Source organism: Roseateles sp. P1_C1_2, assembly GCF_056406535.1.
In genome coordinates this window covers 166,759-216,091 of the sequence record NZ_JBFUAB010000008.1, presented here as the reverse complement: position 1 = coordinate 216,091, position 49,333 = coordinate 166,759, and the positions used below count along the sequence as shown (strand labels likewise).

At 66.2% G+C, this 49,333-nt stretch carries 35 protein-coding genes (1 of these 35 cut by a window edge); 18 read left to right on the top strand and 17 right to left on the bottom strand.

The window, feature by feature from the left end:
• The 4 genes from yicI to AC1D2H_RS10110 all read left to right on the top strand — a co-directional run.
• The coding region (gene yicI, locus AC1D2H_RS10125; protein ID WP_478010839.1) for an alpha-xylosidase at window positions 1–2,045 on the top strand (2,045 nt) is incomplete at its 5' end.
• Complete coding sequence (locus AC1D2H_RS10120; protein ID WP_477937773.1) at window positions 2,042–3,391, top strand: hypothetical protein; 1,350 nt, start codon at window positions 2,042–2,044, stop codon at window positions 3,389–3,391. The genes yicI and AC1D2H_RS10120, both read left to right, overlap by 4 nt.
• A gap of 194 nt (window positions 3,392–3,585) precedes the next feature.
• Window positions 3,586–5,172 carry a rhamnogalacturonidase gene (locus tag AC1D2H_RS10115; protein WP_477937771.1) on the top strand — a complete coding sequence of 529 codons (1,587 nt, stop codon included), beginning with the start codon at window positions 3,586–3,588 and terminating at the stop codon, window positions 5,170–5,172.
• A gap of 138 nt (window positions 5,173–5,310) precedes the next feature.
• Window positions 5,311–7,362 (top strand): alpha-L-arabinofuranosidase C-terminal domain-containing protein, encoded by a 2,052-nt coding sequence (locus AC1D2H_RS10110; RefSeq protein WP_478010838.1) that lies wholly within the window; start codon window positions 5,311–5,313, stop codon window positions 7,360–7,362.
• 61 nt (window positions 7,363–7,423) lie between these two features.
• Here AC1D2H_RS10110 and AC1D2H_RS10105 read toward each other — a convergent pair whose 3' ends face one another.
• The 5 genes from AC1D2H_RS10105 to AC1D2H_RS10085 all read right to left on the bottom strand — a co-directional run bounded on the left by AC1D2H_RS10105 (window position 7,424) and on the right by AC1D2H_RS10085 (window position 14,699).
• A complete protein-coding gene (locus AC1D2H_RS10105; RefSeq protein WP_477937767.1) occupies window positions 7,424–7,843 on the bottom strand; it encodes a transposase family protein in 420 nt (139 codons plus the stop codon).
• A gap of 179 nt (window positions 7,844–8,022) precedes the next feature.
• On the bottom strand, window positions 8,023–9,558 hold the full coding sequence (locus tag AC1D2H_RS10100; RefSeq protein WP_478010837.1) for an alpha-N-arabinofuranosidase: 1,536 nt from the start codon (window positions 9,556–9,558) through the stop codon (window positions 8,023–8,025).
• Between the two features lie 59 nt (window positions 9,559–9,617).
• Window positions 9,618–11,273, bottom strand: coding sequence for a glycoside hydrolase family 43 protein (locus AC1D2H_RS10095; RefSeq protein ID WP_478010836.1), 1,656 nt, complete (start codon window positions 11,271–11,273; stop codon window positions 9,618–9,620).
• Between the two features lie 108 nt (window positions 11,274–11,381).
• Complete coding sequence (locus AC1D2H_RS10090; protein ID WP_478010835.1) at window positions 11,382–13,007, bottom strand: glycoside hydrolase family 43 protein; 1,626 nt, start codon at window positions 13,005–13,007, stop codon at window positions 11,382–11,384.
• Between the two features lie 90 nt (window positions 13,008–13,097).
• Entirely contained in the window at window positions 13,098–14,699 is a 1,602-nt protein-coding gene (locus AC1D2H_RS10085; RefSeq protein ID WP_478010833.1) for a glycoside hydrolase family 43 protein, read from the bottom strand.
• 319 nt (window positions 14,700–15,018) lie between these two features.
• Here AC1D2H_RS10085 and AC1D2H_RS10080 point away from each other — a divergent pair, with 319 nt between their 5' ends.
• Window positions 15,019–16,071 (top strand): LacI family DNA-binding transcriptional regulator, encoded by a 1,053-nt coding sequence (locus AC1D2H_RS10080; protein WP_477902228.1) that lies wholly within the window; start codon window positions 15,019–15,021, stop codon window positions 16,069–16,071.
• A 436-nt stretch (window positions 16,072–16,507) separates the two neighbouring features.
• Window positions 16,508–17,008, top strand: coding sequence for an alpha-amylase family protein (locus AC1D2H_RS10075; RefSeq protein WP_478010832.1), 501 nt, complete (start codon window positions 16,508–16,510; stop codon window positions 17,006–17,008).
• A gap of 429 nt (window positions 17,009–17,437) precedes the next feature.
• Here the strand turns inward: AC1D2H_RS10075 and AC1D2H_RS10070 are convergent, their stop codons facing one another.
• The 7 genes from AC1D2H_RS10070 to AC1D2H_RS10040 all read right to left on the bottom strand — a co-directional run bounded on the left by AC1D2H_RS10070 (window position 17,438) and on the right by AC1D2H_RS10040 (window position 26,534).
• Window positions 17,438–19,072, bottom strand: a complete 1,635-nt coding sequence (locus AC1D2H_RS10070) for a DUF5597 domain-containing protein (RefSeq protein ID WP_478010831.1) — start codon at window positions 19,070–19,072, stop codon at window positions 17,438–17,440.
• Between the two features lie 12 nt (window positions 19,073–19,084).
• A complete protein-coding gene (locus AC1D2H_RS10065) occupies window positions 19,085–20,350 on the bottom strand; it encodes a glycoside hydrolase family 27 protein (protein WP_477902222.1) in 1,266 nt (421 codons plus the stop codon).
• A gap of 44 nt (window positions 20,351–20,394) precedes the next feature.
• Entirely contained in the window at window positions 20,395–22,365 is a 1,971-nt protein-coding gene (locus AC1D2H_RS10060; protein WP_478010830.1) for a glycoside hydrolase family 127 protein, read from the bottom strand.
• A gap of 27 nt (window positions 22,366–22,392) precedes the next feature.
• On the bottom strand, window positions 22,393–22,575 hold the full coding sequence (locus AC1D2H_RS10055) for a hypothetical protein (protein WP_478010829.1): 183 nt from the start codon (window positions 22,573–22,575) through the stop codon (window positions 22,393–22,395).
• A complete protein-coding gene (locus AC1D2H_RS10050; protein ID WP_478010828.1) occupies window positions 22,553–22,777 on the bottom strand; it encodes a hypothetical protein in 225 nt (74 codons plus the stop codon). Before AC1D2H_RS10050 ends, AC1D2H_RS10055 begins: the two co-directional genes overlap by 23 nt.
• Window positions 22,777–25,611 (bottom strand): beta-galactosidase GalA, encoded by a 2,835-nt coding sequence (galA, locus tag AC1D2H_RS10045; RefSeq protein ID WP_478010827.1) that lies wholly within the window; start codon window positions 25,609–25,611, stop codon window positions 22,777–22,779. The genes AC1D2H_RS10050 and galA overlap by 1 nt, the downstream gene beginning before the upstream one ends.
• 164 nt (window positions 25,612–25,775) lie before the next feature.
• Window positions 25,776–26,534, bottom strand: coding sequence for a PEP-CTERM sorting domain-containing protein (locus AC1D2H_RS10040; protein WP_478010826.1), 759 nt, complete (start codon window positions 26,532–26,534; stop codon window positions 25,776–25,778).
• A 442-nt stretch (window positions 26,535–26,976) separates the two neighbouring features.
• On the opposite strand from AC1D2H_RS10040, the gene AC1D2H_RS10035 reads away from it, so the two are divergent.
• Genes AC1D2H_RS10035 through AC1D2H_RS10020 form a run of 4 tightly spaced genes read left to right on the top strand, consistent with a single transcriptional unit; the run spans window position 26,977 to window position 30,242 of the window.
• Entirely contained in the window at window positions 26,977–27,639 is a 663-nt protein-coding gene (locus tag AC1D2H_RS10035) for a DUF1579 family protein (protein ID WP_478010825.1), read from the top strand.
• Complete coding sequence (locus AC1D2H_RS10030; protein ID WP_478010824.1) at window positions 27,636–28,844, top strand: MFS transporter; 1,209 nt, start codon at window positions 27,636–27,638, stop codon at window positions 28,842–28,844. Before AC1D2H_RS10035 ends, AC1D2H_RS10030 begins: the two co-directional genes overlap by 4 nt.
• A 20-nt stretch (window positions 28,845–28,864) precedes the next feature.
• The gene (locus AC1D2H_RS10025) at window positions 28,865–29,794 is read left to right on the top strand and encodes an AraC family transcriptional regulator (RefSeq protein WP_478010823.1); all 930 of its coding nucleotides are present in this window, start codon (window positions 28,865–28,867) and stop codon (window positions 29,792–29,794) included.
• Between the two features lie 52 nt (window positions 29,795–29,846).
• Entirely contained in the window at window positions 29,847–30,242 is a 396-nt protein-coding gene (locus AC1D2H_RS10020) for a tautomerase family protein (protein WP_477936176.1), read from the top strand.
• 65 nt (window positions 30,243–30,307) lie between these two features.
• On the opposite strand, the gene AC1D2H_RS10015 is transcribed toward AC1D2H_RS10020, so the two are convergent.
• From AC1D2H_RS10015 to AC1D2H_RS10005, 3 genes are all read right to left on the bottom strand, one after another.
• Entirely contained in the window at window positions 30,308–32,116 is a 1,809-nt protein-coding gene (locus AC1D2H_RS10015) for a response regulator (protein WP_478010822.1), read from the bottom strand.
• A complete protein-coding gene (locus tag AC1D2H_RS10010; protein WP_478010821.1) occupies window positions 32,113–35,139 on the bottom strand; it encodes a sensor histidine kinase in 3,027 nt (1,008 codons plus the stop codon). The genes AC1D2H_RS10015 and AC1D2H_RS10010 overlap by 4 nt, the downstream gene beginning before the upstream one ends.
• Before the next feature lie 285 nt (window positions 35,140–35,424).
• On the bottom strand, window positions 35,425–36,984 hold the full coding sequence (locus AC1D2H_RS10005) for a methyl-accepting chemotaxis protein (RefSeq protein ID WP_478010820.1): 1,560 nt from the start codon (window positions 36,982–36,984) through the stop codon (window positions 35,425–35,427).
• A gap of 379 nt (window positions 36,985–37,363) precedes the next feature.
• On the opposite strand from AC1D2H_RS10005, the gene AC1D2H_RS10000 reads away from it, so the two are divergent.
• Together AC1D2H_RS10000 and AC1D2H_RS09995 are read left to right on the top strand one after the other, a co-directional pair.
• Window positions 37,364–39,754 carry a glycoside hydrolase family 3 N-terminal domain-containing protein gene (locus tag AC1D2H_RS10000; RefSeq protein ID WP_478010819.1) on the top strand — a complete coding sequence of 797 codons (2,391 nt, stop codon included), beginning with the start codon at window positions 37,364–37,366 and terminating at the stop codon, window positions 39,752–39,754.
• 5 nt (window positions 39,755–39,759) lie between these two features.
• On the top strand, window positions 39,760–42,636 hold the full coding sequence (locus tag AC1D2H_RS09995) for a glycoside hydrolase family 31 protein (protein WP_478010818.1): 2,877 nt from the start codon (window positions 39,760–39,762) through the stop codon (window positions 42,634–42,636).
• A 158-nt stretch (window positions 42,637–42,794) separates the two neighbouring features.
• Here the strand turns inward: AC1D2H_RS09995 and AC1D2H_RS09990 are convergent, their stop codons facing one another.
• A complete protein-coding gene (locus tag AC1D2H_RS09990) occupies window positions 42,795–43,709 on the bottom strand; it encodes a YicC/YloC family endoribonuclease (RefSeq protein WP_478010817.1) in 915 nt (304 codons plus the stop codon).
• A gap of 32 nt (window positions 43,710–43,741) precedes the next feature.
• On the opposite strand from AC1D2H_RS09990, the gene AC1D2H_RS09985 reads away from it, so the two are divergent.
• From AC1D2H_RS09985 to hemW, 5 genes are read left to right on the top strand one after another with little or no spacing between them, the layout of a single operon-like run.
• Window positions 43,742–44,710 carry a serine/threonine protein kinase gene (locus tag AC1D2H_RS09985; RefSeq protein ID WP_056195338.1) on the top strand — a complete coding sequence of 323 codons (969 nt, stop codon included), beginning with the start codon at window positions 43,742–43,744 and terminating at the stop codon, window positions 44,708–44,710.
• A complete protein-coding gene (locus tag AC1D2H_RS09980; RefSeq protein WP_477936162.1) occupies window positions 44,707–45,624 on the top strand; it encodes a PP2C family protein-serine/threonine phosphatase in 918 nt (305 codons plus the stop codon). The genes AC1D2H_RS09985 and AC1D2H_RS09980 overlap by 4 nt, the downstream gene beginning before the upstream one ends.
• Window positions 45,625–45,647: 23 nt before the next feature.
• Complete coding sequence (gene rph, locus AC1D2H_RS09975) at window positions 45,648–46,379, top strand: ribonuclease PH (protein WP_477936160.1); 732 nt, start codon at window positions 45,648–45,650, stop codon at window positions 46,377–46,379.
• Window positions 46,380–46,381: 2 nt separating this feature from the next.
• Window positions 46,382–46,987, top strand: a complete 606-nt coding sequence (gene rdgB / locus AC1D2H_RS09970) for an RdgB/HAM1 family non-canonical purine NTP pyrophosphatase (RefSeq protein WP_478010816.1) — start codon at window positions 46,382–46,384, stop codon at window positions 46,985–46,987.
• Between the two features lie 3 nt (window positions 46,988–46,990).
• Window positions 46,991–48,175, top strand: coding sequence for a radical SAM family heme chaperone HemW (gene hemW, locus AC1D2H_RS09965; RefSeq protein ID WP_477936156.1), 1,185 nt, complete (start codon window positions 46,991–46,993; stop codon window positions 48,173–48,175).
• Here the strand turns inward: hemW and AC1D2H_RS09960 are convergent.
• Entirely contained in the window at window positions 48,147–49,073 is a 927-nt protein-coding gene (locus AC1D2H_RS09960) for a LysR substrate-binding domain-containing protein (protein ID WP_478010815.1), read from the bottom strand. The genes hemW and AC1D2H_RS09960 overlap by 29 nt on opposite strands.
• 94 nt (window positions 49,074–49,167) lie before the next feature.
• Here AC1D2H_RS09960 and AC1D2H_RS09955 point away from each other — a divergent pair, with 94 nt between their 5' ends.
• On the top strand, window positions 49,168–49,333 hold the 5' portion of the coding sequence (locus AC1D2H_RS09955; protein ID WP_478010814.1) for a hypothetical protein. It continues 140 nt past the right edge of the window; 166 of the gene's 306 nt are visible here — the first part of the coding sequence; its start codon is at window positions 49,168–49,170; its stop codon lies off the right edge, out of view.

Genomic DNA, 49,333 nt, shown 5'->3' with positions numbered 1-49,333 from the left:
CGCCGCGCCTGCACATCCCCATGGTCGGCGCCGGCAAACCGGCCGTGCAGATCGTCAACGGCGAGACCAAGGCCACGCTCACGTCCGGACCGATCTCGGTCGACGTCAAGAAGGGCGACGGCTGGGCGCTGACCTTCCGCGAAGGCGACCGCGTCCTCACCAAGAGCGACTGGCGTGGCCTGGGCTACATCCAGTACGCGGGCAAGGGCAATTACGTCCACGATCAGCTGTCGCTGGCGGTGGGCGAGAACGTCTACGGTCTCGGCGAGCGCTTCACGCCCTGGGTCAAGAACGGCCAGATCGTCGAGAACACCAACAAGGACGGCGGCACGGCCTGTGAGCAGGCCTACAAGAACGTGCCCTTCTACCTGACCAACCGCGGCTACGGCGTGCTCGTCAACGAGGCCGGCCCGGTGTCCTTCGAGGTCGGCTCGGAGAAGGTCGCCCGCGTGCAGTTCAGCCGCGAGGGCGAAAGTCTCGACTACTGCGTCATTGCCGGCCCCACGCCCAAGGAAGTTGTTGGCCGGTTGACGGCGCTGACAGGCCGCTCGCCACTGCCGCCGGCCTGGAGCTTCGGCCTGTGGATGACGACCTCGTTCACGACGCAATACGACGAGGCCACAGCCACCCACTTCATCGACGAGATGGCGCGCCGTGACCTGCCGCTGGCCGTCTTCCACTTCGACTGCTTCTGGATGCGCGAGTTCCAGTGGTGCGACTTCGCCTGGGACCCGCGCGGCTTCCCCGAGCCCGAGGCCATGCTGGCGCGCCTGCATGCCAAGGGCCTGAAGATCAGCCTCTGGATCAACCCCTACGTGGCGCAGAAGTCGCCGCTGTTTGCTGAAGGCGCCAAGAACGGTTACTTCATCAAGAGAACCAACGGCCTCACGTTCCAAACGGATCAGTGGCAGCCCGGCATGGCCATCGTGGACTTCACGAACCCCGCCGCCAAGACCTGGTACCAGAGCCACCTGCGCCGCCTGATCGCCCAGGGTGCCGACTGCTTCAAGACTGACTTCGGCGAGCGCATCCCCAGCGAAGGCGTGACCTACTTCGACGGCTCCGACCCCGTCGAGATGCACAACCTCTACGCGCTGCACTACAACCAGGCCGTCTTCGAGCTGCTGGAAGAAGTGCAGGGCCAGGACGCCATCGTCTTCGCACGCTCCACCTACGCCTCCGGCCAGCGCTTCCCGGTGCACTGGGGTGGCGACTGCTGGAGCACCTTCGAGTCCATGGCCGAGAGCCTCAGAGGCGGCCTGTCACTCACCAGTTGCGGCTTCGCCTTCTGGAGCCACGACATCGGCGGCTTCGAGGGCAACCCACCGCCGGCCGTCTACAAGCGCTGGATCCAGTTCGGCCTGATGTCCTCGCACAGCCGCCTGCACGGCAGCAGCTCCTACCGGGTGCCATGGTTGGTCGACGAGGAAAGCTGCGACGTGCTGCGCGCCTTCACGCGGCTCAAGCACCAGCTCATGCCTTATCTCTACGCCAAGGCTCACGAGGCGACCCAGACCGGCGTCCCGCTGATGCGCGCAATGCTCATTGAGCATCCGCACGACCCGGCCTGCGCGCCGCTGGACCGGCAGTACCAGCTCGGCGAAGCATTGCTGGTGGCGCCGGTGTTCACGGAGAGCGGCGAGGTGGACTTCTACCTTCCCGAGGGCACCTGGACCCATCTGCTCAGCGGCGAGAAGAAGCAGGGCGGCCGCTGGCATCGCGAGACGCATGGCTTCCTATCGTTGCCGCTTTACGCCGCGCCGGGCAGCGTCATCGCCTGGGGCGCCGAGACCGAGAAGCCGGACTACGACTACGCCCGCGGCACGGTGCTGCGCGTGTTCGAGCTGGCTGACGGCAAGAGCGCGGCCTTCACGGTCGTGGGCCTGGACGGCAACGTCGCGGCACGCGGCACGGTCGGCCGCAGCGGCGGGCAGTACACGGCCCAGGTCTCCGAGGGTGCGCTGCGCGACTGGAGCCTGGACGTGGACGGGCAACGCAGCACCGTGCTGGCCGAGGGCAAGACCTTGAACTGGAAGCGTTCATGAAAGCATCACGCGTTGGACGTCGTGGCGACGTCATGCCGGGTTCTGGGCGGTGGTTTTCTCTGCGGCTGGTTGCGCTGGCGGCGCTCCTGCATGCACCGGCGGCGGTGCTGGCTCAGGGCACCTTTCCCGGCATGGAGCCCGGTCGCGTTGGCGGCGTGGCGGCCGAGGGGCAGAACCCGGACAAGGCGGCGGCTGCGGCCAAGAACAAGCAGATGGCGCAGGAGCTGATCGACCAGCAGCGTGACGAAGCTGCGCGCCGCTTGATGGTCGAACAGCGGGCCAAGCTGCGTGAGCGTCTGGAGCGCGATGCGGGACTGCTGCGCCAGCCGGTGGACTTGCTGGCGGGCATGTTCCAGTTGCCTGCCGACCTGAAGCTCTCGCCCGAGCACCGCAGCGTGGCCGAGGATGTGCTGCGTCAACAACGTGAGCGCGCCCAGGCCAGCTGGGCGGCATGGTTGACCGAGGAAACCGCCCAGGGCAAGGGTGAGCTGCGCGCCGAGGTAGCCGCGCAGCGATTGAGCAATCGCGTGCTGAACGAAGTGGCGCTCTGGCAGGCCGATGCGACACCGCAGCCCAGCGACACGATCTGGATCGAAGCGCTCAAGACGCCCGGCATCTGCAATGGGCTGGATCAGTCACGGCCTGCGGCGCAGGTGGCGCAGTTGATCGAGGCGCTGCCCGCAGCGCAGCGCAACACCGCGTGGCAGGGCGAGGCGGAGCGCCTGGCTCGGTGGGGGCAGGCGCCTCGGCAGGTGCCGCCCTCGCCGGACCGTGCGTTTGAGGACGAGCTGGTCGCCACGTTGGCCAAGCTGCCGGGCGACACGTCCAGCCTCGCCCCCGAGGTGCGCGATGCGCTGCAGGCGGCGGGCTGGACCTATGCCGGCCAATCGCCTGCATCGCGCTGCGAACTGCTGCGCTGGTGGAGCCAGGAGCAGGTGCGCAGCCGACGGATGACGGCGCCGCGCGCGCTGCAAGCCTGGCGCACCGCGCTGGCCGTGCGTTCGCAGGCCTATCTGCTGCCCGATGTGCCGCGCAGCGGGCCAGGCGCCACCGACGCGAACGGCTTTCCGCTGTTCGCGCGCCGTGCCGAGCTCGCGGGTACGGTCGTCGTGGAACAGGACATCGATGCCGCCGGCAAGATCGTGCGCAGCTTCGTGCAGCGCCGCGAGATCACGGCGGCTGGCGTGCGCGGTGTGCCGGCCCTGGCCCTGGAGCGCGAACTGGACGCCGTGAGCCTGGCACGCGCCGCCGCCACCGCCGCCGCTGCCCCCGACCCTGCGCAAATGCGCGACGGAACGGCCACGCGCCGCATTGGCATCGAGTGGGTGTTGCCCCAAGGTCATTAGGAAAAACTGGGCTGCGGAAGGTCTTGCGTATTCCAGCGATGCCGTGGCGTTGAAGGTTTCGGGCGGCGGGCTCGCATGACAACGCGGTCTGCCAATCGCATCGACGAGCTGTTGGCTCATCGCTGGTCCCCACCGCCTGGGTCGTTGCCAGCCCGTTGCGTGGCGTTCAAGAAATGGCGTTCAGGAAATTCACCTTGCTGCCCATACGTAGACATTTTTTGGCACGGGCCGTTGCGCTCGTCGCCGCGTTGCCGGCTTGCTCGCTGGCGGCGCCGCCCATACCCACGAGTTCGCTGTTCGACGTCAAGCGTTTCGGCGCCAAGGGCGATGGCCGCACGCTCGACTCGCCGGCGATCAATGCTGCCATTGCGGCCGCAGCGGCAGCGGGCGGGGGTACTGTCTATTTCGCGCCTGGACGCTATCTGTCCGCGTCAATCAGGCTCAAGAGCAACATCACGCTCTACCTGGAGGCGGGCGCGGTGATCGAAGCGGTTGACGCGAGCGTGGCGCGCTATGACCTGCCCGAGCCGAACGAGGCCGGCGGCAACTATCAGGACTACGGCCACAGTCACTGGCAAAACAGCCTGATCTGGGGGATTGGCCTGGACAACGTGGCTATCGTGGGCGGTGGCTTGATCCATGGCAAAGGCTTGATCAGCGGCCACGACAAGTACACCGGCTACTACACCGACAAACCGGACCAGCCCGGCGAAGCCGACAAGGCGATCGCGCTGCGCGAGTGCCGCAACGTGATCTTGCGCGATTTCTCGATCTTGCATGGCGGCCATTTCGGCATCTTGGCGACCGGCTGCGGCAACGTGCTGATCGACCACTTGACCATCGACACCAACCGCGACGGCATGGATATCGACGGGTGCAACAACGTGCGCGTCACGAATTGCAGCCTGAATACGCCCTGGGACGATGCGATCTGCCTCAAGGCCAGCTACGGCCTGGGGCGCATCCAGCACTGCGAAAACATCACGATATCCGACTGCATGGTGTCGGGAAATTTCGACGAGGGCAGCCTGATTGATGGCACGTTCAAGCGCAGTGCGCCGGAGTACCGGTCGGGGCGATACGGCCGCATCAAGATGGGCACCGAATCGAATGGCGACTTCAAGAACATCACCATCACGAACTGCATCTTCGACGAGTGCCGCGGCCTGGCGATCGAGAGCGTGGACGGTTCGCACATCGAGGACCTGACGATTTCCAACATCACCATGCGCGGCGTGGTGAACGATCCGATCTTCATACGCTTGGGCGCGCGCCTGCGCGGACCGAATCAGCCGCCGGTGGGCACCATCAAGCGCATCAATATCAGCAATATTGTGGTGTCCGGTGCGCACGTCAATCACGCCAGCACCATCGCCGGGATTGAAGGACATCTGATCGAGGACATTCGCATCAGCAATGTGCAGATAGAAACCCAGGGCGGCGGCGATGCGGCCTGGAGCGCGCTGGTGCCGCCCGAAAATCCCAACGGGTATCCGGAGCCCGGCATGTTCGGCAAGGCGCCGGCGTATGCGTTTTACATGCGCCACGTGAAGGCCATCGAGGTTCATCACGTCAAGGTTGGCTACGTCAAGCCGGAGGGGCGAACCGCGGTCGTGCTGGACGATGTCAGAGACGCCAGCTTCCATGCCGTCAATCTGCGGCGCGGGCAGGGCGGGGCGGCGCTGTTCGCGCTGCGCGGGGTCAGCGACTTCTCGGCCAGGGATGTGCGCGGCATGCCGGACCGCGAGATCCCGGAGCGTGTGGATGCGCTGACCTTGTAGACAAGGTGGACGACCGAGGGGCTCGCGGCCGCCAAGCGCCTGGCCTTCCGTTCTTGTTACCACGTTCGCGGTGTAGGTGCCGCGAACCTCACACAAAAGCGCCCGCAAGCGCAGCACCACTACCGGACCATCCCACCCATGAACTCGAACATTCCATCGCACAGCGCCGCCATGCCAATCATGCAACGCCGCTTCCGCGCCCCCCGCCTGCTGTCGCTGGTTGCCCTGATCGCCCCGCTGGCGCTGGCGATGGCGCAGACCACCGTCCGGATCGACCTCGCCAAGCCTGGCCTACCGGTCAGTCCGACCCTGTACGGTTTGATGACCGAGGAGATCAACTTTTCCTACGACGGCGGCCTGTATGCGGAACTGGTGCGCAACCGCGCCTTCAAGAATCACGGCTCCACGCCGGAACACTGGTCGCTGGTGCAGGACGCCGGCGGCAGCGCCGCGATGGCGCTCGACGAGCGTTACCCGGTCGCCGGCACCGCCCTGACGACCAGTCTGCGGATCGACGCCGAGAACGCTTCGCCGGGTCACCGTGTCGGTATCGCCAATGCTGGCTACTGGGGCATCCCGGTCACGCCGAACACCAGCTACCGCGCCAGCTTCTACGCCAAAACGTCCGGCGCCGGTGGCGTGCCGCTGACCCTCAGCATTGAAGGCGTCGACGGCAAGACCATCTACGCCCAGGCCGAGGGCGGCCGCATTGACGGCCAATGGAAGCGCTACAGCGTCACCCTCGCCACCGGTGCGAACGTCAAGCCGACCGCCGACGCGCGCCTGGTGCTTGCAACCGAAAGTCCGGGCAAGGTGTGGTTCAACCTGGTGTCGCTGTTTCCGCCGACCCACAAGGACCGGCCGAACGGCAACCGGCCCGACCTGATGCAAAAGATGATCGACATGAAGCCGGGCTTCCTGCGCTTCCCCGGCGGGAACTATGTCGAAGGCGGCAGCGTGACGAACCGCTTCAAGTGGAAGGAAACGCTGGGCCCGATCGACCAGCGTCCAGGCAATCCCGGCACCTGGGGCTACCGCTCTACCGACGGCATGGGACTGCTCGAATTTCTCCTGTGGTGCGAGGACATGAAGGCCGAACCGGTGCTGGCGGTGTTCGCCGGCTACGCGCTCAACGGCGAGTCCGTCCCGGTCGGCAAGGAACTGCAGCCCTTCGTCCAGGACGCGCTCGACGAGATCGAATATGTGACCGGCGACGTGAGCACGAAGTGGGGCGCGAAGCGCGCCAAGGACGGCCATCCGGCGCCGTTCAAGCTGCGCTATGTCGAGATCGGCAACGAGGATGGCTTTGAGAAGAACAAGACCTACGACGGCCGCTACACCCAGTTCCACGACGCCATCAGGAAGAAGTACCCGAAGATCAAGCTGATCTCCACGGTCAACGGCAAGGACTGGGTTGGCTCGCAACAGAAGTTGACCAGTCGGGTCCCCGACCTGATCGACGAGCATTACTACTTCAACCCGATGGAGATGATGAACGACGCCGCGCGCTACGACAGTTATGCGCGCAGCGGGCCGAAAATCTTTATCGGCGAATGGGCCGGGCAGGAAGGGACGCCGACCACCAACCTGCACGCCGCACTGGCCGATGCCGCCTTCATGGCCGGCATGGAGCGGAATGCCGACGTCGTCGAGATGTCCTGCTACGCGCCGCTGTTCGTGAACGTGAACCCGGGCGGCATGCAGTGGCAGTACAACCTGATCGGCTACAACGCGCAGTCCAGCTACGGTTCGCCGTCGTACTACGCGCAAAAGATGTTCAGCAACTATCTGGGCAATGTGTCGCTGCCGGTGCACGCCGAGAAGGTCAGCATGCAAACCTGGCAGCAAGAGGCCAAGAAGGAGACGCCGCAGGACGTGCCGCCGGCCAGGCAGGTGCCGACGATGTTCTTCTCGGCGACCAAGTCGGACCAGCGCGGCGAGATCTACCTGAAGGTCGTCAACGCGATCGGCAACGCGCAGACGGTGCAGGTCGACCTGGCCGGCGCCGTCAAGGTGGCGGCCGAAGGCAAGGCAATCGTACTGAGCTCGACGCACAAGGAAGATACCAACACCATCGCCGAGCCGACCAAGGTGGTGCCGGTGACGAGCAAGGCGAGCGGGTTCGGCAAGCAGTTCAGCTACAGCTTCGCGCCGTATTCAGTGACGGTGCTGGTGCTGTCGACCAAATAGGCCGCTAAGAGGCTGTCGGGCTTTGGGTCGGGTGCGCCGCTTGCATACCGCGACCGCGTGCTCACCGAGCGTGGACAGATGTCGCCAGCTTAGAACCTAGCGAGATTTCACGCCTCCCGGGCGCACGGCGTGTGTCGTCAGGACCGCCGCCGTGCTCGATCAAATCGGCCTTGGAGTCGATGACGGTGGCGTGCTTGCGGCACTCGGTCATGAACAGCAGGCGTTTCCCTTTCAGGCCATGGACCAGCGCCACATAGTCCTGGCCACGCCTGAAACTCAAGTCGTTGATGCCGACCACGGCGACGCCGTTCATGTCGTCCTGGGGGCGTGCCACGCCGACTTGGTGTTCGATCCGGCGGCACAACTGCTTCGCGTTGATGCGCAACCGGCCGGCGGCGTGCGCGACCGGAATCGATCGGCACAGCGTCAAGGCGAGCGCCTCGAAGAGCAGCGTGAAGCCGCTGCCCGGCCGGTCCGTCAATATGCAGCGTGGGCAGGGCGGGGCGGCGCTGTTCGCGCTGCGGCCGCTTCAAAGAAGTTTTCTGACGAGCAGTCTGGCATGCAAGTTCAACAGCGATTCGGTGGGCATGAGCAGCGGACAAGCTGCGCAACATCGCTGGCGTACGCAGGCGCGATCACGAGGCGCTTGCGCGCGAGGCGTCACTCCTCCAACGCGACCACCATCACGGCCTTGGCTGGCACCTTGATCGACAGCTTGCCGCCCGCGGCACGCGCGCTGAACGCCGCCGGCTTGATGACCTGCGGATTCTGGAAGGTGTTGTGCGCGTCCATCGCGGCTGAGGTCAGCACCTTGCCAGCCGCACCATTGACCTTCGTGCCCGCAACGTTGATGGCGACATCGACCGCCTTGGATGGATCGGCGTTGACCAGCGCGAGGTACACCTTGCCGTCCTTGGCTCGTGCTGCCGAAGCGCTCACGCCCGGAATGGTCACGGCACCCAGGGTGTAGCTGGTGTTGTCCTTGATGGCGAGCGGCAGCGACCTGGCATCCTGGAACGGTGCATACATCTGGAACGCGTAGTAGGTCGGGGTCAGGACCATCTTCTCCTTGTCCGTCAGGACCATCGCCTGCAGCACGTTGACCATCTGGGCGATGGTGGTCAGGGTGACCCGCTCCGCGTGCTCATGGAAGATGTGGAAGTTGAGCGCCGCCACGAGCGCGTCGCGCAGGGAGTTCTGCTGGAACAGCCCGCCTCTGGGGTTCACTTCGTCATACCAGGTGCCCCACTCATCGACCATCAGTCCGATCTTCTTCTGGGGATCGTTCTTGTCCAGCACGGCCACGTGATCCTTGACCAGCTGATCCATCTTCAAGGTGTTGGCAAGGGTTGAAATCCACTCGCCTTCCTTGAAGCCGAGGTCCTTGCCCTTGACCTCCCAGTTGCCGGTCGGGACGGTGTACTGGTGGACGGTGATGCCGATCGTGCGGTCCTTCAGTTCCTTGCTCAGGATCTGGGTCCAGCTGGTGTCGAAGCCGCTGCCGCCGCTGGCGATCATCTTCGGCCGGGACTTCTCGGGCGCCCACAGGAAATGCTCGTAGTTGCTGTAGAGGTTCGCGTAGTGGTCGGGCTTCATGTTGCCGCCGCAACCCCACAACTCATTGCCGACACCGAAGAAGGCGACCTTGAACGGCTTCTCGCGCCCGTTCTGAGCGCGCAGCCTGGCCAGGGGCGAGCCGCCGTCCGCCGTCATGTACTGGACCCAGTCGGCCATCTCCTGCACGGAGCCGGTGCCGACGTTGCCGTTGATGTAGGCGTCGGCGCCGATCATGTCTATCAGGTCGAAGAACTCGTGGGTGCCGACGGCGTTGATCTCCTCGACATGGTTCCCCCAGACGTTGCTCGGGCGCTTGTCCTGCGGGCCAATGCCGTCGCGCCAGTGGTAGGTGTCGGCGAAGCAGCCGCCCGGCCAGCGCACCAGCGGCACATGCAACTCCTTCAGCGCGCCGACGACGTCATTGCGCCAGCCTCGGGTGTTCGGGATGTTCGACTTCGTGCCGACCCACATGCCTTCGTAGACGCCGGTGCCAAGGTGTTCGGCGAACTGGCCGTACACATACTTGCTGATGACCGGGCCGGCCTTGCCGGCGTCGATGCTGATGCTGACCTCGTTGGCGGCAAAGGCCGGGGCCGCGATCAGRCCGAGTACGGCGAGGCCGTGCTTGATGGGGTTCACAGGAGGTGTCTATTCAGGTGGGGCGGAAGTGGAGGAAGGCTGAAAGTGATCGCGCCTTGTCAGCGACGCTCTTCCGTCCCTTGCCCGACCCGGTAGTAGTCAAAGTCGACGCGGCCACCGGCCGTCTTGGTCGCGTAGTAGAAGAGGCCGAAGCGATAACCCATGAAGTGCGGGAAGGTGTACTTCAGGGAAGAGGGACGACCGATGGGGGTCCAGGACTTGCCGTCGAGGCTGTAGGAGAAGCGGGCCAGTTCAGGCGCAGGCTCGAAGTCGCAGTCGACCCTCAGATGAACGGTCTTGCCGGAGAGGGGAATGGAGGCGAGCTCTTCGGCCTTGTCCGTTTCGGCGCTCACCATGACCAGAGAACGGACGCCGTCGGTCATCTTGACGCCCACGAAGCCGTACTGCCGCTGGAAGGCGGACAAGCCGGCCCAGTCGCCGTCCTTCATGCCGCTCACGTCGATGCGGGTGGTGGCCGAACTGCTCGGCCCGAAGGTGCGCTGGGTGAGCGTGTTCGGGGCCTCGAGCAGCGTCGGAACGACCCGGCTGGTGGTGAGGCTCAGGTAACCCGGGCGCTTGGTGAGCGACCAGTCATGGGGCTTCGGGTTGTGGTTCCATTGCCAGGCCAGGGGCAGGGCGGGGTCGCCGGGCTTCCGGACGAATTCGTCCGACGCGACGATGCCGGAGGCGCCGGAGACGCCCTGCGCGCCGGCGGGGATGTCGAGCGTCATGGGCGCCTTGCCGCCTTCGCCGAGCACGGGCCAGCCGTCCTTCCAGGTCACCGGCACGAGGTAGGGAATGCGGCCGACGGCGTCGTTGTCCTTGAACAGATAGGCGTACCACTTGCCGTCGGGCGTGTCGATGAGGCCGCCCTGGGCAATGCCGCGATCATCGAGCGCGATGCGGCCTTCGTAGGGGCCGTCGATGGTGTCGGCGCGGTGGATGGTGACGGTGCGTGCCCAACGGCTGCCAGGCGAGGCAATGTTGAAGAGGTAGTAGCGACCGTTGGCCTTGAAAAGCTGGGAGCCCTCGCCCTTGAGCCCGCCCTGGTCGGCGCCGAAGAGGCCGTTGACGTTTTCGACGATGACCTTGTTCACGCCGCCGGGTTTGATGCCCGAGAGATCGGACTTCATCTCGGTGAGCATGATGCGACCGCCGCCGTAAACCATGTAGACGCGACCGTCGTCATCGAAGAACAGGCTGTGGTCACCCAGCGAGGGCTCAAAGCTGGTCTCTTTCCACGGGCCGCGTTCCGGATCGCGCGTGGTGTAGATGTGGGTGCGCCCGGTATTGGCCGAGAACGTCGAGGCATGGAACACGCCGTTGTGATAACGCAGGCTGCTGGCCCAGGAGCCTTCACCGTAGGCGTGCTTGCCGTTGTCGAGGCGCAAGGCGTCGTTGTCGCCAAGGGTTTCATAGGCGTAGGAGGCCATGCGCCAGTTGACGAGGTCCGTCGACTTCATGATCGGCAGGCCCGGGCTCATGTGCATCGTCGTGCTGCTCATGTAGTAGGTCTTGCCGACACGGATGATGGCGATGTCAGGAACGTCGGCCCAGATGACGGGGTTGTGGGCACGGTTCGACGGTGCCGCCGCAAGGGCGCTGGCGCTCATCGCCGCGTTGGCACCGGGCGACGCTTCTGCGGCGAGCGCGTTCGCGCCGATGAGCGCGGCGCAGCAGAAGGCGACGGGGTACAGGGATCTGACAAGGCGCATGGGTGGATGTGGAACGTCAATAGGTTGTTGAGGGGTGCCCCGGGAGGACCCCGTGGCAGCCCGGTCGAGCAGGCCTCGCTCGAGCCGCGCAAACGGCGCTGGCGAAGGTCAGCGCGAGCCGCCGCCCGGCTCGATCCGGTAGTAGTCGAAGTCCACACGGCCGCCGGCGGTCTTGGTCGAGTAATAGAAGAGGCCGAAGCGATAACCCATGAAGTGCGGCGCGGTGTAGGAAAGCCGAGAGGAACGACCGATAGTGGTCCAGGATTTGCCGTCGAGGCTGTAGGAGAAGCGGGCGACCTCGGGGCCTGGCTCGAACTCGCAGTCGACTTTGAGGTGAACGGTCTTGCCCGTGAGCGGAATCGAGGCGATCTCCTTCGGCTTGTCGGCGTCGGCGCTCACCATGACCAGAGACTTGGCGCCATCGGTCATCTTGACCCCGACAAAACCGTAGTTCTTCTGGAAAGCGCTGAGGCCGGCCCAGTCGCCATCCTTCATGCCGCTCACGTCGATGCTGGTGATGGCCGAACTGCGCGGGCCGAAGGTGCGCTGCGTGAGGGTGTTCGTGGCCTCGGGCAGTGTGGAAACGATCCGGCTGCTGACAAGGCTGAGGTAGCCCGGGCGCTTGCTGAGCGACCAGTCACTGGGGTTCGGGTTGTGGTTCCATTGCCAGGCGAGGGGCAGGGCGGGGTCGCCGGGCCGGCGGTCGAACTCGTCGGAGGCGACGATGCCGGAGACACCGGAAACGCCCTGAGCGCCGGCGGGAATGTCCAGCGTCATGGCCACCTTGCCGTCTTGGCCGAGCACGGGCCAGCCGTCCTCCCAGGTCACGGGCACGAGGTAGGGGATGCGACCGACGGCGCCGTTGTCCTTGAAGAGATAGGCGTACCACTTGCCTTCCGGGGTGTCGATGAGGCCGCCCTGGGCGATGCCGCGGTCATCGAGCGCGATGCGACTTTCGTAGGGGCCATTGATGGTGTCGGCGCGGCTGACGATGACGGTGCGCGCCCAGCGGCTACCGGGCGACGCGATGTTGAAGAGGTAGTAGCGGCCGTTGACCTTGAGAAGCTGAGAACCCTCGCCATTGAGCCCGCCCAGGTCGGTGCCGAAGATGGTGTTGACGTTCTCGATGAGAACCTTGTTCACGCCGCCGGGCTTGATGCCGGAGAGATCGGGTTTCAGCTCGATGAGCGTGATGCGACCGCCCCCGTGAACCATGTAGACGCGACCGTCGTCGTCGAAGAACAGGCTGTGGTCGTGCAGCGCGGGCTCGAAGCTCGTCTCCTTCCACGGGCCCCGCTCCGGATCGCGCGTGGTGTAGATGTGCGTGCGTCCGCTGGTGTAGGCGAAAGTCGAGGCGTAGAACACGCCATTGTGGTGACGCAGGCTGCTGGCCCAGGAGCCTGCACCGTAGGCGTTCTTGCCGTTTTCGAGGCGCATGGCGTCGTTGTCGGCGAGGGTTTCATAGGCATAGGAGGCCATGCTCCAGTTGACCAGGTCCGTCGACTTCATGATCGGAAGCCCCGGGCTCATGTGCATCGTCGTGCTGCTCATGTAGTAGGTTTTTCCTACCCGGATGACTGCGATGTCTGGGACGTCCGCCCAGATCAGGGGGTTGTGGGCAGGTGCTGCCTGTACAGCCTCTGCCGCCGCAACGGCCTGAGACCCGACGCAGAGGACGAGAGCCATCAGCAGGTAAAAGATCGGGCGGCTCAGGCCGTCGGGGTGTTTGTCCATGTCTTGTCTCCGGAGTCGTTATGCGAGCCAGGGCATCGGTTGCAGCATGCGGGCATGGCGGCCGCCATGCACCGACGGCCTGCGGCCGACTCAGTGCGCCTGGCGCGCGTACAGCGCGAACGCGAAGTCCGCGGGGCGGCCGCTCTCCCGGTCCTTCAACGGCCGGTCGTCCAGGCTGGCCTCGCCGTCGGCATAGACGTCGCTGCGGCTGGCGCGCAGATTGATCGTCAGCGCGTCCTTCTCGCCCTGCAGCGCCAGCGCATAGCGGCGACCGGACTTCAGCACGACCGGCGGATGGGCGCTGAAGTCAAAGCTCAGCAGGCCGGCCCCTTGCGGCCGGTAGGCGATGGCCAGGCCCTCGCCGGCGCCGAGCAGTTCGGTGCCGGCCTCCACGTCACGCAGCGACAGCCGCAAGGCATGCGTCGCATCCGTGCCATGGCCGTCGCCGGCGTACAGGCTGAGCCGGCCCAGCGCGATGTCGGCACGTGGCGTGAAGGTCTGCACCAGGCGGCTGGCGCCGCCGCCGTCGCGTTTGAAGCCCACAGGTTCCGGGGCCTGCTCGAAAGGCCGGGTGACCGAGGCCAGCGCCGGGCTGCCTGGCCAGGTTTCGGGATAGCCCTGGGCGAACTGCTGAACGGCCACGCGGGGGTCGGAGCGACCCGGGTCCGCCGGCGCGGGCACCTTGCCGGCGGGCGGTCGGGGCGGCGTGCTGATGCCGGCCTCGGTCTGCGTCACGGGCCACATGCGGCCATCGGCGTCGTAGTAGAGGTATTCCATCGTGACGGAGCGGCGGGCGCCGGCGCCGGTCTCCCCATCCGGCAGGGTCAGCGCGCCGTTGTGATAGACCAGGTAGGACTGGCCGTTGAAGTCGTCGACGATGCCCGCGTGGATGGTGAAGCTGTTCTTCGTCGGGCCGGTCAGCACGCCCTGGTAGGTCCAGGGCCCGCGGGGGCTGGGCGCGGTGGCATAGGACAGGTGCTCCCAGACGTTCTGGTGCGCCATGGACGCATAGGTCATGTAGTACAGCCCCTTGCGCTTGGACAGCCACGGGCCCTCGGTGTAGTTGGGCAGCGCGATCTTCTCGATGGGCCCGTCCAACTCGGTCATGTTGGATTTGAGCTTCGCCAGGTAGAGCACGGGGTTGCCCCAGGCCAGCCAGGCGGTGCCGTCGTCGTCGATGAAGACGGTGGGGTCGATGTCGTTCCAGTTGTAGGGGCCGGGCGTCATCGCGTCGGTGACCAGCGCCGAGCCGCGCGCATCCTTGAACGGGCCCAATGGGTTGTCGGCCACCGCCACGCCGATGGCCTTGCCCGGGTGGGTGTTGTCGTGCTGCACGGTGGCGTAGAAGTAGAAGCGGCCGTTGCGCTGCACCACCTGCGCGGCCCAGGCGTCGCCCGTGGCCCACTTGAAGTCGGTGGGCTTCATGAAGGCGCCGTGGGCGGTCCAGTGGCGCAGGTCCTTGGACGAATAGGCCAGCCACTCCTTCATCAGGAAGAAGTCGTCGCCCTTGGCCTCGTCATGGCCGACGTAGAGGTAGACCGTGTCGCCCACGACCAGCGGCGCGGGGTCGGCGGTGAAGCGGTCGCACAGCACCGGGTTGGCGCCGGGCGCTGGTTCGGCGGCTGGCGCAGTCCCGCAGGCGAGGGCGGCGCAGCAAAGGGCGATGTGGTGCAGGAGGCTAGGGAGGCGCATGGCTCAGGTGTGAACTTTTATTGGTTGTCTGGCGTGTCGAGCTTGTCTCGTTGCTCGGCCAACTCACGCTGGTGGCTCGCCGTGAGGCCCGAGGCAGCAGCCGGCTACGGAACCTCATCGCACCCCATCGATTGGTATAACCAGTTTCGCAATTTTGACCAAAGTGGTCTAACCAGTGCAAACACCTACGCACGGCGTGCTGATGGGTTCCGAAAGGGCGCGGTGCTAGAGTGCGGCGCCCCCGTCCTCCCCCGCCCGCCGGACAGTGCCCGCTTCCCTACCCAAGCCTTCCAAGCCACCGAAGAGCCGTCGTCACAAGTTGCCCACGCTCGCCGATGTCGCGCGAGAAGCCGGGGTTTCCGATGTGGCGGCGTCCTGCGCGCTCAACGGCGCCAGGGGTTCGACGCGGGTATCGGCCGAGACGCGGGAGCGGGTGCTGGCGGCGGCGGAGCGCCTGCACTACCGGCCGAACGCGACCGCGCGTGCGCTGACGTATCAACGCACCAACGCCATCGGTTTCGTCGCCAACATCGCCCATGAGGAACCCAACCTCTACTTCCTGGAGGTGTTCAACGGCGTCGTGCGGGGCGCGACGGAGGCCCACCAGACCGCGTGCATCTTTCCACTTGGCGGCTGGGAAGAAGCACCCAAGCGCATTCCGGCCTTGTGCGACGGCCGTGTCGACGGGCTCGTCGTGCTGGCGCCCTACCTGGAAGACGACACCACGACCTGGCTGCCACCGCACACACCCCTGGTCACGATCCACGCCGGCAGGCTGCTGCGGGCCGAGGTGAACGTCGAGGCGGACGATGAAGCGGGCGGCTATGCCATCGCGCGCCACATGCTCGGGCTTGGCTATCGCCGAATCCTCTGTGTGGGCGGACCGATGCGCACCAAGGGAGCAGACCATCGCGTCGATGGCTTCCTGCGCGCCCATGCCGAAGCCGGGGTGGAAGTTGCTTCCGACCACGTGATTCGCACTTGGTTCACGTCCGAAGGGGGTAGGCAGGCCATGCAGGAATGGATGGAACGCCACCGCGGTCAGCCGTTGCCCGAGGCGGTCTGTTGTGGCAGCGACGACATCGCCTTCGGCTGCATCGACGCGCTGGAGGGCTGCGGGCTGAGCGTTCCTCGGGACATCTCGATCACCGGCTTCGACAACACCTTGATGGCCCGCACCTTGCGCCTGACGACCGTGCGCCAGCCCCTGCTTGAGATGGGTCGTCGCGCGGTTGAGGTCCTGATGCAGCTGATCGAGGCGCAGCGCCGTGGTGAGGCCTACCAGGGCCCTCGCGACATCGTCATGCCGGTCGAGCTTGTTCACAGGCGAACGCTGCCGGGACCTCGAAGCGAGCCGCTGACCATCCCTTGACACGCAGGAAAGTGGCTAGGTTTTTCCCTAGTTAGTTCGACCGTCGACCGAACTACGATGCTTGCGCGGCACGGCTGCAATTATTTTCCTCCGTTGATTCGGCGCCGAATCAACTTCAATTCGGCGTCGAATCAAGGTGCGAGCCTTCAAGCGTCCTATGTCCTCATCCAGGTTGAACACAATCTCTCCGGCGGGCTCTTTTCCGATGATGGCTCCCAGGCCTGGTCTAGGCGGCTCGCGTGATCGTCACGATGCCGCGAGCGACCGATTTGCGGTGACGGCGGGGAACGGCGAGCCCGGCGACGAATGCGGTTCCGCGCCGTCAATGGGCTGGAGCAGCCGGGATGGTCTTGGCGCCCCGATGACTGAAGCCGGGTACTTGGCGAATGCGAGCATCCTGGCCGAGCGCCTCTTGGCGTCTGGCTACGACGTCGCCATGGTCGCGCCCGAGTGGTATGTGGCGGACGCGACAGCCTCAGGATGCCCGCCGTTTGCACTGGTGCAACTGGATGCCCACGGCCGACCGCAGCCCGCGGCGGACCGCTTCCCCAGCGCCATGGAGGGATGCGGCTTCGCTCCGCTCGCAGCCCAGGTTCACCGCCTCGGCTTGCGCTTCGGTGTGCACCTGACGCGCGGCATCCCCCGCGAAGCGGTCGCGCGAGGGCTGCCTATCGCCGGCAGCCCATGGCGTTGCGATGAGGTCGCCAACCCGGGYTCGGCCGGCGCCTGGAACACCGACATGTGCGGCGTCAACCTCGACCACCCCGGCGCTTTCGATTGGTACCGTGCCTGGTTCGCCCAGCTCGCGGCATGCGGAGTCGACGCGGTCTCGATCGATGCCAGCGCCTCGCTGGACGGCCAGGCAGACGAGGTCGGCTTGCTCCGCCGCGCCATCGAAGCCACGGGCCGTCGCATCGAATTGATGCTTGGCGCCTAGCCCGAAGTTGCTGCATGAGGGCGGTTGGCCCGAACTGCGCGACGGCATCGTCAAACTGCTGGAGTGCGCGTCGCAGGCGCGCCCCGAGCCTGGCCCGATGCCGGCGTGCTGAACATGAGCGGGGGCAGGCTGGGCGATGGCGAGGGCGAGGGCGAGGGCGACGCATGTCTCACTCGCGACGAGCGGATGCTCATGCTGACGGCGTGGGCTTGCGCTCGCCGTGACTGTCGATGAGTCTGCGGCTGTTCGGGCGCACGCTCAGCTGTCTTCGCCAGCCCGGGTGACGCAGCCTGAAGACGAGCCGTGAGACAGGGTGCATCTTCCGCTGGGTCCGTGGTGCTCACGCCGCGGTTGAAGTCGGAAATGCAGAGGCCAGGGCCCTTCCTGGTGGCCCTGAGCTCGTTCAGTTGGAGGCGCAGCAACATCGCTTCAGCGCGTGCGCGCCATCTTGACCTTGAGCATGATGGGCTCGGCCATCAGGTTCAGGCCGCTGTCGACCTGGTCGCCGTTCCACACGCGCTCCATCTGCCAGCGGCCCTTGTCGTCAAAGCTGCCTTCCTCGACGCGCAGCATGAAGCCGCTTGCTTGCGGCCCGCCTTCCATGCGCACGCGGGTGCGCTGGCCGACGATGAGGAACTCGTCGTCGCCGATCTGCGCAATGGCCACGCCGCCGCCGGGCTGTTCGGTGCCGGCCGGCCGCTCGTCTTTGCTGTCCCACGCAAGGTCCCAGAACTGCCATTGGCGGTAGGTCAGCTTGGCGATCCAGCCGCCTGGCAGTTCCAGCGACTGGGGCTTGCGGTCGTCGCCTTCAGCGGCGCCGCGCGTGCGGCCCTCGAAGGCCCACTGCGCCCACTGGCGCTGAATCGGCCGAAAGGCGCCGAAGACGCGGGCGAAGGGCTCGACCATGGTCTTGTCGGTGCGCTTGGAGCCCAGCGGGAAGTTGGCGTAGTTGAAGTAGTCCAGGCCGAAGGGCGCCACACCCAGGGTGCCGCGGCCCAGCGCCGCGTAGATCCAGCGCGCATAGCCCTCGGCATTGCCGATCTCGGGAATCCACAGCGCGTTGTCAGGCCGCTGGTACAGGCGCATATTGGCCTTGATCCCCTCGGAGTTGGGCGTATAGATGTCGGGCGCGACGATGTCGATGGCGGGTGCTGCGGCCTTGTAGATGTCGATGACGTCCCAGACCGGCCCACCGCTGGCGAAGTTGCCCTGCCAGGGCTTGGGCGGCTGTTCCAGCGCCTCGCGCAGCGCGCCGTTGACGTACATCGGCAGGTCGTAGACGGCGCGGCCGGCCTTGGCGATCTCGCCGATGTAGCGGGCGATGGCCCAGGCGTGGAAGTACTCGTCGGCGTAGTCGCCATAGACCTCGCGCCAGGTGCCTGATGCGGCGGCCTTGGGCTTCTGGCGCGCCAGCACTTCGGCGGGCACCGGCTGCTCGAAGGCCGCCTGGGCCGCTGGCCCGAAGTCGCGCACGAGGCCGTAGGTGCCGGCCTCGTTCTCGACCTGAACCATCAGCACGGTGCGCTCGGTCGCGTCGATCTTCTTCAGGTGGGCCATGAGCGCCACGAAGGCGCGCTTGTCGGCCTTGAGCGTCTCTTCGCCGAAGGGGCTGAAGCAGAAGTTGGGCTTGCCGTCGCGGTCCAGCATGGAAGGGAAGCGCCTCCCATTGAGCTTGACCCAGTCGGGGGTGTACGAGCCGCCGGTGTTCTTCCAGGTCGCGAACCACAACAGCACGAGGCGCTTGTCCTGCTGCCGCGCTTCCTTGACCAGGACGTCGAGGAAGCTGAAGTCGAACTGGCCTTCCTGGGGCTCGACCTGCTGCCATGCCACCGGCATCAGCACGGTGTTGGCATGCGCATCGTTGGCCGCGGCCCAGACCTTGCCCAGGGCTTTGGGATAGTTGCTGGAGTTGTGCGCCTGGGCGCCAAGCATCAGGAAGGGTTTGCCGTCGACGAGCAAGGCATGGTGGCCGTCCCGCTGCACGAGGCGCGGGGCTTCGGCGGCGCTGACGGGCGTGACAAGCATTGCGGCGAGCAGGGCCGCGATCAGGGAGGTCTTCTTCATCGCGGCCGGGCCCTAGGGTTTCGCAGGGCCGGTCAGACGCAGCATCAGCACGCTGTGCGGCGCCAGCCGCGCTTGCAGTTTGCCGCTGGTGTCGCCCGTCTTCTTGCTCCACAGGTCGGACCAGCGGTAGACGGCCTGCTTGAAATCGACCGACCGCTTGCTCAGGTCATCGCCCAGGACTTGCTTCTTCCAGTCATGGTGAACGTCGGCAGGCTGGTTGGAGCGGTTCAGGAACATCAGTGCCCAATCCCCGCCGTCGAGCGGCTTGGCATAGAACTCCAGCGGACCGTCGACCAGGACGCGCAGCGCCTGCACACCCAGCTTGTCCTGGTTCACCGCGATCACGCCCGCGTTGGTCAGGATGCGGCGGGTCGACTCGGACATGGAACGCAGGTCGTTGCCCAGGATGAGGGGGGAGGCCAGCATGGCCCAGATCGACAGATGGGCGCGGTCTTCATCCTCGCTCATGCCGTTGCCGACTTCGAGCATGTCCATGTCGTTCCAGTGACCGGGCCCTGCGAAGTTGCGCAGGTTGGCGTCAGCGTGCTTGTCGAGGATGCGCAGCACGCCCAGACCCGTCGAGAAACCGGGATTGAACTGGCAGTCGAAGCAGTTGTAGATGTCGGGTGTGGTGCGCCACAGATGGCCGACCTTGCCGGCCCACTCCCACGGCTTGCTCATGCCCCATTCGCAGATGCTGAACACCATCGGACGGCCCGCCTTGGCGATCGCGTCGCGCATGGTGGTGTAGGCCGGCTCGGCGCTCATGCCCGGGGTGTCGCACCAGTCGTACTTGACGTAATCGATGCCCCAGCGCGCGTAGACCAGCGCATCCTGATATTCGTGGCCGCGGCTGCCGGGACGGCCGCCGCAGGTGGTGGCGCCGGCATCCGAGTAGATGCCCAGCTTGAGTCCCTGGCCATGCACATAGTCCGCCAGCGCCTTCATGCCGGATGGGAAGCGCTTGGGGTCGGGCTGGATGTTGCCGTCGGCGTCGCGCTGGCCTTGCCAGCAATCGTCAATGTTCACGTACTGGTAGCCGGCGTTCTTCATGCCCGACTTGACCATGGCATCGGCGGTCTCGCGTATCAGGCGCTCGTCGATATCGCAGGCAAATTTGTTCCAGCTGTTCCAGCCCATGGGCGGGGTGAGCGCCAGGCCTTCAGTCTTTTGAGCCCAGCCATTGCCTGCCGCGCCAAGGAACAGGGTCAGCGCCGCGGCGGCCATCATTGCCCAGCTGTGGAACAGCGACTTGTGTGTTGTGTGCCTTGTTTTCACTTCTCAGGTTCCTTGGTGATTCGTAGAAAAGGGGCATCGCCGCGTCAGCTGAGCCGCCAATACAAGTTGGAGTAGCCGTGCGCGATGCTGTGGAACGGCATCAGCTCGTACGCTTGGCCCGGGCTCGGCCCGCTCAGATGGAACGTCAGCGGGCCAGCACCGCGCCGGACCGCCCGGTCGAGGCCGACGCCCTCTAGGTGCAGCGGGAGGATCTCCAGCGGTTCGGTGAACTTCTTGCCATAGGACACGTTGTGCGCCACCAGGTCGGCACCGGGCGCCATGGCGGGGCCATCGATGCGCGCCGCCAGCACCAGCGGCCCATACATGAGCGCTGCAATCTGAGGCGCGTTCGGCAACGGCGCCAGGTGCAGATGCATCGGCAGATCGATATCCAGCACGTCGCCGTTGCGCCAGGTGCGCGAGAGCTCCATGTAGCGCCCGGCCTGGTCACTGGCCATGAGTTGGCGGCCGTTCAGGCGCACGCTCATCTGCTTGCACCAGCCCGGGTGGCGCAGCCTGAGAACGAGCTGGGTGGGCCGCTCCAGCCGCAGCGTGAGCCGGCTGGCGCCGCGCTCGGGAAAGTTGGTCGTCTGGCGCAGATGCACGCCCTGGTCGGCCCAGTGCAGATCCGACGCCATGTATTGGTTCACATACAGCACGTCCCCGCGGTGGAAATAGATGGAGTCGACGTGCTTGGCGTGGCTTTCCATCCCCGTGCCGGTGCAGCAGAAGAACGAATGCTCATGCGAGCAGTAGAGCTTCGGATAGGTGCGTCGGGTGGCCTGGAAGTAGGTGAACATGCCACTGTCCGGCTCCTGCGAAGCGAGGATGCCGTTGAACAGGGCGCGTTCGTGGAAGTCGGCGTAGGCCACCGACGGTTGCGCCGCGAACAGGGCTTGCGTCAGGCGCAGCATGTTGTAGGTGCCACAGGTCTCCATGGTCGAGGCCGAGGCCAGATGCTTCTCGAACTCGGCGGGCGGAAAGAAATGCTCGTTGTCGCCATGCCCGCCGGTCGCAAACGAGCGCTGCTCGACCACCGCGCGCCAGAAGTAGCGCGCGGCTCGTCGGTATTGCGCCTGTCCCGTGAGCCCGTGCAGCCGGGCAAAGCCGATGACCTTGGGAATCTGCGTGTTGGCATGCATGCCGTCGAGGGTGTCACGCCCTTCGGCCAGCGGCGCGAGCAGTGCCCGGTGGCTGAAGCGCTCGGCCAGGCGCAGGTAGCGCGCCTCTCCGGTGAGTGCATGCAGGTCCGCCAGCACTTCACTCATGCCGCCGTGCTCCAGATCGAGCATCTTCTGAAAGCGCGCCTCGTCGATGGGCCGCGCGGCCTCGTCGATCCAGTCGGCGATACGCACGAGGATGGGGAGCGCCCGCTTGTTCACGCGGTGCACATGCACGTCGCGCAGCCCGGCCATGAACTTGTGCAGCGCGTACCAGGGCACCCCGATGACAGGCCGGCCGGCCAGGCAGTTGCGCAGTTGCGTATCGCCATCGGGGAAGCCGCAGACCAGGCCACCAGGCGCCGCTTCCTGGCAGGCCTGCAGCTCCTTGATGACGTAGTCGATCCTGACGCGCGCACTCTCCCGCCCGGTGGACGCCCATAGCAGCGAGCAGGCGCTCAGGAAATGGCCCAGGGTGTGTCCCGGGCAAAGCCCCTCGGCCTCCCAGCCGCCGTACACCGGCGCCTTTGGCATGAGGCCTGCACTTTTCCGATAGTTATGCAGCAGGCGGTCGCAGTTCAGCGACTCGAGATAGCGCGCATTGAGGTTCTCGGATTTGCGAAATGGGCCGTCGAGCAGCCGCACATCCGACAAGGGGAAAGGCTGCGCGGCTTCGCCCGGGCCGCTTTCCTCACCACTCGCCTCGTCGGCCTCGGCCGGCATGCCGAGCAGCAGCGGCGCCGCGGCAAGGACCTGCAACAGGTGGCGTCGAAGGAGATCCGCCGAAAGCCCCTGATCCCAGGCGTCGCCGGGTGTCGATCTCGTGCTTGAGCTTTTCTGAAAATCAGTCTTCATGCCGGTTGTCATGTTGGTGCGCTGAGCTCAGGGTTGAACGGTCCATTCGATACTGTCGGTATTGCCATGCTCGTCGCGCACGCGCAGCATCGCGCGGCCCGCTGACAGCGCCACTTGTGGCCAGACTGCAATGCAGTCGACGACCTTGGCCTGCCGCGCCGGGTGGCCGTTGACCTCCAGGCTCAGTTCACGCGCATTGCTGTAGGCCATTCACAATGACTGGCCCGGCGCGCCGCACGCTGGCGCGGCGGTTGGCCAGGTGCACCACCGGTTCGCGCTGCCACCAGGCGCGCCACAGGAGGAAAGCGTCCTTGCGGAAGCGCCAGGCGCCGTCCACAAGGCTCGACAGGCGGGTGGCCTGGGCCTGCAGTGCGAGCAGGCCCAGCGTCATTGCGAGAACGGCGAGAAGCATCAGCGGGCGCCCGGTTCGAGGACGACGCGGCCCCACAGCCCGGAGGGCTGTCCGGCCGTGGCTTCGACCAGTACGGTCACCTGGCGGCGCGGGCCGCCCTGAGGCAGGGTCACAGCGAAGGGCGCCGGCTCGGCACCGGCCTTGTCGGCGAGCTTGACGCCGTCCACCCACACTTCGGCCTTGCCGGCGATGCTGCCGAAGACGAGCTGCGCGCGGCCGTCGTTGCGGTCGGCGCGCACCTGCACGCTGCCGCGGTAGAGACGAAAGGCCTGCGCCTCTGCGCCGCGGCGGATGGGCGGCTCGTCCCAGCCCCAGGAGTTCATGTCGGTCTCGGCCAGCACGACATTCGGATCAGGACGGGTGGCGTGGGCCGGTGAGACACGCCAGCTCAGCAGCGGCGTCGTCGGCTCGGCCGTCGGCACGCTCGGCGGCGCGGCGGCTGGCTGCAGCTTGAGCACGACTTCTGCGGGTTGCAGGCCGTCGGCAGATGCGCGCAGCTTCAGCTCGCCGCGGCCGTCGCGCCGGGCCTGCACGATGAGCTGGGCCAGCCCGTTGAACAGGCTGCGCTCGCTGGCCTTGTCGGGCTCGTGAGAGTTCGGGTCGCCGTTCCCCACACCAATGAGGTTGGCCTGGCCATCGAGCTCGAAGCGCACGCGGGCGTTCGCCGTCGGCACTGGCCGGCCCTGGGCGTCGACGGCGCTGACCGTCACCGGCATGGCGTCCAGCCCGTCGCCGGCCAGGGCAGGGCGGTCCGGCGTCAGCACAAGGCGGGCGGGCGCGCCGCTCGTCTCGACGGTGTCGCGCGCGATCTCCTTGCCGTCCTTGAGCGCCACGGCCTCGATGCGGCCCGGTGCATAGGTCACCTTGAAGTTCGCCATCTCGTAGGGGTCGACATCTTGTTCGCCGACGACCACGCCGTTGAGCAGCAGCCGCACGCGCGGCGCGTTGCTGGCGACCATCACGTGCACGGCCTGGCCTTCGCGGCCGGCCCAGTTCCAGTGCGGCACCAGCTTGACGACCGGGCGGTCCTTCACCCATTGCGCCTGGTGGATCCAGAACGCCGTCTTGGCGAAGCCGGCCAGGTCCATCGCGCCGAAGAAGGAGCCGACGCTGGGCCACTCGTAGGGCGTCGGTTCACCGCGGTAGTCGATGCCGGTCCAGATGAAGCTGCCGGCGATGAAGGGCCGCTCGCCGATGGCACGCCAGGCCTGGCGATGCGTGTTGCCCCAGGAGGAGGGCTCGTCGTCGTAGCTGCCGAACACCTGGCCGGCGCGGTCGCTCGTGAACTCGCCACGCGTCATGTAGGCGGCGGTGTCCTCGGTGCTCGTCATCGGTCGCTTGGGGTGCTTCTGGTGATACCCGTCATAGGCGCCGATCTGGTAGTTCACGCCGACGACATCGAGCGCATCGGCCGCGTTCAGGTCGGTGAACAGGCCGCCGTGCATCGCGCCCGTGACGGGCCGCGTTGGGTCGAGCTTCCTGATCGCGGCAACCATGCGGCTGGCCATCTCGTAGCCCGGCTCCGTGCTTTGCAGCGGCTCCTCGTTGAAGATGGACCACAGGATCACGCTCGGGTGGTTGCGGTCGCGGCGCACCATCCAGGTCAGCTGCTTCAGGTAGTCGGGCGAGGGATTGAAGTTGCGGTTCTCGTCCATGACGAGCAGGCCCAGCCGGTCGGCGATATCCAGCACCTCGGCCGCGGGCGCGTTGTGCGAGAAGCGGATCGCGTTGGTGCCCATCTCCTTCAGGCGGCGCAGGCGGAACTCCCAGATGGCCTCCGGCACGGCGACGCCGACGCCGGCATGGTCCTGGTGGACGCAGACGCCTTGCAGCTTCACCGGTTGGTCGTTCAGGAAGAAGCCGCGGTCCGCGTCGAAGCGGATGCTGCGAAAGCCCGTCTGCACCTCGGTGCGGTCGAGTTCCTTCGCACCGTCGCGCAGCGTCGCCCGCACACGGTAGAGATGGGGCTGCGCCAGCGACCACAGCCTGGGCTCGCGCACATCGAGCTTCATGCGTGCGACGGCCGACTCGAGCCCGCTGACCCGCGCGCGCGTGCTGGCCTTGGCGACTTCGCGGCCGGATGGATCGATGACGACCACATCGACAACACCACTGCGCTCGGACTTGGCGCTGCTTTGCAGCGTCACCTCGACGGGAATGGTCCAGCGCCCGTTCTGCTTGACCGGGTTGGCATGCAGGCCGTCGGTGGCGATGTGCAGCGCGTCGCGCTTGACCAGCCAGGTGTGGCGGTAGATGCCAGCGCCCTCGTACCACCAGCCCTCCTGAGCTTCGGCGTCGACGCGCACGGCGATGGTGTTGGCGTCGGCGCCGTAGCGGACATAGGGCGTGATGTCGATGCTGCGGCCGTTGTAGCCCGACCAGTTGCGGTCGACGACGATGCCGTTGACCCAGACCGTGCTGTGGGTGGCGATGGCATCGAACTGCAGTTCGATGTGGCGGCCGCGGTCGGATTCGGGCAGGGGCAGGTAGCGCCGGTACCAGCCGAAGCCGCGCTGGCGGTAGCCCTGCGACGCGTTCTCGTTGCGGTCGAACGGGTTCTCGACTGCCCAGTCATGCGGCAGGTCGACGCGCCGCCAGCTGGAGTCGTCGAAATCGGCGGCGGCAGCGCCCCAGGCGCCGTTGGCCTTGCCGTTGTGATAGCTCATGCCATGGCCCTTGACCGCCGGCATCGGCACGTCGCCGCGGTGGAAGAGCCAGCCACTGTCGAGCGAGAGGCGCTCGCGGCCAGCGGCCTGTGCGGGGCCTGTCGCCAGTGCGAGCAGGGCGACGATCGTGGCAATCAGCCAATACGGGATGCAAGACGCGCGGGGCATGACTCAACTCTCTATGGATCGGGCGCTCGAAATGGAAAAGCCCCGGCGGCTGCGGAGGTCCGGGCGGGGCTCAATCGAGGAAAAAATAGGTCGCGCGGCCCCTTTTGAAGACCGCGCGACAAAACCAGGTCAACGTGTGCCTGGCCGACTCGGAGACGAGCCAGTTAATCGTTGCGGCGGCGGCGGCGCTGTGCGCTGATGCCCACGGCTGCCAGGCCGAGCAGCCAGAGGGCTGTGGTGGTCGGTTCCGGGACGGCGGACACGGAGTCCGCGGAGGCGGTCAGGCCGATGCGCATCTTTGCCCAGGTGGTGGCCCCGGGATTGGTCCAGGAGGCGGTCAGAAGGGTGGGGCCCCCGTAGTTAGGCGAGCTGGCGTCGATGAAGGCTTCGACGTAGTTGGCCGAATCGCAGGTATCGGTGACGAAGTCGGTGCTGCACAGTTCGATGTAGGCGTTGGCCTGCGCCATCGAACCGCTGGCGTGGATGCCGTCCAGCGTGGCGCTGACCGTGATCGTGGTGTTGCCGCTCACCATGATCTGGCCGTCGAAAACCTTGGCAAAAGCCCATCCGGACTGGCCGCCGTCGACTTGGACGGAGGCAAATGCCGTCACGCCATTGAGGTCGCTGGAAGTCTTGGCGGTGAGGCCGGCCTGGGCCGAGGACATTTGGTTCGCTACCGAGGCGCCCAGCGCATTGCCGTGCCATCCGATAACGCTGTCATTGAAGCTGGGATTCAGCAGAGCGCTGGATGCACCTGCGGTCTTGGAAACCCACTCCACCTCTGTGGGCAGGTAGTACCACCATTCGCCACCTGAGGTTGACAGCGTCAAGTTCGAAATCCTCACCTCCGCCATGTCGGCGGCAGCCAGTTGGGATGCAGCGATCAGCGAGGCAGCTAAGACGGTCTTGTATCGATTCAGCATGGTGTCTCCAGTGTTGTCGTCGGGTTCGGGTGCCGCGCCCGCCCATCGCATAACGCCGGTACAGCGCTTGCGCGGTATGACCAGTTTCTCAAATCTGTATATTGGTAATACCAGTAAAAACACCTATCACCCCCAGCGCAAGGGTCCTTGCGGCTTCCTGCCTTCGTTCGAGGTGGGAGTGCGCCGCGTTCGGAACGTGATCGTCAGGCCCGCGACGGTGGGTTGCGATAGGCCCGCTTCAGGCTTGGAAAAGACAGAGCTCAAGCGACTCTGCATTCGTCGTGATCGAGAAGCCCGGCGCCTTGGGGGGCAGATAGCACGTCATCGATCAATCTCGCTGAGCATCACGCAGGACGAACAGCCAATCAAACCGGTCGGCGGGCCATGGCCCTGCGTCGCAGCAATGGGCAAAGTGGGCCTTCGTACTCACGAAAGGGCTCATGTGAAGATTCTCTGGAAGCGCATGCGCGCAACGGTTATCAGCGTCGTGGCGATCGGCATGATGCTCGGCGTCACGCATGCCCAGGACAAGGAGATCGGTACGGCGCCGTCCCTGGCTGTGTCCGCTGACTTGCCGCCTTGGCTGCGTCGTGGTCTGCCAGGGCGAGGCCACGCCACGCTAGCTCCGCTGGCTGGCACCTGGCGCGTGCAGATGGGTGTCTACGCCACCCTCGGCCGGAGCGCCGATGCACCGCCTATCACCTCGGATGACCTTGTTACGCGCCGCCAGTGGGTGGCCGGGGGGCGCTACCTCGAGGACACGACCGAAGGCACGCTGGACAAGTCTCGCTACTGGCGCCGCGGCTGGCTGGGCTACGACAACATGGCCGCGCGCTACGAATGGGTCACGATCGACGAAGCAAACGCCGGAATGATGCGGTACGTCAGCCTCACCGGATCGGGGCCGCAAATACGGCTTGACCTGTTTGGCACGTTTGTCGATCAGGGTGTGGCAGGTGAGGCTTTCGTCGGCAAGACGATCCCGATGCGTACCGTGATACGCATTGAAGGGCAGGACCGCCACGTTATCGAGCTCTACTTCACGCGACCCGGTCACAAGGAGGCCTTGGCCACCCGCGCCGTCTATACGCGCACCGCGCCGTGAGCCAGCCGTCCGATGCGCGCGCAGCACTGATGGTGCTGGCGCTCGGTGCCTTCGCTTTCGGTACGGCAGAGTTCGTCATCGTTGGCGTGCTGGACTTGGTTGCGCGCGACCTCGGCACGTCGATCGACCGTGCCGGCTATCTGGTGATGGCCTATGCACTGGGCATCGCGATCGGTGGTCCCATCGCTACCGCGCTGACCACGCGCCTTGAGCGACGCTCGGTGCTTGCGCTGTCGCTCGCGGCGTTCGTCGCATTCAATCTCTTCGTGATCGTCGCGCGTGAGTTCGGCCTGCTCCTGTTCGCGCGCTTCGTAACCGGCGCCATGCACGGGCTCTTCGTTGGCGCGGCCTCGGTGGTCGCGGCCGGGCTCGTGCGTCCGGAGCAGCGCGGCCAAGCCATGGCGATGGTTTTTGGCGGCGTTGCCGTCGCGACCGTGCTGGGCGTGCCGCTGGGCACCTGGGTGGCGCAGGCGACGGGTTGGCGCACGGCCTTCATGGCAGTCGTCGCTGTCGGTGCCGCGGCCTGGGTGGGAACGCTTTACTGCGTGCCGCGCTCAAGCGCACGCCCTGCCGGCACGTTCGGCATGCAGGCGCGCGCAGCCTTCGCGCCGCGCGTGTTGGCGCTGCTGGGGCTGGCCGCGCTGCTGATGGGTGGGCAGTTCAGCGCTTTCACCTTCATCGCGCCCTACTTGAAGCAGATCAGCGGCGCATCGGAAGCGACGATCAGCCTCTATCTTCTCGCCTACGGCATTGCCAGCGCCGTCGGCATGTTCCTCGGGGGGCGCTTTGCCGATCGCGATGCAGGATTGACGCTGGTGGCGGCGAACGTGCTCCTGGTCATCGTGCTTGGCCTCTTCTACCTCTTCGGCTCGAACCCCGTGGTGGCATTGCTCGCACTGGGTGCCTGGGGACTCGCCGGCTTTGGCATGGTTCCGGCGATCCAATTGCGCGTCGTCGGCCTCGCAGGTCCGGGTGCAGACCTCGCAGCCTCGTTGAGTGCCTCCGCAGTCAACGCAGGCATCGCAGCCGGAGCGCTAGGCGGCGGCGTGGCGTTGGCGCGATACGGCGTCGAGGCGCCGATGCAGGCGGCACTGTTGCTGTGCGCGCTCGCGCTGCCCGCGACTTGGATTACGAGGCGTCTTGCCGCGCCGGAAGACCCCGTTCTGCACTCACCCGCGCAGCCCGCGCACACTCATTGGTCATGAGCACACACCGGGCCGATCCAATGACACCGGACCTCGATCTGCTGAACCCCGTTCTGCAGGACCTGCGGCTGGTGCGCGCGTCGTACTGTCGCACCGACATGACGGCGCCATGGGGCGTGCAGATCCCGCTTCAGAGCGGCGTGTGCTTCCATTTCGTTGTTCAGGGCGGATGTTGGCTGAGACTGCCTGCGCGCGAGCCATTCTGGATCGGCCCGGGCGATGTTGCGCTGTTGCCGCGCGGCACTGGCCATGCGATCGCCGACGCCCCCACCACGCCGGCCCGGCCGCTCGAGGAATTCGACCAGGATTCGGTCGGTCCGACCACGCACAACATGCGCGCTGGCGGTGGCGGCGCACGCTCACTGATCGTCTGCTGCGCGCTCGAGTTCGACGAGCCGGCGGTGCACCCCCTGACGCAGCTGATGGACGAAGTGCTGGTGCTGCGGCATACCGAAGCGAGCGACCCTGCGCTACCGGCGCTGTTGTCCTTGATGGCCGCCGAGGTGGCCGCGCAACGTGTAGGCGCCGCCACGATGATGACGCGGCTCGCCGATGCAGTGGTCACGGCCATGGTGCGCGGCTGGGCCGAGACCCACGCGGGAGATCTGAAGGGGTGGCTGGCCGGAGCGCGCGATGCGCCGATAGGCCGAGCGCTGGCCGCAATTCATCACCAGCCGGGCCATCTTTGGTCGGTCGTGGCGTTGGCGAAGATCGCTGGCCTGTCGCGGTCGGTCTTCACCGAGCGCTTCACCGCCGCGGTAGGGTTGTCTCCAGCACGGTATATCGCGCACTGGCGCATGCATGTTGCCGGTGCGTGGTTGCGTCATGGGAGATTGACCGTCTCGGATATCGCGCAGCGGCTGGGCTACGAATCTGAAGCTTCCTTCAGCCGCGCATTCAAGCGTCTGTTCGGCGTTCCGCCGGGAACGCTGCGCTGGCAGGGCGGCTGACCGGTCTGCCCGTCCATTCGCCTAGTTTCACGGCCAATCATTTGGAGACACGATGCCCATCATCAACGTCAAAGTCAGCGCGACGCCTTCGCCGGAAATGAGCGCCCGCATCGCCAGCCTCTTGCTCGAAAAGACGAGCCGCATTCTCAAAAAGAAGCCTGAGCTCACTGCTATCGCCATCGAGTACGTCGATCCTCACCATTGGATCGTTGGCGGCACGTCGCTGGCTGAGCAACGCAAGAGCAGCTTCTATTTCGACATCAAGGTGGTTGACGAGACCAACACCAAGGCTGAGAAGGCTCTTTACGTTTCGGAGGTATTCGAGGCTTTTGCTCAGTTGCTCGGCAACCTGCATCCCGAGAGCTATGTCTACGTGCAGGATGTCCGGCCGACGGCCTACGGGTATGGAGGTCGAACGCAGGAGTACCGGTTCCAGCACGCGATCTAACTCTCAAAGAGTAGCGAACAGCTTTTTCTTGAAGATTGGCCTGGTCTCCTCAGCCAATCCACCCTTCAGTCAGCGCTTGCGGTTGACTGCCATTGCAGACCGAGCTGCTCTCCGATGTGCGTGCGCAGCGCGTCCAGGGACACGGGCTTGGTCAGGAACACATTCACTCCGGCCTGCAGGCATGCGGCACGGTGCTCGGCGGTGGCCGAGGCCGAGACCGCGATGACAGGCACAGCAGCCAGATCGCTTTCTCCCCGAAGGCGGCGCGTGGCCTCCACACCGCCCACGGATGGCATCACGCTGTCCATCACGATCAGGTCTGGCCGGAAGCTCCTCGCAGCTGCCAGCAGCTCGCTGCCATCGCTGGCCTGAGCAACTTCGAATCCGGCACGGGTGAGGAAATCGCACATCAGCGTGCGGTTCGCCTCCACGTCGTCTACAACAAGTACCCGGCGCGGAGCCCCCGAGTAGCGCGCGACGCCAGGCGTGTTCCGCGAGGCGAGCTCCGTCGGCTGGACTACTGGCAGCGGCAGCTCCACGCGGAATTGGGTGCCGCGACCAAACTCGCTGCTCACGTGCACTTGTCCGCCCATGTCGTTCACCAACGCCCGGGTGATTGCAAGTCCCAGTCCCGTACCGCCGCTGCGGCGCTGCGCGTCGCCCACCTGCTCGAAGGGCTTGAATATGCGTTCCAAATCGGTGGAGCGCATGCCGACACCGGTGTCCTCAACATCCAGCCGCAGCTGCACCTCAGCTGGGCCCCTTGGCTCGGCGCAGGCGCGCAACGCGACCGTGCCGGTATCGGTGAATTTGATCGCATTGCTCAGCAGGTTCAGCAGGACCTGGCGCAATCGGCGCTCGTCGGCCAGGACGGCGTCGGGCAAATCCGCTTGGGCCTCGAACACGAAGGCCAGGCGCTTCTCGTCGGCCTTCACTCGCATGAGGTTCACGACCGATCGCAGCAGACCGGACAGGTTCACCGGCTCTGGGTTGAGGTCGGTTCGGCCGGCCTCGATGCGCGCCAGGTCGAGGATGTCGTTGATCAGCGCCAGCAGGTGCTGCCCGCTCTGGTGGATGGTGTCCAGGCCGCGCGCCTGCCGCGGGCTCAGGCCGCCCTCCATGGTCAGCAGTTGCGCGTAGCCAAGGACGGCATTCAGCGGCGTGCGCAGCTCGTGGCTCATGCCGGCGAGGAATTCGCTTTTCGCGCGGTTGGCTGCCTCGGCGGCGTGCCGGGCAGCGCGCTCGGCCTGGAGCAGGCCGCCGTCGGTTTCAACCGCCGCCGCTTGCGTGGCGCCCGGCGTTTCCAGCTTGGCCAGGATGCTCCTCACCTGGCCTTCGACCGCCTCTTCACTGAGCGCAAGCGCCCGGGCTATCTCCGCGTAGGCGTTGCCCTGCGCGATGAACCGCAGCACGCTGATCTCGGCCGGCGTGATGGCCACGTCCGCGACTTGACCCGCCAGCTCGAACGAGCCCTCCGAGGGCAGTGCCAGTCGGCCTGCGTGCACGGCGCGGATGGCGTCGAGCAACTCCTTGTGCAGGGCGTTCTTCAGCAGGTAGCCGCAGGCACCGGCCTGCAAGGCGCGCTGCGCCTGGGCGTCACCGGCATAGGTGGTGAGCACAATGATGCGCGCGGCGGGGAACTCGGCGCGGATGGCGCCGATGGCGTCGAGCCCGCTCATGCCGGGCATCTGCAGGTCCATCAGCGTGACGTCCGGGCGGTGGGCGCGGAAATGCTGGATCGCTTCGCGGGCGTTCGCCGCTTCGGCCACGAGGACCATGTCCGGCTCCACGCCGAGCAGCGTGGCGATGCCCTGCCGCACGATCGGGTGGTCGTCGACGCAGAGAACCTGGATGCGGGTCAGTTCTTCGCTCATTCGCCGGTCTCGTTGGCCGCCAGCTTCCTGTTGAGGAACCACGACTTGGTGGATGACGGTTGACTGTACGCCCGCGACCCGGAAGCGCTGAACTCCAATTGCGTGCCCTTGTCCAGGCCGCTGATGGTGAGCGTGCCGCCGACGAGTGCGGCGCGCTCGCGCATGCCGCTCAAGCCGAAGTGCCCCTCCTTCGCGCCGGTGCGCAGCACCTCCGGGGCGATGCCCTTGCCATCGTCGCGCACGCGCACGCGCAGTTGCCGTGCGTCGTAGAGGATCTCAACCTCGATATGCGTCGCGTCGGCGTGATGGAAGGCGTTGCGCAGCGCCTCACCGGCGATGCGGAAGACCTCGTCACGCACGACGGGATGCAGAGCCTGCGGCCTGCCCTGCACTTCGACATGGGCCGATGTCGCATGGCCGTTCTCGTTCGCGAGATCCTCGGCGAGCGCCCGCAAGGCGTCCGCGAGGTCGTTCGTCTCCAGCGCCGAGGCCCGCAAACCTTCCACGGTGTGGCGGCCCTCCGTGATCGCCTCGGCCGCCCGGTCGATGGCGCTCGCGAGGACCTGCTTCGATTCGCGCGGCCGGTCGGGCAGCAGATTGAACGCCGCCTGGAACTGCAGCAGCAGCCCGTGGAAATGCTGCAACAGCGTGTCGTGCAGGTCGCGGGCGATGCGCGTGCGCTCGGCCACGCGCGCCTCCAGCCTCGCCTCGAACTGCCGGTGCAGCCGCCGGATGCGCATGCGCAGCCAGAGCTGGAAACCGCTCCAGGCCAGGCCCAGCAGCACAACCACCACGGCGAAGCGGAACCAGCTCGTCTGGTAGAAGGCCGGCGCAATGGCGAACTCGACCTGCGCGCCATCCTCATTCCACACGCCGCTGTTGTTGGCCGCCTTCACGTGGAAGCGGTAGTTTCCCGGCGGCAGATTCGTGTAAGTGGCCTGGCGCCTGTCGACGGCCTCCTGCCAATCGTTGTCGTGCCCTTCCAGCCGGTAGCGAAAGCGCGTGCTCTTCGGATCGACGAGGCTCAGCGCGGTGAACGCGATCGTCATGTCGCGCACCAGCGGGGGCAGGTGCAGGCCGTTGGCGACGGCATAGGCCTGCTGGTCGGCGACGAGCGTCTCGATGTGGACCGGGGGAGGCAGCGGGTTGATGGGCAGGTGATCGGGGTCTATCACCTGGACGTCGGCGCCCGACACAAACCAGAGCTTGCCATCCGGGCCTTTCGCCACCGGAGGGTTGAAGTAGGCCGGCGTAAAAGCCAGCAACGGCACGCCATCCGCGGCGCCCCAGAGCTTGGGCGCGACCCGGTGGCCCGGGTCGGCGATCCAGGCGGCGAGGTCGTCACGCAGGACCCGCACGAGTCCGCAGGACGCGTACATCCACAGCGAGCCGTTGTCGTCCAACGTCGACCAGTGAACCGTATTGCAGGGCAGGCCATTGCCCACCGTCAACGTGGTGACGCGGCCGTCCTTGATCCGGCTCAGGCCGCCCTGTTCCGTGGCCGCCCACACGGCCCCGTCGGCATCGAGCCGCAGGCCCGCGACATGGCCCGCCCCCAGTCCTTGCGCGGCCGTGTAACTCGCCTGGACCTTCCCATCCTTGAAATACAACACTCCGCCGTCCTGCCAGAAGGACAGCCACAGGCCGTCGCCATCGGCGACGATGACCTTGGCTTGTTGCCGGCGTCCGAGCGCGGTCCACGGAATGCTTTCGACGAATCGGCCCTTGTGCAGCCGCACGAGGCCTTCGTTGCCCGACAGCCAGAGGTGGCCCGCCGCGTCCGCCGTGATGGAGTAGAACTCCTTGCCCGGCACGCCGCTGACGGCGACAAAGCGGTCGGCCGCGAAATAGGCCAGGCCACGGCCCGTGCTCACCCAGAGGCGCCCGTCGGCGTCCTGGTGCAGCGACTGCACCTTTGCATCCGGCAGCCCCTCGCGTTCCTTGTAAACGGCAGGTATGCCGCCCTTCCACCGGGCAAGTCCATCGTTCGTTGCCACCCAGACGCTGCCGTCCGTGGTGGCCAGCACGGCCTTCGTTGCCTCGTTGGGCAGACCTTGTGGCGTTGAAACAGTGGTGACTGGCAGCTTCCGGAAACGGTCCACCCCCTTCTCGCTGCCGAACCAGATGTTGCCCTCGCGGTCTTCGAAGAGACTGCAGGCAATGTTGCCCGAGAGGCCATCTGCACGGGTGAACGCGTCCGCTTTGCCCTCTTGCAGATGGACGATGCCGTTGCCCTCGGTCCCGACCCAAAGACCGCCATCGCGAGCGCGCAGCAACTTGTTCGACTTGATCTCGCGGTCACGGAGCAACTTGACGGGCCTGGCGGCGTTTTGCGTCGGGTAAGGCAGCAACTTGTCGCCGGCCATCCGCTTGATCCCTGCGCCCCGGATGCCGACCAGCAACTCTCCATCGGCAGTCGTGCTCAGGTCACCCACGCGCATGCCGGGCGTCTCGAATCGCTGCGGAGGCCCGGGTTTCCATCGCCAGAGGCCGGAGTCCGCACCCGCCCACAGCACCCCCGCACCGTCTTCGGCCAGGCTCCAGACAAACTGGCCGAAGCCGCCGTCCTGCGTGAAACATTCGGCCTGCCCAGCACGGATCGCGCAAAGCCGGCCCGGGTTCCCAAGCAGGCCGACCCAGATCGTCCCATCGCGATCTTCGAGCAAGGACGTCACGAAGCCGCCGGCGATTTGCGGATACCGCGTCAGTTCGACACCATTCCAGCTGGCAACGCCATTGAAGGTGCCAATCCACAGCGTTCCGTCACGGGCGACCAACAGGGCGTAGGGATTGTCTGGTAGCGATTGGCCCTGAGGGGGTTGCCAGGGAACGAAGCGAAGGCCGTCAAAGCGAAACATGCCAAATGACCCGCCGACCCAGAGATAGCCGTCGGGCGTCTGCGCCATCGTGAAGACAAGGCCCAGCAAGGCGCCGTCCCGGGCTGTCCACGAGGTGTGGGCGTACTGCGAGATCTGCAGGGGTGGATCGAGCGCGCGGGCGGGGAGCGAGGCAAGCAGCGCCAATGCCAGGGTCAGGCCTGGCAGGAGGCATCTTTGAGGTCGGCCTACCAGTTGACTCACTTGGAATCCTTTGCCGCTGGCCAGAAGGCAAGCAGCGTATCGCGATAAGGCGCTGCCGGTGGATCAACATGCCTGTACCCGTTGGTGATCCCGCAAAAGCCTGACACGCCACTGGCATGGCCTTGGCGTCGACGGTGGCGTGTTCAGCGCTCGAAGGCTGCGGTTCCCGCAGGCCAGGGGGATTCGTTGGTCGTCGAGGCTCGCCCGAGTCAGGCGTGAATAGCGCAATCAGCTCAGCTTGAATACCCGCACCGCGGTCACAAGGTTCTCCGCCTGCACTTTGAGGCTTTCCGCGGCCGCCGCGCTTTCTTCAACCAACGCCGCATTCTGTTGTGTGACCTGGTCGAGCTGATTGACGGCATCGCCAATCTGGCTGATGCCCTGCGTCTGCTCCTTCGTTGCCGAGCCGATCTCGGTGATCAGATCATTGACACGCTGGACCTGCGAGACGATGTCATTCATCGCCTTGCCCGCCTCATTGACCTGGTCGCTGCCCGCGTCCACCTTCTCGACGCTTTCCGTAATGAGGGTCTTGATCTCCCGCGCCGCCGTTGCCGAGCGTTGCGCCAAGGTGCGGACCTCGGTTGCCACGACGGCGAAGCCTCTGCCCTGCTCGCCGGCACGCGCTGCTTCGACCGCGGCATTCAGGGCCAGGATGTTGGTCTGGAACGCAATGCTGTCGATGACGCCGATGATGTCTGCGATCTTCCTGCTCGACGCGGTGATGCCCTCCATGGTTCGGACCACCTGTCCCACCACCTGCCCCCCGTGGGCCGCTGCAGCGGACGCGGAGCCCGCAAGCTGCGTAGCCGTGCGGGCCGTCTCCGCATTGGTCTGGACCGTGGCTGTGAGTTCCTCCATCGACGCCGCCGTTTGCTCGAGATTGGCCGCCTGCTCTTCGGTGCGCTGGCTGAGGTCGGCGTTTCCGGTGGCAATCTGGGAAGACCCCGTCGCAATGCTGTCGCTGCTCGCACGAACCTTGCGCACCACCTCGGACAACGACGCTTGCATATCGCAGATCGCCGCGACGACACTGCCCGCTCGGGCCTGAGACGTATCGATGCGGGTCGTCAGGTCGCCCGCCGCGACGGCATTGGCCACGGCGGCCACTGCTCCGGGCTCTCCGCCAAGCGCCCGAGTCACGCTCCGGGTCAGCATCACGCCTATCGCCAAGCCGCCGAGGGCACTGGCGAGCGTCAGCAAGCCCATGGTCATGCTGACCGTCTCGAACAGGCGCGTCCCGTCCTTGGAGGCCTGTTCGCCGTTCTTCTCCTTTATTTCAGTCAGCAGCGAAAGCTGATCGTCGACGACCTTGTTCGTCTGTTTCACGGCCTTGTCCAGATCCGCGAGCGACGCGTCGGCAGGATGAACGTCCTTGGCCGATGCGGCTTTGAAGTAGGCCTCGGTGGCGGGCAGCCAGGCCTGGATCGTCGCGTCCAGCTTGCGAAGCTCCTCCTGTCCCTTGGGCAGGTAGAACAGCGGTCGGGACTTGTCGATCCAACTGCGCATGACGTCGACGGACTCCTTGAAGGTCTGATGCGCGGCCTGGCGCTCCGCCTCAGATGTTGCGAGTGCGAACTGACCCCGCGCACGCGCCGCGTAGATGAGGTTGATGTTCGCTTCTTTCACGTAGGAAATGGCAAGCAGTTCGCGCTGGTAGAGCGCGTCGTTGACCATGTTGAGTCGGAACAGGCCATTGATGCCAAACCCGGCCACGATGGCACCCACGGCGACCAATGTGGAGAAGGCAAGCAACAGGCGGGTGCCGAGCCGAAGATTTGCAAACATGGCTGCTCCTTTGGATGGAACGCAGCGCCCTCAACCAACGCAACGGGGATTCACAGCGGCATTTTCGGACTCGATAGCGCATGCATCACGTGATGCAGCTACCCGCAGTTGGCGCTTGGATCGCTCCGCACCCATCTTGCTCGCGGTGTGCCACCGCTGCAAGCACTGGCCCCTTTGCCTGCTGCCCGCTGTCGGGGCAGGCGTCGTCCAAGACGTGGACGTGACACTGCGGCCGTAGCACCGTGGCATCGCGCGCCGACTGGCGGGTTGCAATACTCGGCCGCATGCGGGTGAGCCCCCTTTCCCGCCAGTTCCTGCCGCCATGCGTCGACCTGCGTTAGGGTGTGCGCCCAGACTGAACAGCCTGCGAGGGAGATCCATGAGTACTGCCGGTGTGACGCGTCGCAACTTTGTCCAAGGTGTCGGTGCCGTCGGGCTTGCCACGGCAGACCATGCCGCAGCAGCCATGCTCGATCAGCCGCTCTACAAGCAGGCGTCCGCAGGCGTGGCGGTGCGCGTCAAAGACCTGCTTTCCCGCATGACGCTGGAGGAGAAGGTGGCCCAGACCCTGTGCATCTGGATCGGCAAGAACCGCGTGCAGAACGAACGCGGTGACTTCGATGCGGTACGGGCCGCGCAGGCCCTGCCGCACGGCTTGGGCATGCTGGGCCGCCCGAGCGACCGCAAGGGCGTGGGCAACACCAACGCCGGTGCAGATGCCGGCATGGCGAACCGCACGGCGGCCGAGACGGCGGCCTACGTCAATGCCGCCCAGGCCTGGGCGGTGCAGCGCACGCGCCTGGGCATCCCGCTGTTCATGCACGAGGAAAGCCTGCATGGCTACGCGGCGCGCGACGCGACCTGCTTCCCGCAGGCGATCGGGCTGGCGTCGTCCTTCGACCCGGCGCTGATCGAGCGGATCTATTCGGTCTGCGCCCGGGAGATGCGGGCGCGGGGCGCCAACCTCGCGTTGGCGCCGGTCGTCGATGTCTGCCGCGATCCGCGTTGGGGCCGCGTGGAGGAGACCTTCGGTGAAGACCCCTTCCTGACGGGCGTGCTGGGCAAGGCGGCCGTCATCGGCTTCTCCGGCACCGAGCGCAAGCTGGCGCCGGCCAAGGTGCTGGCGACGCTCAAGCACATGACAGGGCACGGCCAGCCCGAGCGCGGCATCAACACCGCGCCGGCGCAGATCTCCGAGCGGGTGTTGCGCGAAGTCTTCTTCCCGCCATTCGAGAAGATCATCCGCGAGGCGCCGATCGCGGCCGTCATGTCGTCGTACAACGAGATCGACGGCGTGCCTTCACATGCCAACCCGTGGCTGCTGAGGACCATCCTGCGCGGTGAATGGGGCTTCAAGGGCCTGACGGTCTCGGACTACTTCGCGATCGGGGATCTGGTGTCGCGCCACCGGCTGGTGCCTGACATGAAGGAGGCGGCTTATCGCGCCTTCACCGCCGGGGTCGACATCGAAACGCCTGACAGCGGCGGCTTCCCCGAGCTCGTCAACCTGGTGAAGGCCGGCCGCATCAAGGAGGCCGAGATCGACGAGGTCGTCCGTCGCATCCTGGAGCTGAAGTTCCTCGCCGGACTGTTCGAAGACCCCTACGTCGACGCCAGCAAGGCGGACGGCCTGACCGCCACACCAGACGCGGTGGCCTTGGCGCGCGAAGCGGCGGTGCGATCCGTCGTGCTGCTGAAGAACGACGGGGTGCTGCCGCTCGATGGCAAGAAGGTGGGCAAGCTGCTGCTGCTCGGCACGCACGCCAGGGACACGCCCATCGGCGGCTACTCCGACATTCCCCGTCACGTGGTGTCCATCCACGACGCACTGGCCGGCGAAGCGAAGTCGCAGGGCTTCGCCTTCGAGTACCGCGAAGCGGTGCGCTTGACCGAGAAGCGCGAGTGGACGGAGGACGATGTGCGGTTCATCGCCCCGGCGGTCAATGCCCGCCTGATCGCCGAGGCCGTCGAAGCGGCCAAGACGGCAGACACGATCGTGATGGTGCTGGGCGACAACGAACAGACCACCCGCGAGGCGTGGTCGGACACCCATCTGGGCGACCGGGACTCGCTGGAACTGATCGGCCAGCAGAACGACCTGGCCGCCGCCATCTTCGCGTTGAACAAGCCGACGGTCGTCTTCCTCTTGAACGGCAAGCCGCTGGCGATCAACCTGCTGCATGCCAAGGCCAGCGCCATCATCGAGGGCTGGTACCTCGGGCAGGAAACCGGCCATGCCGCGGCCGACATCCTGTTCGGCCGCGCCAACCCGGGCGGCAAGCTGCCGATCAGCTTCCCCCGCAACGTCGGGCAATTGCCCGTCTACTACAACGCCAAACCGACGGCCAACCGCGGCTACCTCGGCGCTGACAACACACCGCTCTATCCCTTCGGCTTCGGCCTGAGCTACACGACGTTCGCGCTGTCAGAGCCGCGCCTGTCCAAGGCAACCATAGCGCCGGCGGACAGCGTGACGGTCTCGGTGGACGTCACCAATACCGGCCAGCGCGCGGGTGACGAGGTGGTGCAGCTCTACATCCGTGATGACATCTCGTCGGTGACCCGGCCCGTCAAGGAACTCAAGGGCTTTGCCCGCGTGACGCTGGCGCCCGGCGAGAAGCGGACGGTCACCCTCACGATCACGCCAGCAGAACTCCAGTTCTACGGCATGGACATGAAGCGCGTCGTCGAGCCCGGCAACTTCACCATCATGACCGGCCCCAACAGCGTCAACCTGAAGACCACCACCTTGACGGTCGCTGCGGCCTGAACGACATGACCCCATCCCTCTCGCGTTCGCTGCTCGCCGCCACGTTGCTGGCGACAACGGCTTCCTTCGCCGGCACCTACCAGCAAACGCCCACGGGCGTGGTGGTGAGGCCCGATACGGGCAGCGTGAAGGAACTGCGCCTCAATGCCATCACGGAGTCGATCATCCAGGTCACCGGGGTTGACGATCCCGCGCGCCCGCAGCTCGAGTCGCTGATGGCCGTCGCCAAGCCGAGTGGCCGCTTCACGGTGAAGGCCGGCCCCGATGCCGTGACGCTCGATGCAGGCAAGGCGTCGGCCCAGGTGTCGCTGAAGGACGGCCGGGTCACCTTCCTGGACGCCAAGGGTGCTGCCGTGCTGACGACCGCAAGAGCCGATCTCCAGCCGGTCACGGTCGAGGGCCGGCCCTACGTCGCACCCTCCGTCCAGTTCAACCGGGGCACGAACGAGGCGTTCTACGGCCTGGGCCAGCACCAGAACGCCCAGATGGACCTGAACGGCGAAGACATCGAGCTGCGTCAGCACAACATGGACATCGCCATCCCGTTCGTCGTGTCCGACAGGAACTACGGCGTGCTCTGGGACAACAACGCCGTCACGCGCTTCGGCAACCCCAAGCGCTTCGGGCTGGCCAGCCGTGACTTGAAGCTCACGGCGCTGGACGGCGCCAGCGGCCTGACCGCGAAGTACTACGTCGACGATCAATTGATCCTGACCCGCGTGGAGCCCGACATCCGCTATCAGTTCCTCAGCGATGTCAGCAAATACTGGCCCGCCGACGCCGCGCTGAGCAAGGCCGCCACCCGCGGCAAGAGGGTCAAGGTCGTCTGGGAAGGGACGGCCGCCTCCGACAAGCCGGGGCTGCACAAGATGCGCCTGTTCGCTTCGGACTACGTGACGCTGAAGGTCGACGGCAAGACCCTTTTCGACCATGACATCTGGCGTGTGAACTGGAACGGCTGGTACAACAATTTCGAGCAGCCGTTCAGCCCAGGTAAGCCGCTCAGCCTGCACGTCGAATGGCGGCCAACGAGCGGCCTCATCTCGCTGCATCACTCCGACCCCGAGCCCAACGACGACAAGCACTCGCTGCGCTTTGCGTCCGAAGCCGGCACCGGCCTGAGCTACTACTTCATCGGCGCCGATTCCATCCAGGGCGTCATCCGCGGCTACCACCAGGTCACCGGCATCCCGCCCATGATGCCGAAATGGGCCTACGGCTTCTGGCAATCCCGGCAGCGCTATCGCACCCAGGCCGAGTTGCTCGGCGTGCTCAAGACCTACCGCGCCAATCGGTGGCCCATCGACAACATCGTGCAGGACTGGTTCTACTGGCCGGAAGACCAGTGGGGCAGCCATGCCTTCGATGCGGCACGCTTCCCCGATCCCAAGGGCATGGTCGATGAGGTTCATCGCCAGCATGCCCGGATCATGATTTCGATCTGGGGCAAGTTCTATCCCAACACCGCCAACTACAAGGAACTGGACGCCAAGGGCTATATGTGGCGTCGCAATGTCGAACTCGGCATGAAGGATTGGGTCGGGGAGGGCCATCTCAACAGCCACTTCTCGCCCTACAACCAGGAAGCGCGGGACATCTTCTACCGCCAGATGAAGAAGCCCCTGGTCGACCTCGGCTTCGACGCCTGGTGGATGGACAACACCGAACCCGACGTGCGCTCCAACGCCAGCCCCGAAGAACTCGCCGAACTGATCACGCCCACGCAGATGGGGCCGGGTGCGCTGGTGACCAACGCCTACGCCACCATGAGCACCCAGGCCGTTCACGACGGCCTGAAGCGGGATCGGCTGGACGCCCGCCAGTTCATCCTGACCCGCTCCGGCTTCGCGGGCGTGCAGCGAAATTCGGCGGCGCTGTGGTCGGGAGATGTCGTCGGCACCTGGGACAGCCTGTACAAGCAGATCTCGGCAGGAGTGCAAACCGGGTTTTCAGGCGTGCCCAACTGGACGCACGACATCGGCGGCTACTCGCAGGAAGCCCGGTTCCAGGACAAGTCGGTTGCGGGGCTCCAGGAGAACCGCGCAGCAGGCGGCGTGCGGTCCGCCGAAGACCTGCAGGAGTGGCAGGAGTTGAATCAGCGCTGGTGGCAGTTCGGCACCTTCTCACCCTTGATGCGCAGCCACGGTGAAGGCGTGAAGCGCGAGATCCACGAAATCTCGCCCGAGGGGTCCGCCATGCGGGCGAACATGGTGTGGTTCCTGGAACTGCGCTACCGGCTGATGCCCTACATCTACACGGCCGCCGCTGACAGCCACTACGAGGGCGCGCCGATCATGCGCGGCCTGGCCCTCGACTTCCCGGCAGACGCCAAGGCCAAGAAGATCGCCGACCAATACTTGTTCGGCAAATCAATGCTGGTGGCGCCGGTGACGCGGTATGGCGCGACGTCCCGCACGGTCTACTTCCCTGGCACGGCGACCTGGTACGACATCTGGACGGGCGAGGCGGTCAAGGGGGGGCAGACGCGAACCGTGGCCGCACCGCTGAACCAGATACCCCTTTTCGTCAAAGCGGGCGCCATCGTGCCCATGGGGCCTGTCATGCAATACGTGGACGAGAAGCCCGACGCGCCGCTCACCATCCATGTCTATACCGGCGCCGATGGCAGCTTCAGCCTCTACGAGGACGACGGCGTCTCGAATTCGTACAAGACCGGCCAGTACACGCGCATCCCTTTTGCCTATGACGACAAACGCGCCGAAGTCACCATCGGGCCCCGCTCCGGGACCTATGCGGGCATGGTGCCCAGACGAACCTTCAACATCCGCTTCCTCAAACCCGGCGACCGCACCGTCGACTTCGATGCGCCCGCTGTTCCCGTGACCTATTCCGGAGACCGTCTCGTCGTCAAGGCGCTGTAGGGGCACCGTCGGCGCGTGGGACCACGGCAGAAGGCGCCGCGTCACGGCATGAACTGGTCGACGCGATCCGTGAAGAGGCCATCGATGCCGAGCGGCGACCCGCCACTCGGCAACGGCGGCCTCTTGGGAAGCGGGACGTCTTGGGACGCCTCAAAAACCTACTCAATGTTCTGGACCTGCTCGCGCATTTGCTCGATCGCGACTTTCATTTCGACGGAGATATTCGTCAATTCCAGCGCGGCGGATTTGGAACCCAGGGTATTCGCTTCCCGATGTAATTCCTGAATCAGGAAATCCAGCCGTTTTCCGAGCTCGCCGCCCTTTTTCAGCAATCGGGTCAGCTCTTCCAGATGCGCCCGCAGCCGTCCCAGTTCCTCGGCCACGTCGATGCGGATGGCGAAGGCCGCGGCCTCGTTCAGCGCCCGCTCCTGCAAGGCCTCCTTGGGCACGCTGCTGCCGGCGGCACTGGCTGTCAGCGCCTCCTGCCAGCGCTCCAGGAAGCGCTGCTGCTGGCGCGCGACGACGGCGGGCAGCAGAGGCTCGGCCTCGTCGGCCAGCTCGCGCAGGCGCTTGATGCGTTCACTCAGAATGGCGACCAGCTTCTCGCCTTCGCGCTCGCGGGCGTCGGCCAGGCCCTGTACGCAGGCCTGGGCGGCTTCCAGCGTGACCGCGTCCAGCTGGACCGGCGTCGCCGTGCCGCTCTTGCACCAGTTCAAGGCCTCATGGACGGAGAGCGGCGCGGCCTGGGGCAGCCAGGTAAGAACCTTGGCTTCCAGGCTGGCGAGGCGGTTGAGCTGTTCGGGTTGGGGTTGCGGCCAGGCGCCGTCGGCGTCGCGCTGGGTGTTGATGCGCAGCTCGATCTTGCCGCGCTTGAAACGCGCCGCGATCAGTTCGCGCAATTGGGGTTCGAGGCCGCGCATTTCCTCGGGCATGCGCATGGACAGGTCCAGAAACCGGCCGTTGACCGAGCGCAACTCCACGCTGACCGAAGCTTGCACTGAACTGTTGCCGTCCTCGGCTTTAGGGGGTTGCGCCAGGGAATTGGCATACCCGGTCATGCTGTAGACTGGCATTTCGCATCTCGCAAAACAGACAAAACGCGATTATGTCCAAGCCGAAGCCGGCGCCCTTGCCCGCAGGCACGGTGGTTGGGGGCTATCAGATCATCAAGCGATTGGCGGCGGGCGGTTTCGGCGTGGTGTATCTCGCCGAGGATCCCGACCACCACCTGGTCGCATTGAAGGAATATCTGCCCTCATCGCTGGCCGAACGTTCGCCCGGCGAACTGACCCCTCGCGTCAAGCCCGAGAAGCAACCGCTATACCGACTCGGCCTGAAGAGCTTCTTCGAGGAAGGCCGCTCGCTCGCGCAGATCTCCCACCCCAGCGTCGTCTCGGTGCTGAACTTCCTGCGCGAGAACGAAACCGTCTACATGGTCATGAACTACCTGCAGGGCGACACCCTGCAGGACTTCATCGTGACCGCGCGCGACATGAAGCGCGACAAGGTCTTCCGCGAGTCGACCATCCGCAGCCTCTTCGACGAGATCTTGCGCGGCCTGCGCATCGTCCATCAGCACAAGATGCTGCACCTGGACATCAAGCCGGCCAACATCTTCATCACCAACGACAACAAGGCCGTGCTGCTGGACTTCGGCGCCGCGCGTGAAGTGCTGAGCAAGGAAGGCAACTTCATCCGCCCGATGTACACGCCAGGCTTTGCCGCGCCGGAGATGTACCGCCGCGACGGCTCGCTCGGCCCCTGGACCGACATCTACGCCATCGGCGCCTGCATCTATGCCTGCATGCAGGGCTATCCGCCCAACGACGCGCCGCAGCGCCTGGAGAAGGACCGCCTGTCCCTGAGCCTGTCGCGCCTGCGCAATGTCTATTCCGACAACCTGCTCGAGGTGACCGAGTGGTGCATGTCGCTGGACGCGCTGTCGCGCCCGCAGAGCGTGTTCGCGCTGCAGAAGGAGCTCGCCCGCGAGACCGAGCGCCGCTACACCAAGCTTTCTTTCAGCGAAAGGCTCAAACTCCAGCTCGAGAACCTTAAATCTGGAGCGAAGGCTTGAGATTCAGCGTCTTTCAAGTCAGTCGTCGCGGTGGCCGCGAGACGAATGAAGACCGCATGGGCTATTGCTTCACGCGGGAGGCTGGCCTGTTTGCGCTGGCTGACGGCATGGGCGGCCATCCCGAAGGCGAAGTCGCGGCCCAGATCGCACTGCAGACCCTGGCGGCCCTGTTCCAGCAGGATGCCCGGCCGGTCATCGAAGACCCGCAGCGCTTCCTGCAGGAAACCATCGTCATTGCCCACCAGCAGCTGCTGCGCTATGCCGAAAGCAAGGGCCTGCATGACACGCCGCGCACCACGGTCGTGGCCTGCATCCTGCAGGGCAACCAGGCCTGGTGGGCGCATTGCGGTGACTCGCGCCTGTATCTCGTGCGTGCCGGCAAGCTGATCGCCCGCACGCGCGACCATTCCTATTCCGAGTTGCAGGAAGCCCTCGGCCGCGTTGCCAAAGGCGGCGAGCCCTTCAACCGCAACGTGCTCTTCACCTGCCTGGGCAGCCCCGGCAAGCCCATGATCGATTGCCAGGGGCCTCTCGTCATGGAGGCCGCGGATCGCATCCTGTTGTGCTCCGACGGCCTCTGGGGCAGCGTCGAGGACGGCGAGATCGTCCAGCACATCGCCGACCAGGCCATCTCCGAGGCGGTGCCCGATCTCGTCGAGGAGGCCCTGCGCCGCGGCGGCGCACGCAGTGACAACGTCACCGTGCTGGCCGTCGAATGGGAAGGCGAGGGCGAGCCCAGTGGCGAGACCACGCAGAACCTTGGCAACTCCGGCTTTGCATCCACCATCCAGGGTGCGCTGGACGCCGACCTCGTCGCCGGCATGGCTGCCATGGACGACGAGGAGATCGAGCGCGCCGTGCGCGAGATCAACGAAGTGATCCGCCAATCCGGCCGCGGCGCCCATCGCCGCTGATTGCCGCCAACCCTCCCGCCCTCATGACCAAGACCTTCACGCGCAGCGCGAGCCGCGCCGCCAATCAATTGCGCCCCGTGCGCATCACCCGCGGTTTCACCGTGCATGCCGAGGGTTCGGTGCTGATCGAGTTCGGCGGCACCCGCGTCCTCTGTACCGCCTCCGTCGAGGAGCGCGTGCCGCCGCACAAGCGCGGCTCCGGCGAGGGCTGGGTGACGGCCGAGTACGGCATGCTGCCGCGTGCCACCCACACCCGCGGCGACCGCGAAGCCGCCCGCGGCAAGCAGAGCGGCCGCACGCAGGAGATCCAGCGCCTCATCGGCCGCTCGCTGCGCGCCGTGTTCGACCTGAGCGCGCTGGGCGAACGCACCATCACGCTGGACTGCGACGTGCTGCAGGCGGACGGCGGCACGCGCACGGCGGCCATCACGGGCGCCTTCGTCGCGGCCCAGGACGCCGTCAACAAGCTGATCGCCGACAGCAAACTGGCCCGCTCGCCGATCAGGGAGGCCGTGGCGGCCATCTCCGTCGGCATCGTCGATGGCGTGCCGCTGCTGGACCTCGAATACGTCGAGGACGTGGCCTGCGACACCGACATGAACGTCGTCATGACGGCGTCGGGCGGCTTTGTCGAACTGCAGGGCACGGCCGAGGGGGTCGTGTTCACGCGCGACGAGATGAATGCGCTGCTCGACCTGGCCGACAAGGGCATTCGCGACCTGCTCGCCGCCCAGCAGGCAGCGCTGAAGGCCTGAGCATGAAGCTGGTCCTCGCCTCCAACAATGCCAAGAAGCTCGTCGAGCTGCAGGCCCTGTTCACGCCGCTCGGTATCGAGCTGGTGAACCAGGGCAGCCTGGGCATCCCGGAGGCCGAAGAGCCCTTCGACACCTTTGCGGAGAACGCGCTGGTCAAGGCCCGTCATGCGGCCAGGCTGAGCGGCCTGCCTGCGTTGGCCGACGACTCGGGCCTGAGCGTCGACGCGCTGGGCGGCGCGCCCGGTGTGCGCTCGGCGCGCTACGCGCTCGACGCCGGTGGCGAGAAGAGCGATGCGGCCAACAACGAGCGCCTGCTGCGCGAGATGGCTGCGATCGAGGACCGCCGCGCACGCTTTGTCTGCGCGCTCGTCGCGGTGCGCAGCGCCGACGACCCCGAGCCGCTGATCGCGATGGGCCGCTGGAGCGGCGAGATCCTGGCCGCGCCGAGCGGCGAGGGCGGCTTTGGCTACGACCCGCTGATGCACATCCCGGCCCTGGGCCGGACCGTGGCCAGCCTGGGTGCCGAGGTCAAGAATCGCCACAGCCATCGTGCCTTGGCTGCGGTTCATCTGATCGAGCAATTCCGCGAGGTCTGGCGCCTCGGGTGAGTGATGGCTGACGTTGTTCATCTGATGCGTCCGGGCACGCTGCAACTGCCCGCGCTGCCCCCGCTCGCCCTCTATGTGCACCTGCCCTGGTGCCTGCGCAAATGCCCCTACTGCGACTTCAACTCGCATGAGGTCAAGGACGGCGCGCTGGCCATCGACACGGCCGAGGCCTATCTCGCCGCGCTGCGTGACGACCTCGAAGCCGCGCTGCCGCTGATCTGGGGTCGGCATGTCGTCAGCATCTTCATCGGCGGCGGCACGCCCAGCCTCTTCAACCCCGAGCAGATTGCCCAGCTGATCTCCGACATCCGCGCCCGCCTGCCGCTGGAGCCGGGCTGCGAGATCACGCTGGAAGCCAACCCCGGCACCTTCGAGCGCGAGCGCTTCAAGGGCTTCCGCCAGGCCGGCGTGACGCGCTTGTCAGTGGGCGTGCAGAGCTTCGACGATGCGCAACTGAAGGCGCTGGGTCGCGTGCACAGCTCGGCCCAGGCGCGCGAGGCGCTGGCCGAGGCGGCCTCGGCCTTCGAGACCTTCAACCTCGACCTGATGTATGCCCTGCCGGGCCAGACGCTGGACGATCTGGCGCGGGAACTGGACACGGCGCTGAGCTTCAAGCCGCCGCATCTGTCCATCTACCACCTGACCATCGAGCCCAACACGGTGTTCGCGACGCGCACGCCGGCCGGGCTGCCCGATGCGGATCTGGCCAGCGACATGCTGGACCTGATCACGGCGCGCACCGGCGCCGATGGCTTGGCGCGTTATGAAGTCTCGGCCTATGCCCGTGACGGCCACCGCTGCGCGCACAACTTCAACTACTGGCAGTTTGGCGACTACCTCGGCATCGGCGCCGGCGCCCACAGCAAGCTGAGCTTTCCCAACCGCGTGCTGCGCCAGGTGCGCTGGCGCGAGCCGGCGGCCTTCATGGCCCAGACCAACAAGGTCAGCAACGAGCACGAGGTCGCGCGCAAGGACCTGCCCTTCGAGTTCATGCTGAACGCGTTGCGGCTGAAGGAGGGCGTCACGATGACGCAGTTCCTGGAGCGCACCGGGCTGCCCGTTTCCAGCATCTCGGCCGGCATGGCCAAGGGCCGTGCGCAAGGGCTGCTGGAGGCCGATCCGGCCCGCATCCAGCCCACGGCGCGTGGTTTCGACTTCCTCAGCGATCTACAGCAGCTGTTTCTGTGAGTCGTTGTTGGAGTGCGGCGATCTCGGCGTGCAGCCAGTCGCAGAAGGCGCGCACGGCCGGGTCGTCGCGCAGCGCCTCGGGGTAGACCACGTGATAGTCTCGCCCGGCATCCAGATCCAGCTCCTGCGCGGCCACGCGCACCAGGCGCCCATCCAGCAGCGCGTCGCCGGCGATCAACTCCCGCGCCAGCGCCACACCCATGCCCTGCTCGGCGGCCTGCAGCAGCACGCCGGCATCGTTGAAGCTCGCCACGACGACAGGCGCGATCGGCAACCCGGCCAGCGCAAACCATTCGCGCCAGACGTCGACGTCGTCCAGCAGCGGTTGTGAGGCCAGCGCCTCCAGCGGCTGGCCAATCAGCCGGTGCGCCAGGGCCGGTGCGGCGACGGCGATCAGCGGCGAGTGGAAGAGACGCTCGTTGACGAGGCCGGCCCAGCCGCCGCGGCCGACGCGCAGGCCGATCTGGTAGCCCTCGCGCTCCAGATCGACGACTTGCTGGCCGGTGTGCAGGTCCAGCGTGATGCAGGGCTGCAGGGCCTGCCAGCGCGGCAGGCGGGGCATCAGCCAACGCTGGGCGAAGGAGGGCAGGGAGGTCACGCGCAGCATCTGCGCCTGGTTGCCATGCGCCTGGCCGGCCGCGAGCAGGCCGGCCTGCAGTTCGGCAAACACCTTGCTGACCGCACGTTGCAGGGCTTGTCCCGCCGGATTCAGCACCAAGCGCCGGCCCTGGCGGGTGAAGACCTCGAAGCCCAGGGCCGTTTCCAGGCCGCGGATCTGCTGGCTGACGGCGCTGTGCGTCAGGTGCAGGCTCTCGGCCGCGGCGCGCAGGTTCTCGGTCTGGGCCGCAGCACGGAAGGCGGCCAGGTAGTGCAGGGGAAAGCGGTCCAGTGAGGCCATCTGGTAAGCCAATCCAACCAATCAGTGCAGAAATAAGCGTTTCTCAGCGCGGCGCTGGATGCATAGCATAACCAGCACTTGAAGGAGATCCACCATGAACACGCTGCCCCGCTGGCTTGCTTTTGCCTCTTTTGCCGCCGTTCTCGTGCTCGCCACGACGACCGCCCGGGCCTTCACGGATGCCAATGCCGAACTGAAGGAGGCGGCCGCGGACCGCTCGAACCGTGTCGTCGTGGTTGGCAAGGCCGCGCCTCCCGCAC

What these genes read in the sequence shown, in the direction of transcription:
- AC1D2H_RS10120 (WP_477937773.1), top strand. Translation starts at nt 2,042, where the DNA reads ATGAAAGCATCACGCGTTGGACGTCGTGGCGACGTCATGCCGGGTTCT.
- AC1D2H_RS10110 (WP_478010838.1), top strand. Translation starts at nt 5,311, where the DNA reads ATGAACTCGAACATTCCATCGCACAGCGCCGCCATGCCAATCATGCAA.
- AC1D2H_RS10095 (WP_478010836.1), bottom strand. Translation starts at nt 11,273, where the DNA reads ATGCGCCTTGTCAGATCCCTGTACCCCGTCGCCTTCTGCTGCGCCGCG.
- AC1D2H_RS10090 (WP_478010835.1), bottom strand. Translation starts at nt 13,007, where the DNA reads ATGGACAAACACCCCGACGGCCTGAGCCGCCCGATCTTTTACCTGCTG.
- AC1D2H_RS10085 (WP_478010833.1), bottom strand. Translation starts at nt 14,699, where the DNA reads ATGCGCCTCCCTAGCCTCCTGCACCACATCGCCCTTTGCTGCGCCGCC.
- AC1D2H_RS10070 (WP_478010831.1), bottom strand. Translation starts at nt 19,072, where the DNA reads ATGAAGAAGACCTCCCTGATCGCGGCCCTGCTCGCCGCAATGCTTGTC.
- AC1D2H_RS10060 (WP_478010830.1), bottom strand. Translation starts at nt 22,365, where the DNA reads ATGAAGACTGATTTTCAGAAAAGCTCAAGCACGAGATCGACACCCGGC.
- AC1D2H_RS10055 (WP_478010829.1), bottom strand. Translation starts at nt 22,575, where the DNA reads ATGGCCTACAGCAATGCGCGTGAACTGAGCCTGGAGGTCAACGGCCAC.
- AC1D2H_RS10050 (WP_478010828.1), bottom strand. Translation starts at nt 22,777, where the DNA reads ATGCTTCTCGCCGTTCTCGCAATGACGCTGGGCCTGCTCGCACTGCAG.
- galA (WP_478010827.1), bottom strand. Translation starts at nt 25,611, where the DNA reads ATGCCCCGCGCGTCTTGCATCCCGTATTGGCTGATTGCCACGATCGTC.
- AC1D2H_RS10040 (WP_478010826.1), bottom strand. Translation starts at nt 26,534, where the DNA reads ATGCTGAATCGATACAAGACCGTCTTAGCTGCCTCGCTGATCGCTGCA.
- AC1D2H_RS10025 (WP_478010823.1), top strand. Translation starts at nt 28,865, where the DNA reads ATGACACCGGACCTCGATCTGCTGAACCCCGTTCTGCAGGACCTGCGG.
- AC1D2H_RS10020 (WP_477936176.1), top strand. Translation starts at nt 29,847, where the DNA reads ATGCCCATCATCAACGTCAAAGTCAGCGCGACGCCTTCGCCGGAAATG.
- AC1D2H_RS10015 (WP_478010822.1), bottom strand. Translation starts at nt 32,116, where the DNA reads ATGAGCGAAGAACTGACCCGCATCCAGGTTCTCTGCGTCGACGACCAC.
- AC1D2H_RS10005 (WP_478010820.1), bottom strand. Translation starts at nt 36,984, where the DNA reads ATGTTTGCAAATCTTCGGCTCGGCACCCGCCTGTTGCTTGCCTTCTCC.
- AC1D2H_RS10000 (WP_478010819.1), top strand. Translation starts at nt 37,364, where the DNA reads ATGAGTACTGCCGGTGTGACGCGTCGCAACTTTGTCCAAGGTGTCGGT.
- AC1D2H_RS09995 (WP_478010818.1), top strand. Translation starts at nt 39,760, where the DNA reads ATGACCCCATCCCTCTCGCGTTCGCTGCTCGCCGCCACGTTGCTGGCG.
- AC1D2H_RS09990 (WP_478010817.1), bottom strand. Translation starts at nt 43,709, where the DNA reads ATGCCAGTCTACAGCATGACCGGGTATGCCAATTCCCTGGCGCAACCC.
- AC1D2H_RS09985 (WP_056195338.1), top strand. Translation starts at nt 43,742, where the DNA reads ATGTCCAAGCCGAAGCCGGCGCCCTTGCCCGCAGGCACGGTGGTTGGG.
- rph (WP_477936160.1), top strand. Translation starts at nt 45,648, where the DNA reads ATGACCAAGACCTTCACGCGCAGCGCGAGCCGCGCCGCCAATCAATTG.
- rdgB (WP_478010816.1), top strand. Translation starts at nt 46,382, where the DNA reads ATGAAGCTGGTCCTCGCCTCCAACAATGCCAAGAAGCTCGTCGAGCTG.
- hemW (WP_477936156.1), top strand. Translation starts at nt 46,991, where the DNA reads ATGGCTGACGTTGTTCATCTGATGCGTCCGGGCACGCTGCAACTGCCC.
- AC1D2H_RS09960 (WP_478010815.1), bottom strand. Translation starts at nt 49,073, where the DNA reads ATGGCCTCACTGGACCGCTTTCCCCTGCACTACCTGGCCGCCTTCCGT.